Annotated in this window: 51 protein-coding genes (2 of these 51 running past the window's edge); 33 read left to right on the top strand and 18 right to left on the bottom strand. The window is 48.6% G+C overall.

Features of this window, described 5'->3' with window-relative positions; all coding sequences use genetic code 11:
• The 6 genes from NQ502_RS00805 to NQ502_RS00780 all read left to right on the top strand — a co-directional run.
• Positions 1-207 carry the 3' portion of a diguanylate cyclase gene (locus tag NQ502_RS00805; RefSeq protein WP_028528329.1) on the top strand. It extends 33 nt beyond the left edge of the window, so 207 of the gene's 240 nt are visible here — the last part of the coding sequence; the start codon falls outside the window, past its left edge; the stop codon is at positions 205-207.
• Between the two features lie 2 nt (positions 208-209).
• A complete protein-coding gene (locus NQ502_RS00800; RefSeq protein WP_028528328.1) occupies positions 210-3803 on the top strand; it encodes a response regulator in 3594 nt (1197 codons plus the stop codon).
• A 276-nt stretch (positions 3804-4079) separates the two neighbouring features.
• A complete protein-coding gene (locus tag NQ502_RS00795) occupies positions 4080-7256 on the top strand; it encodes an ATP-binding protein (RefSeq protein ID WP_028528327.1) in 3177 nt (1058 codons plus the stop codon).
• Positions 7246-9057 carry a sensor domain-containing diguanylate cyclase gene (locus tag NQ502_RS00790; protein ID WP_028528326.1) on the top strand — a complete coding sequence of 604 codons (1812 nt, stop codon included), beginning with the start codon at positions 7246-7248 and terminating at the stop codon, positions 9055-9057. Before NQ502_RS00795 ends, NQ502_RS00790 begins: the two co-directional genes overlap by 11 nt.
• Positions 9058-9072: 15 nt before the next feature.
• Positions 9073-10134 (top strand): cobalamin B12-binding domain-containing protein, encoded by a 1062-nt coding sequence (locus tag NQ502_RS00785; protein ID WP_028528325.1) that lies wholly within the window; start codon positions 9073-9075, stop codon positions 10132-10134.
• Positions 10104-11897 (top strand): putative bifunctional diguanylate cyclase/phosphodiesterase, encoded by a 1794-nt coding sequence (locus NQ502_RS00780; protein ID WP_049898103.1) that lies wholly within the window; start codon positions 10104-10106, stop codon positions 11895-11897. The genes NQ502_RS00785 and NQ502_RS00780 overlap by 31 nt, the downstream gene beginning before the upstream one ends.
• A 54-nt stretch (positions 11898-11951) precedes the next feature.
• Here the strand turns inward: NQ502_RS00780 and NQ502_RS00775 are convergent, their stop codons facing one another.
• Positions 11952-13457, bottom strand: coding sequence for a hypothetical protein (locus tag NQ502_RS00775; protein ID WP_028528324.1), 1506 nt, complete (start codon positions 13455-13457; stop codon positions 11952-11954).
• A gap of 253 nt (positions 13458-13710) precedes the next feature.
• Here NQ502_RS00775 and NQ502_RS00770 point away from each other — a divergent pair, with 253 nt between their 5' ends.
• From NQ502_RS00770 to rsfS, 16 genes are all read left to right on the top strand, one after another.
• Positions 13711-16299: an EAL domain-containing protein gene (locus NQ502_RS00770; protein ID WP_028528323.1), complete on the top strand. Its 2589-nt coding sequence runs from the start codon at positions 13711-13713 to the stop codon at positions 16297-16299.
• Positions 16293-19883, top strand: a complete 3591-nt coding sequence (locus NQ502_RS00765) for a response regulator (protein WP_028528322.1) — start codon at positions 16293-16295, stop codon at positions 19881-19883. Before NQ502_RS00770 ends, NQ502_RS00765 begins: the two co-directional genes overlap by 7 nt.
• Positions 19884-19916: 33 nt before the next feature.
• Positions 19917-23078: a PAS domain-containing hybrid sensor histidine kinase/response regulator gene (locus tag NQ502_RS00760; RefSeq protein WP_028528321.1), complete on the top strand. Its 3162-nt coding sequence runs from the start codon at positions 19917-19919 to the stop codon at positions 23076-23078.
• 625 nt (positions 23079-23703) lie between these two features.
• Positions 23704-25569, top strand: a complete 1866-nt coding sequence (locus NQ502_RS00755; protein WP_028527788.1) for a TIGR03960 family B12-binding radical SAM protein — start codon at positions 23704-23706, stop codon at positions 25567-25569.
• Positions 25553-26260, top strand: a complete 708-nt coding sequence (locus tag NQ502_RS00750; protein WP_028527789.1) for a TIGR03936 family radical SAM-associated protein — start codon at positions 25553-25555, stop codon at positions 26258-26260. The genes NQ502_RS00755 and NQ502_RS00750 overlap by 17 nt, the downstream gene beginning before the upstream one ends.
• Entirely contained in the window at positions 26253-27446 is a 1194-nt protein-coding gene (locus NQ502_RS00745; RefSeq protein ID WP_242830233.1) for a ribonuclease E/G, read from the top strand. The genes NQ502_RS00750 and NQ502_RS00745 overlap by 8 nt, the downstream gene beginning before the upstream one ends.
• Complete coding sequence (locus tag NQ502_RS00740; RefSeq protein ID WP_028527791.1) at positions 27443-28324, top strand: DegV family protein; 882 nt, start codon at positions 27443-27445, stop codon at positions 28322-28324. Before NQ502_RS00745 ends, NQ502_RS00740 begins: the two co-directional genes overlap by 4 nt.
• Positions 28325-29161, top strand: a complete 837-nt coding sequence (locus tag NQ502_RS00735) for a DNA-3-methyladenine glycosylase family protein (protein WP_028527792.1) — start codon at positions 28325-28327, stop codon at positions 29159-29161.
• A gap of 150 nt (positions 29162-29311) precedes the next feature.
• A complete protein-coding gene (gene rplU, locus NQ502_RS00730; protein WP_028527793.1) occupies positions 29312-29617 on the top strand; it encodes a 50S ribosomal protein L21 in 306 nt (101 codons plus the stop codon).
• A gap of 13 nt (positions 29618-29630) precedes the next feature.
• Entirely contained in the window at positions 29631-29951 is a 321-nt protein-coding gene (locus NQ502_RS00725; protein ID WP_028527794.1) for a ribosomal-processing cysteine protease Prp, read from the top strand.
• 4 nt (positions 29952-29955) lie between these two features.
• A complete protein-coding gene (gene rpmA / locus NQ502_RS00720; RefSeq protein ID WP_028527795.1) occupies positions 29956-30240 on the top strand; it encodes a 50S ribosomal protein L27 in 285 nt (94 codons plus the stop codon).
• Positions 30241-30309: 69 nt separating this feature from the next.
• Complete coding sequence (gene obgE / locus NQ502_RS00715) at positions 30310-31602, top strand: GTPase ObgE (RefSeq protein WP_028527796.1); 1293 nt, start codon at positions 30310-30312, stop codon at positions 31600-31602.
• Between the two features lie 8 nt (positions 31603-31610).
• Entirely contained in the window at positions 31611-31907 is a 297-nt protein-coding gene (gene yhbY, locus NQ502_RS00710) for a ribosome assembly RNA-binding protein YhbY (protein WP_028527797.1), read from the top strand.
• A 5-nt stretch (positions 31908-31912) separates the two neighbouring features.
• Positions 31913-32527, top strand: a complete 615-nt coding sequence (nadD, locus tag NQ502_RS00705) for a nicotinate-nucleotide adenylyltransferase (RefSeq protein WP_028527798.1) — start codon at positions 31913-31915, stop codon at positions 32525-32527.
• Positions 32528-32545: 18 nt separating this feature from the next.
• Positions 32546-33136, top strand: coding sequence for a bis(5'-nucleosyl)-tetraphosphatase (symmetrical) YqeK (gene yqeK, locus NQ502_RS00700; protein WP_044983039.1), 591 nt, complete (start codon positions 32546-32548; stop codon positions 33134-33136).
• Between the two features lie 11 nt (positions 33137-33147).
• The gene (gene rsfS, locus NQ502_RS00695; RefSeq protein ID WP_028527800.1) at positions 33148-33501 is read left to right on the top strand and encodes a ribosome silencing factor; all 354 of its coding nucleotides are present in this window, start codon (positions 33148-33150) and stop codon (positions 33499-33501) included.
• A 281-nt stretch (positions 33502-33782) separates the two neighbouring features.
• Here the strand turns inward: rsfS and lexA are convergent, their stop codons facing one another.
• Complete coding sequence (gene lexA, locus NQ502_RS00690; RefSeq protein WP_028527801.1) at positions 33783-34406, bottom strand: transcriptional repressor LexA; 624 nt, start codon at positions 34404-34406, stop codon at positions 33783-33785.
• 191 nt (positions 34407-34597) lie between these two features.
• Between lexA and NQ502_RS00685 the strand changes: the two genes are divergently transcribed.
• Complete coding sequence (locus NQ502_RS00685) at positions 34598-34933, top strand: LysM peptidoglycan-binding domain-containing protein (RefSeq protein ID WP_028527802.1); 336 nt, start codon at positions 34598-34600, stop codon at positions 34931-34933.
• Positions 34934-35025: 92 nt separating this feature from the next.
• On the opposite strand, the gene NQ502_RS00680 is transcribed toward NQ502_RS00685, so the two are convergent.
• Both NQ502_RS00680 and NQ502_RS00675 read right to left on the bottom strand, forming a co-directional pair.
• Entirely contained in the window at positions 35026-35706 is a 681-nt protein-coding gene (locus NQ502_RS00680; RefSeq protein ID WP_028527803.1) for a DUF554 domain-containing protein, read from the bottom strand.
• Positions 35707-35890: 184 nt separating this feature from the next.
• The gene (locus tag NQ502_RS00675; RefSeq protein WP_028527804.1) at positions 35891-36712 is read right to left on the bottom strand and encodes a MerR family transcriptional regulator; all 822 of its coding nucleotides are present in this window, start codon (positions 36710-36712) and stop codon (positions 35891-35893) included.
• Between the two features lie 274 nt (positions 36713-36986).
• On the opposite strand from NQ502_RS00675, the gene NQ502_RS00670 reads away from it, so the two are divergent.
• Both NQ502_RS00670 and NQ502_RS00665 read left to right on the top strand, forming a co-directional pair.
• Positions 36987-37406 (top strand): pyridoxamine 5'-phosphate oxidase family protein, encoded by a 420-nt coding sequence (locus tag NQ502_RS00670; protein ID WP_028527805.1) that lies wholly within the window; start codon positions 36987-36989, stop codon positions 37404-37406.
• 11 nt (positions 37407-37417) lie between these two features.
• The gene (locus NQ502_RS00665; protein ID WP_028527806.1) at positions 37418-37978 is read left to right on the top strand and encodes a DNA-3-methyladenine glycosylase I; all 561 of its coding nucleotides are present in this window, start codon (positions 37418-37420) and stop codon (positions 37976-37978) included.
• 28 nt (positions 37979-38006) lie between these two features.
• Here the strand turns inward: NQ502_RS00665 and NQ502_RS00660 are convergent, their stop codons facing one another.
• Positions 38007-40424, bottom strand: a complete 2418-nt coding sequence (locus tag NQ502_RS00660) for an ATP-binding cassette domain-containing protein (protein ID WP_028527807.1) — start codon at positions 40422-40424, stop codon at positions 38007-38009.
• 59 nt (positions 40425-40483) lie between these two features.
• On the opposite strand from NQ502_RS00660, the gene NQ502_RS00655 reads away from it, so the two are divergent.
• Positions 40484-40792, top strand: coding sequence for a hypothetical protein (locus NQ502_RS00655; RefSeq protein ID WP_049898049.1), 309 nt, complete (start codon positions 40484-40486; stop codon positions 40790-40792).
• Between the two features lie 35 nt (positions 40793-40827).
• Here NQ502_RS00655 and NQ502_RS00650 read toward each other — a convergent pair whose 3' ends face one another.
• The 3 genes from NQ502_RS00650 to NQ502_RS00640 form a co-directional block, all read right to left on the bottom strand.
• A complete protein-coding gene (locus NQ502_RS00650) occupies positions 40828-41496 on the bottom strand; it encodes a hypothetical protein (RefSeq protein ID WP_028527808.1) in 669 nt (222 codons plus the stop codon).
• A 19-nt stretch (positions 41497-41515) separates the two neighbouring features.
• The gene (locus tag NQ502_RS00645) at positions 41516-42064 is read right to left on the bottom strand and encodes a TetR/AcrR family transcriptional regulator (protein WP_028527809.1); all 549 of its coding nucleotides are present in this window, start codon (positions 42062-42064) and stop codon (positions 41516-41518) included.
• A 167-nt stretch (positions 42065-42231) separates the two neighbouring features.
• Positions 42232-44859, bottom strand: a complete 2628-nt coding sequence (locus NQ502_RS00640; protein ID WP_044983040.1) for a YhgE/Pip domain-containing protein — start codon at positions 44857-44859, stop codon at positions 42232-42234.
• Between the two features lie 213 nt (positions 44860-45072).
• On the opposite strand from NQ502_RS00640, the gene NQ502_RS00635 reads away from it, so the two are divergent.
• On the top strand, positions 45073-45651 hold the full coding sequence (locus NQ502_RS00635) for a TetR-like C-terminal domain-containing protein (RefSeq protein ID WP_028527810.1): 579 nt from the start codon (positions 45073-45075) through the stop codon (positions 45649-45651).
• Between the two features lie 189 nt (positions 45652-45840).
• Here the strand turns inward: NQ502_RS00635 and NQ502_RS00630 are convergent, their stop codons facing one another.
• The 3 genes from NQ502_RS00630 to NQ502_RS00620 all read right to left on the bottom strand — a co-directional run bounded on the left by NQ502_RS00630 (position 45841) and on the right by NQ502_RS00620 (position 47152).
• On the bottom strand, positions 45841-46101 hold the full coding sequence (locus tag NQ502_RS00630) for a hypothetical protein (RefSeq protein WP_028527811.1): 261 nt from the start codon (positions 46099-46101) through the stop codon (positions 45841-45843).
• Positions 46098-46451, bottom strand: a complete 354-nt coding sequence (locus NQ502_RS00625; RefSeq protein ID WP_028527812.1) for a hypothetical protein — start codon at positions 46449-46451, stop codon at positions 46098-46100. The genes NQ502_RS00630 and NQ502_RS00625 overlap by 4 nt, the downstream gene beginning before the upstream one ends.
• Positions 46452-46639: 188 nt before the next feature.
• Positions 46640-47152, bottom strand: coding sequence for a ferritin (locus NQ502_RS00620; protein WP_028527813.1), 513 nt, complete (start codon positions 47150-47152; stop codon positions 46640-46642).
• A gap of 126 nt (positions 47153-47278) precedes the next feature.
• On the opposite strand from NQ502_RS00620, the gene NQ502_RS00615 reads away from it, so the two are divergent.
• On the top strand, positions 47279-48397 hold the full coding sequence (locus NQ502_RS00615; protein ID WP_028527814.1) for an aldo/keto reductase: 1119 nt from the start codon (positions 47279-47281) through the stop codon (positions 48395-48397).
• Here NQ502_RS00615 and NQ502_RS00610 read toward each other — a convergent pair.
• From NQ502_RS00610 to NQ502_RS00600, 3 genes are read right to left on the bottom strand one after another with little or no spacing between them, the layout of a single operon-like run.
• Positions 48394-49116, bottom strand: a complete 723-nt coding sequence (locus NQ502_RS00610) for an FtsX-like permease family protein (RefSeq protein WP_028527815.1) — start codon at positions 49114-49116, stop codon at positions 48394-48396. The two genes, NQ502_RS00615 and NQ502_RS00610, sit on opposite strands and share 4 nt — an antisense overlap.
• 41 nt (positions 49117-49157) lie before the next feature.
• Complete coding sequence (locus NQ502_RS00605) at positions 49158-49904, bottom strand: FtsX-like permease family protein (protein ID WP_169579909.1); 747 nt, start codon at positions 49902-49904, stop codon at positions 49158-49160.
• Positions 49829-50005, bottom strand: coding sequence for an ATP-binding cassette domain-containing protein (locus tag NQ502_RS00600; protein WP_148511894.1), 177 nt, complete (start codon positions 50003-50005; stop codon positions 49829-49831). Before NQ502_RS00600 ends, NQ502_RS00605 begins: the two co-directional genes overlap by 76 nt.
• Before the next feature lie 146 nt (positions 50006-50151).
• Here NQ502_RS00600 and NQ502_RS00595 point away from each other — a divergent pair, with 146 nt between their 5' ends.
• A complete protein-coding gene (locus NQ502_RS00595; RefSeq protein WP_028527817.1) occupies positions 50152-51033 on the top strand; it encodes an MBL fold metallo-hydrolase in 882 nt (293 codons plus the stop codon).
• A gap of 22 nt (positions 51034-51055) precedes the next feature.
• Here NQ502_RS00595 and NQ502_RS00590 read toward each other — a convergent pair whose 3' ends face one another.
• Entirely contained in the window at positions 51056-51589 is a 534-nt protein-coding gene (locus tag NQ502_RS00590) for a methylated-DNA--[protein]-cysteine S-methyltransferase (protein WP_028527818.1), read from the bottom strand.
• Between the two features lie 187 nt (positions 51590-51776).
• Between NQ502_RS00590 and NQ502_RS00585 the strand changes: the two genes are divergently transcribed.
• From NQ502_RS00585 to NQ502_RS00570, 4 genes are all read left to right on the top strand, one after another.
• The gene (locus NQ502_RS00585) at positions 51777-52154 is read left to right on the top strand and encodes a heavy-metal-associated domain-containing protein (protein ID WP_028527819.1); all 378 of its coding nucleotides are present in this window, start codon (positions 51777-51779) and stop codon (positions 52152-52154) included.
• 114 nt (positions 52155-52268) lie between these two features.
• Positions 52269-52979, top strand: a complete 711-nt coding sequence (locus NQ502_RS00580) for a sigma-70 domain-containing protein (protein ID WP_028527820.1) — start codon at positions 52269-52271, stop codon at positions 52977-52979.
• 71 nt (positions 52980-53050) lie between these two features.
• Positions 53051-53767 carry an energy-coupling factor ABC transporter ATP-binding protein gene (locus tag NQ502_RS00575; RefSeq protein WP_028527821.1) on the top strand — a complete coding sequence of 239 codons (717 nt, stop codon included), beginning with the start codon at positions 53051-53053 and terminating at the stop codon, positions 53765-53767.
• A gap of 20 nt (positions 53768-53787) precedes the next feature.
• The gene (locus NQ502_RS00570) at positions 53788-54708 is read left to right on the top strand and encodes a SufB/SufD family protein (protein WP_028527822.1); all 921 of its coding nucleotides are present in this window, start codon (positions 53788-53790) and stop codon (positions 54706-54708) included.
• 63 nt (positions 54709-54771) lie between these two features.
• On the opposite strand, the gene aroA is transcribed toward NQ502_RS00570, so the two are convergent.
• The 3 genes in view from aroA to aroF are tightly spaced (at most 9 nt apart) and all read right to left on the bottom strand, a layout consistent with a single transcriptional unit that may run on beyond the window.
• On the bottom strand, positions 54772-56049 hold the full coding sequence (gene aroA, locus NQ502_RS00565; RefSeq protein ID WP_028527823.1) for a 3-phosphoshikimate 1-carboxyvinyltransferase: 1278 nt from the start codon (positions 56047-56049) through the stop codon (positions 54772-54774).
• A 9-nt stretch (positions 56050-56058) separates the two neighbouring features.
• The gene (locus tag NQ502_RS00560; protein WP_028527824.1) at positions 56059-57156 is read right to left on the bottom strand and encodes a prephenate dehydrogenase; all 1098 of its coding nucleotides are present in this window, start codon (positions 57154-57156) and stop codon (positions 56059-56061) included.
• Positions 57157-57671: the 3' portion of a 3-deoxy-7-phosphoheptulonate synthase gene (gene aroF / locus NQ502_RS00555; RefSeq protein WP_028527825.1), read on the bottom strand. The gene runs 499 nt beyond the window's last position; only the last 515 of its 1014 coding nucleotides appear in the window; its start codon lies off the right edge, out of view; the stop codon is at positions 57157-57159.

The raw sequence follows: 57671 nt of genomic DNA, 5'->3' as shown, positions 1-57671 counted from the left end.
ATAACCCTCAACGTGGACACGGATACAGGCATCTGCAGAATTACGGCGAGTATCGGAGTGGTCGTGACACCTGATGCCGGAAGTGATTTTGAGATGCTGTACAGGAATGCAGACATGGCTCTTTATCAGGGAGAAACAGCTTTGTTATTTACAGTACGGAGGAGAATGCGGATGCTTCAGAGCCGAACTAAAGAGGGAGAAGTTTAAGAATGAATAATAAGATTTCAGCTAAGGAGACGCTGCAGTTATTCTGTCATAAATGGTTTGAACAGCGCGATGCGAAGGGCGCGGCCCGTTACATAGCAGATGACGTTGACTTCGTGGGAACCGGAGGAAATGAGGCTGCGCAGGGCAGGAGGGAAATGGAGGCATATCTATGTCAGGATATCGAGGAGATGACAGAGCCCTTTGCCTGCGACTGGTCCGTCATTCATGAGCAGCCGCTCACGGAGGATTTCCATAACCTGTCCATGAATATGACATTAAAAAACACGAAATACACCTGGTATTTGCGGGGCTTTTTTACTCTGGTACGTCAGGAGGAGAGCGGATGGCTGATCAAGAGTTTTCATTTTGCGGAACCGGCAAACAGCCAGCGGGATTCAGAACATTATCCTCACACGCTGGTTGTGGAGGATATCGCCATGCAGCGTCAGGAAATGCTGAACGATTCCGTGTCTGGAGGCATGATGGGAGGCTACGTGGAGGAGGGATACCCCTTCTATTTCGTCAACTGGCAGATGCTGAAATACCTGGGCTACGAAAGCGAGGAGGAATTCGTAACCGATATCGAAGGACTGATCACGAACTGCATGCATTTGGATGACCGTGAGATGGTGGACCGTGAAGTGAAGGAACAGCTGGAAGAAAAAGGCGAGTATGTGGTTGAATACCGGATGAAAAAGAAAGACGGTTCCTATATCTGGGTACGCGACCTGGGCAGGAAGATGACGGCGGAGGACGGCAGACCTGCCATTACGTCTGTCTGCATAGACATTACCCATCTGAAGGAGGCGCAGGAAGAGATCCTGTACCTGTACAATAGCATACCAGGTGCTGTTTTCCGCTGCAGGTACGATGAAAAGTTCTCGGTGATCGATGCAAACGAAGGTCTGTTTGAATTCCTGGGATATACCAGAGGAGAGTTTGCAGCGCTGGGAAATTCCATGGCATGTGTGACGCATCCGGAAGATATGACGTTTATCAGAGAAAGAATCTCAAGCCAGCTGCAGATAGGAAACACGTTTCATTTCGAGAGACGGCTGATATGCAAGAGCGGTACCGTGAAGTGGATTTCCCTGAAAGGGCAGCTTCTCACAGAAAAGGCAAATGAACCGTTTCTGTACTGTGTGTTTGTGGACATTACAGAAGAAAAGCAGCTGAGAGAGCGTGTCAAAGAGCTGTATGACAAGGAGCTGTCCTATTTTGCAGAACTGTCTGCCACAGAAGGATATCTTCAGGGGCGCCTGAACGTTACCAGAAACCAGGTGGAGAGCTTTATCTCCAGCACGGAGGTGGAAATCGCTGATTCCGGCAACTCGTATGATGAGATCGTGGAGAGTCTGGCCGCTTCGGCCGTCGATGCGGCGTATGGAGAGAGCATCAGGCTTACGCTCAGCCGTAAGAAAGTGCTGGCGGACTATGCGGCGGGCAGGACAGATTATCATTTTGAATTTCTAAGAAGGAATAAAAATGGAGGAACCTTCTGGGGAAGCACCGGTTTCCGGTCCTGTCTGCAGCCCGAAACCAGGGATATTATCGTGTTTTTTTATACAAAAAACGTGACGGAGAGCAAGATACAGGAACAGCTTCTGAACAAGATCACCGCACTGGATTATGACAGCATTATTGAAGTTGATATGCTTCGCGGCAGTTACCGTACGATTAAGTTCGAGGCGGGGGAGGATCACAGGGCACGCGTGCAGGGGTTGTACTCCGTATTCATGCGGGAGGCGGCGGATTACTGTGTGGATGAAGCCGCGAGAATGGAGTATCTGGAAAAGCTTGATATTGGATATATGAGGGAACACCTGGTGAGACAGGAGTCCTATAGCTTTATGGTGGAAATGTGTGAGAAGCATGAGGCTGTCCGGGTTAAGAAGTATCAGGTGTTTTATATCAGCAAGGACCTCGGGCGTGTATGCGTGGTATGTACGGATGTGACGGATGTGGTTCATCAGGAACAGCGTCAAAAAGAGGAGCTGGCTTCCGCTTTGGTAGCGGCTGAACAGGCGAATGTTGCCAAGACAGATTTCCTGTCAAGAATGAGTCACGAAATTCGTACCCCGATGAACGCGATCATAGGTATGAGCGCCATCGCAGCACAGGCGATCGGTGATGATGAGCGGGTAGCGGAATGCATATCCAAGATCGGTATTTCTTCCAGGTTCCTCCTCTCTCTCATCAACGATATCCTGGATATGAGCCGGATAGAGAGCGGGAAAATGCTGCTGAAAAATGAGAAGATCCCGCTGGAGGAATTTATAAACGGGCTGAATTCCATTTGTTATACGCAGGCGTCCGCCAAAGGCGTCGAATACGAGTGTATTGTGGATCCGGTGCTGGACGACTGTTACATGGGCGATGCCATGAAGCTTCAGCAGGTTCTGATCAACATTCTGAGCAATGCCATCAAATTTACAAGTGAGTCGGGGAAGGTTACCTTCTCCACACATCTGCACAGGAAGAGCAAAAATGGTGCCATACTGCGCTTTATCATCAATGATACCGGAATCGGGATGGATGAAGAATATCTTCCGCATATTTTTGAGCCGTTTTCACAGGAGTCTACAGGGACGACGGCTTTGTTCGGGGGAACCGGACTTGGACTTTCCATATCAAAAAGCATTGTAGATATGATGGATGGAAAGATCACGGTGCGGTCTATCAAAGGTATCGGTACGGAATTTACGGTGGATGTAAAGCTGGGGATTTCGGAGGAAGAAAAACTGCGTCATCACCAGAGGAAGCATGAATTCCATTTCTCATATCTGAAGACATTAGTAGTGGATGACGATGTAGCGGTCTGTGAGAGCGCCGTCGTGACGCTCAAGGAGATGGGAGTGACGGCGGAATGGGTGGACAGCGGAAGAAAGGCTGTCAACCGTGTGAAAGAACTCTGGGGCAAGGGCAGGCATTACGATATGATTCTGATCGACTGGAAGATGCCGGACATGGACGGCATTGAAACGGCCAGATGCATCCGGGCCATTGTCGGTCCGGAGGTTACGATCATCATCGTGACTGCTTATGAGTGGAGCGGCATCGAACACGAGGCAAAGCTTGCCGGTGTCAATCTTCTGATGAGCAAACCGATGTTCAAATCTTCCCTGATCTCCGCTTTTACCAGGGCGCTGGGGGAAAAAGAAGAGAAGGAGCAAAGAGAGGAAGAAAAGGCGGATTATGATTTTACCGGAAAACGGGTACTGTTGGCGGAAGATAATGCACTTAATACAGAGGTAGCCGTGATGATACTGGAGACGAAAGGCTTTCAGGTGGATAAGGCTGAGAATGGGCTGCGCGCCATGGAACTGTTCAGCAAGTCCAGTCCGGGTTATTATGACGCCATACTCATGGATATCCGAATGCCGCTTATGGATGGACTGGCTGCTTCGGTAAATATCCGTCATCTCAGCAATGAAGATGCATCGGACATCCCGATCATAGCGATGACCGCCAACGCTTTCGACGATGATATGGAAAAAAGTAAAGCGGCCGGAATGAACGCCCATCTGGCGAAACCGATCGATCCGGACAGGCTGTACCAGACACTGTATCATTTCATTTTTGAAAAAGACGAATAAGAATGAATGCAAAGCCGGCAGGTTACTGACCGGCTTTTTATAATTCACTATAACGCAGGATCACTGCCCGGCATAAGCGTTTTATTTTGATACGAAGTGTCAATGATATTGACAATTTGTGAAGGAACGAATCGTATCAAAGCCTTGTAATTCCCTGCTGAATCATGTATTCTATAAAGAAAAGTATACAACTTAAAAAACAGCAATATGAATGACAATTAAGCGTCATTCATATTGCCATTCCGTATGAAATCACGCTGCCAGGAGGAAATAAATATGAATCATATGAAAACACCGAAAGATACTGCACTGGCGTTTTGTCAGGCGTGGTTTGAAAAATGCGATTTACAGGCGACAGTTGTATTTCTCCATGATCATATCAATTTTGTTGGCACTGGCGAAGGGGAGTCGGCCCGCGGCAAAGCAGAAATGACCGAGTATATCAGTAAGGATATCTCAGAACTCGCGCAGCCGTTCATCTGCAGCCTGCAGGACCTCAATGAGCAGAAAGTCACAGAGCAGGTGTGTAATTTATCAATGAATATGACTCTGAAAAACGAGCAGTATCTCTGGAGGCTGCGGGCGTTTTTTTCTTTGCTGCAAGACGGCAGCGGAACATGGAAAATATGCGGACTGCACTTTGCAGAACCCAGCGCCCATCAGCGGGGGAGCGAACACTATCCTCAGACCCTGGTGATAGAGAACATTGCCAGAAGGAGGCAGGAACTCTTAGATGAATCGGTTCCGGGCGGCATGATGGGCTGTTATATCGCGCAGGGTTTGCCACTCTATTTTGTGAACCGGCAGATGCTGAACACGTTGGGTTATGACTCGGAACAGGAATTTATCTCCGATGTCGGAGGCATGCTGACAAATTGTATACACCCGGGGGACCGCAAACTGATACGTGATACGAATGAACTGCTGGAGAAGCTGGAAACCTATGCAGTGGAATACCGGCTGAAAAAGAAGGACGGCACTTATTTATGGTTTCACGGTGCAGGGCGAAAAGTCATCGCAGAGGACGGGCGTCCGGCAGTGTTATCTGTTTGTATCGACATAACAGAGCAGAAAAAACTGAGGAATGAGCTGCTTCATCTTTACAATAATATTCCCGGAGCCGTGTTCCGCTGCCGGTTCGACCCGGATTTTTCAGTGATCGATGCCAACGACGGACTGTTTGACTTTCTGGGTTACACCAGGGAAGAATTCGCGGCGCTGGGGAATAAGATGTCAGCAGTCATCTATCCCGATGATCTGGCTGTAATGTCAGACAAAATCAAGAGACAGCTCATAAACGGTAACACGATACATAATGAGAACAGGCTGGTATGTAAAGACGGAACAATCAAGTGGATATCCATTAAAGCCCAGCTGTTTCAGGAATCGGAAAACGCGCAGTTCTTTTGTGTTTTTGTGGATATTACGGAAGAGAAACTGATGCAGGCTCGCAATCAGGAGTTATATAAACAGGAATTGACTAACTTTGCCCGGCTTTCCTCCAAAGAAGGCAGTATCCAGGGGACAATAAATGTTACACAGAACCGGGTCGAAAAGTATCTGTCCACCACAAAGGCAGCGCTCGCCCATGTGGGGGATACATATGATCAGATCATTCTCAACCTGGCAGATTCCGCTGTGGATCCTGCGGCGGGCGAAGAGATTTTCCGGACCATGGCGCGGGAGAAGGTGCTGGCGGATTATGCGGCCGGAAAAACTGACTACGAATTTGTTTTTCTTCGAAAGAGCATGATGGAAAGCTTCTTTTGGAGCAGCACGAAATTCCGCTCCTGCCTGAATCCGGAAAATGGGGATGTCATCATTTTTTTATATACGACGGATGTAACCGAGCAAAAGCTGCAGGAGATTCTGCTGCAAAAAATAGCCCGATTAGACTACGAATTGCTTACGGATGTGAATATATACGAGGATTCATACCGCGTACTTTCGTTTAAAGAAGAAGCGGTTACAAAAATTGCTCCCAGAGGTGAGTTTCAGAAAGAAGTGCGTGCGATTTCGGAATCCTTTGCGGATCAGGTAACCAGGCAGGAATATATCCGTAAACTGGATTATGATTATATGACAGCGCAGCTGGAACGCGCACCTTCCTATACCTTCATCCTGGAGGAGCGCACGGGGCAGGAACGCTCACGGTTAAGACGCCATGAAATATTTTACATAGAGAAAGAACTTGGCCGGGTATGTATTGCACGCAGCGATGTGACCGAGGTGGTGCAAAAAGAACGGCAGCAGAAGATGGAATTGTCGGCGGCGCTGTCGGCGGCAAAAAAGGCCAATGCGGCCAAATCGGAATTTTTGTCCCGCATGAGCCATGAGATACGTACTCCGATGAATGCGATCATCGGCATGAGTGGCATAGCAGCCCAGTGTATCGGCAACGATGAGCAGGTTGCAGAGTGCATTTCCAGGATTAAGGTTTCATCACAGTTTATGCTGGCACTGATTAACGACATACTGGATATGAGCCGCATTGAGAACGGAAAACTGATTCTGAAAAAAGAAACCATTTCCGCTGCGGAGTTCCTGCAGGAATTTAATGACCTCTGCTGCAGTCAGGCGGATGCTGCAGGAGTTGATTTTGAATGTACTGTGGATGGCTTCCTCTCCGATTATTACATTGGAGATGCAATGAAGCTTAAGCAGGTGCTTCTGAATATCGTGAACAATGCCATTAAGTTTACCGGCAGGGGCGGCAGGGTACTCCTGCGTGTGAAAGAAGATAAAAGAACGGATACCGGGGTGACATTGTGCTTTGTGGTTGCCGATACGGGGGTGGGGATGAGTGAATCTTTTATTCCCCGCATTTTCGAGCCCTTCAGCCAGGAATCTACCGGTACTACCGCCATGTACGGGGGGACCGGACTGGGACTGGCGATTTCTAAAAGTATCATAGACATGATGGACGGTGACATTTCCGTGCGATCAGAAAAGGGGAGGGGCAGTGAGTTCACTGTGACTGTGCCGATGGATATAGCGGATGAACCAGTCCCACGCATCAGGGCGCAGGATGACAGCGTATGTGACGACTTTACCGGCCTGAGGATCCTGCTGGCGGAAGACAATGCCATCAACACCGAGGTGGCCGTGGCGATACTGGAGAACAGAGGATTTACGGTGGATACCGCAGAGAACGGCCTGTGTGCATTGGAGACATTCGGCAGATCACCGGACGGCTATTATTCTGCGATACTCATGGATATCATGATGCCGGTGATGGATGGTCTGACTGCTGCCCGGCATATCCGCAGACTCGGACGTTCGGACGCCTCAAAAGTCCCAATTATTGCAATGACTGCGAATGCGTTTGACAGCGACAGGAAAAAGAGCAGGGCGGCAGGGATGAATGGTCATATCAGCAAGCCGGTTGATGTCGGCAGATTGTTTGAGGTTTTGGCTGGACTGCTGCCAGGGGGGGATGAATATGAGACGTAAATATACCTCCAGAGAATATTTCATGATATTTATGTGTGCAGCTGCAGTGCTCATAGTTGTGTCCGTCACGTTTTATATCTACGGCAGCTCCCAAAACCGGCAGTTTGAATTAATGGAGAAAGAGACACAGACCAAGAGTGCGATGCTGCAGTCTCAGAAGATTCAGACAGATATCGCGCAGCTGGAGGGACGTCTGTCAGCCGTATCTGAAATGGTCATTGCATCTGATCTGGATCCGGAAGATGAATGGCTGGACAATTATCTGGTGCATATCAGTGAAAAGGAGACACTTATCAATAAAGCTGTATATGTTTCTATGGACGATCTGCGTCAAAATCTCAGCCGGCCAGAGGTTCCGGATGAGGCGGAAGACACCTACAAAGCGCTGATGAATGGACAGAGGGTATATACTGAAATTATATATTCGCACCGCCTGTCCGATTACTACTTTGGCATTGCAGAGCCCGTACTGAGAAACGGCGAGGCGATCGGAACTATCCGCTGCACGATTCCCGCATCCGAACTGGTGCAGACGGAAAGCCTGTCGATGCTGCCGCTGCCGGATAATCAGTTCATCGTTGACTCGGACGGAACAGTTCTTTTCAGCTATGGCAGCCTGGACCTGACAGGAAGCAGCCTGTTTGATTTTCTCGAGGCAGAGTTTTCACCAACTCATCAGGAGAACACGAAACTGAAGCAGGGCATGCAGGAGAAATACACAGTCACCGAGTCTGCCGGCGGATATTTTGTGACAAGCAGCCCTCTTTTTGTCCACCACTGGAACCTGGTTCAGTTTGCATCGAAAGGCAGTATGCAGCAGATCTCTGATAAATTGCTTTTGCACACGGTCATCCTATGTCTTATCATCAGTATGGTATTGATCGGCATGGTTTGTATTATGCTGAAAAACATCTATACGAAAAACAGCAGTATCGCTTTTCAGCAAAAAAAGACTGCTTCCCTGGCGACAGTCTTTGATGTGCTTCTGCTTGAATATGATCCCGGCAGGGATCAGATGGTGTTAACGCCTGGGGACAATTGTGTCTATGCACTCGATAATCTGGTTATCACAAAATGCAGGGACCATCATTTTAACAATGTTCATCCCGATGACCTGGAAACATTTGTGGAGTTTATCCGCAGCCCGCGGGCGGCAGCGTTCGAGCTGCGCCTTCTGGGAAAGGACGGCCGATGGATCTGGTCTGACTGCCAGATGCTGCCGGTTTCCATGAACAAAAAAGATGTCTCTTATGCGGGAAAGATCTTTGACATACACGAGCGAAAGCTGAGGGAACTAAAGCTTATGGAGGAGAATATCAGAGACAGTATGACCGGACTGATGAACAGGACTGCGCTGAAAGAATATGTAACCATGCTGCTTGACAGGAAAACTGCAGGTTTCTTTTTTATGATCGATATCGACAACTTTAAAGCGGTGAATGACACGTACGGGCATGCCGCAGGCGATGAGATGATCTGCAGATTTTCTGAGGTGCTGAGAGATACGTTCCGGGAGACTGATCTGATCGGCAGGGTCGGCGGTGACGAATTTACGGTTTACATGCCTGGAACGGGGAGTAAGAGGCTTGCAGCTGAAAAGGCAAAAAATATACTGGATGGATTAGCTTTCCTGTCGGAGAGGGAGGGGATTCTTATATCTGCCAGTATAGGAATTGCGCGTTATCCCGATGACGGTACCGATTATGAAGAACTGCTCAGGAAATCTGACAAGGCGATGTACGATGCCAAGCGAGGCGGGAAGAACAACTTTTCTTTCTGCAAAACGATACTGATATGTTAAGGAGAATGATCACAGATGAGTTTACTGATGATGGAACAGAATCCGGAATTTAATGAATTGACGGCTGAGATATATACCCGTCAATTAGAGAACAATCAGCGCCTGCGGGATGATCTGGATGAACGCGCCCGGACAAAGATGTATCAGGATGTCCGGTACAATGTCGATTTTCTCTGCACGGCGTTGAAGCTCGGTGACGATGGCATATTTGCGAAATATGCGCGGTGGCTCTTCCAGCTGCTCTGTCCGCTGATGACCTACTGCACGAAGGAGCAGATCAGGGATATCATGCTGGAGCATTATGAACTGATCAGAACCTGTATGGTGAAGACGGTTTCTGATGACCGGCGTCCGAGGCTTCACCGGCTCCTGGACTGCGCCATTCAGGCCACTGCAGAGGAATGTGAGAGCAGTACTCCCGCCGCTGTGGGCGGAGGGAAATACGAAAAGGAAATCTCGCAGTATCTGGACTGCCTTCTGCAGTCCGATACCAAAGGAGCCATGAGCCTGATAACACAATATGTGAAGGACGGCATTCCACTGAATGATATCTATGTCGATATTGTCGCCGAAACCATGACGAGAATCGGCGATATGTGGCACCGGCATATCATTTCTGTAGATATGGAGCATTACAGCACCTCGATTACCCAGATGGCACTGGCTCAGCTCTACCCGGTCGTGTTCGGGCAGAAACGCAAAGGACATCTGGTCCTTGTCGCCTGTGTGGGCAGTGAGCTGCATGAGCTGGGAGCACGCACTGTGGCGGACGTCTTTGAATATAATGGATGGGACAGCGTCTATCTGGGAGCGGCCGTACCCGTAGAAGCGCTGGAGTCTGCCGTCGCGGAGCACCAGCCTGATCTGGTTGTGCTTTCGGTTACGATGCCCCAGCATCTCCCGCTGTGCAGGGAGGAAACTGTCAGGCTGCGTGAACTGTACCCGAAAGTCCGGATTGCTGTCGGCGGAAATGCTTTTTCCGGCACAGACATTTGGAAAGACTGGAACATCGATGTGTACACCCGGGATGCAAGAGAACTGATCAGATGGGCGGAGAAGGAATGGGAGAGAGAATGATGATTGGCTATGCAGCTTTATGCGACTGTCACGGGCGGGTCGAACGAGTCATTCGCAATACAGCTCTTTGGCCGGCGATGGAGGGTCAAAATATCAGAGATTTTTTTCCTGATACAGCCAAGATGGATGAGCTGTTTGCAAAGGATTTAAGTCATGGAGCGTCTGTCCGTCTGAGGGGATCCGGGGATGAAAAGAGAGATATTTTTCTGACAGCCGTATCATTGGATAACAACATGCTTGTCCTTATATATGATATCCGGTCGTTTACCCAGCTTCCACAGCTGGTGGAGCTTGTCCTTTCCGCAGCGCATGTTCCTGAAGTGATTGGACAGGAGCCATATGGTGCGGGATATTATGAGATACAAAAACTCAACAGCCAGCTCATCAATTATCAGCGGACGCTTGCCAAATCAAATGTGCGTCTGCAGAATCTGCTGGATGAAGTGAGAGAGGCAAAGTACACCATTGAGGCGCTGGAACAAGACACACTCACCGGTCTGCTGACGGAAAAGGCTTTCTACTCCAGGGCACAAGCTGTGTTAGAACAACATGCAGGTGACAAATTTTATATTATAGCAGTGGATATCGAACAGTTTAAAATTGTAAATGACGTTTTCGGAACAAAGACCGGAGACCGGCTGTTGATGGACCTGGGCATATGTCTTTTGGGGTTTAAGACTGACGATCTGGCGCTTATCACCAGGGCAAGGGCAGACACGTATTTTGCACTTCTGCCGTGCAGTGATTCCATTCTGCAGCTGTTAGACCAAAATATCGGAAATTTTATGGAGAGTTATCCTCTGCCCATGCGTCTGCAGGCGAAGATCGGAATATACCAGGTGGACAATAAGGAGCTTTCCATTGCCAGAATGTGCGACCGTGCATTGATGGCGGCTGAGAGTGTGAAGGGAAACTATAACCTCGAATGTACCATGTTTAACGACACGATGCATGAAAAGATGATGCTGGAGCAAAAAATAATCAACACGATGGTTGAGTCTCTGAACAGTGGAGACTTCTACGTTTATCTGCAGCCCAAGGTGGAAGTCGGGACAGGCAGACTGACGGGTGCGGAGGCACTGGTACGCTGGATGCACCCGGAATTTGGTTTCATTACACCGGCAGATTTCATTCCGGTATTTGAGAAAAACGGATTTATTTATTCCCTGGATCTGTATGTCTGGAGAAAATGCTGCGAGATGCTTCGCAACTGGAAAGATATGGGGCTGCAGGTGTTTCCGCTGTCCGTAAATGTGTCTCGGACAGATTTTTATCATGAGAATCTTCCGGAAATCTTATCCGGCCTAATCGGTGAATTTGACCTGGACCCGGAAGAACTCCATCTTGAGATTACAGAGACGGCCTGCGCCAGGGATTCCGAACAGCTGCTCAGAGTAATAAAATGCCTGAAACAGAAAGGATTTATTATTGAGATGGATGATTTTGGAAGTGGATATTCTTCCCTCAACACGCTGTCAGAACTGCCCATTGATGTGATGAAGCTGGACTTGAAATTTCTCAATCAGGCTGAGCACGATCTGCGTCAGCAGAAGGTTATGGAGTTTGTCATCAATCTGGCCGATTCACTGCGGCTGCAGGTGATTGCGGAGGGCGTGGAGACCGAAGCGCAGGCGGCTTTTTTAAAGAAGATGGGCTGTCGTCACGCACAGGGATATCTGTACGGCCGTCCCATGCCGGAAGGAGAGTTCGTGCATCATCTATGTGAAAAATCAGTAGATTCGTTCCGGGAGCCAGACTCATGATACTTGCCCGGCAGCCCGGCTTAATCTTTGGATGATTTAAGATAAAGCTGTGTATCAGTTTTCCTGAAGTTCCCGTATCAGTTCCCGTATTTTCGACTTGATCTTCGAGCGGTGTATGCCGGTGTAGCCCTGTCTTTCTGCAATTCGAAGCAGGTGCTCTCGGTAAAGTGCGACAATCTCAGGCTGAGAGATCTCAAAGACGGTAAAAGGTTCGGAGGTATGCACCAGAAGCGCCCTGTGATTTTCCTTTACCATGAGGGCGCTTTCCTCTTCAACGGGCCCCTCCAGAGGGACGAAGTGATAGTTCTCATGCGTCTCCAGGATGTGCAGAATCTTCTTCAGGTGCAGGGCATAGGTCTCCGGCGTATAGTAGAGTGTTTCGGCAATCCCGTAAGAGGAAATGATGGGCACGGTGCCGGTGCGTACCTGCTCTGCGCTGGAGAGATGGACGATGTCGATCATGTCATACTGGTCCTGATTCTGTTCCAGTTTTTTCATCTCCTGAAGGTAGATTTCGCCCAGCTTTTTCATCTCAGGATCCTCCCTGCGCTCAATGGATTCGACGATCAGCTCGAGCGGCGCGGTGACCGCGGACAAGGAGAGCAGCTTCTGAATGCGGAAGCCGCAGGGCGAGAGGAAGTTCATGAAGCACTGAAGGAGTCTCCGCGGCTCAGAATAGATATTCAGCATAGGGCGGCACATGGACAGGTAATCCTGAAATTCTGTTTCAATGGCCTGGATCAGCCTCGTGTCTGTGGTAAGTAAAGTAGCATAGCTGGAGGATTGGCCTGCCATGGAGTGTGATGTCAGTGCGATTTGACCGGGCGCCACGATGCAGGTATGCCGGTGAAGGCGGTCACGGATATGGGGATAGAAGTACGCTTTTACCTGACCGGTCATGTAGAGGGGAATCCATCGGGACAGGGATTCCAGTATCTGATCACCTGAATAGATGGATGGTATGATATGGAGGATCTGGAGCCCCTGACGCAGGCGGGCCAGCAGTCCGGACTGCATGCTGGCGGTAAAGTCATAATCCTCCATCAGCCAGTCATCCGTTTCATCTGCGACGACACAAAGAGTGACCGGCATCTGCCGGGTAAGCAGGTGCTGGTATGCAGCCCTCATGGCTGCGCGTTTCCCCTCGTTTCCATAATAGATATAATTTCCTTTGGTGCTGATCATGTGGGGGGCCATGTCGGGCTCGGGCGGATTCCCTTCTATTTTTAAAGATTCAAAGGTACGCATAAAGCGGTCGACCCCATCTGCATCACCGCAGAGCCAGTAAAAAAGAAATTCTGATAACTGGTCGCGTTTGGCTGTGATGATTCGTTTGACTCCCGCCATCTCAGACAGGGCGCGTCTCTGATATTCCGTGACGCAGCGCCCTGCGAAAAACAGCGCCATGCTGCGCAGCGGTTCCGGATTGCGCGGTATCCCTCTTTTTCCGGTGCGCAGACGGCTTATGGTAGCGGGGTCTGCATGGATTGCCCGGGCGAGCTCCTGGTTTGACGTTTGGGTAAGATTCATAATAAATATAAGTTTTTCGTAGAACTGCATAGTCCACCTCCCTGTTTTCAAAGTATACCATGCATCAAAGTAATTGACAATAGAATGTCATTGAAAATGATATGGATTTTGCTGCTGATTTCGCGTTTTTCCTTGAAGTCTCATGACAAATCGAGTAAACTATAAGAAGTCATAAGTTCCTGTATATTATATGTCATTTTGATTGACGCATACTCCCCGTCTGTTCAGCTGAGACTGCTTCCACGGGAATGGACGAACAAGAAAAAAGGTCAGGTACAGAACCATGTTATTGAATAAAAAGATTTTAGTGGTTGAGGATAATGAGATTAACAGGGCAGCGCTGGTGGCTATCCTGGCACCGGAATATACAATTCTGGAGGCGGAAAACGGGTCGCAGGCGCTTTCTGTTCTGGAGAAATACGGTGTTGGAATATCCCTGATCCTGTTAGATATCTACATGCCCGTCATGGATGGATACACCTTTCTTCAGCACATTAAGGCAGATCCACGTGTCGCTGCTGTCCCGGTCATTGTGACCACGTCAAACGACAGCGAGGAGGACGAGGTGGCGGCTCTGGCCCATGGTGCCACGGATTTTCTCACCAAACCCTACCGCCCCCAGATCATCCTGCACCGGATAGCAGGCATTACCCATCTGCGGGAAACATCTGCTCTTATCAATGAGCTCCGGTATGACCGTGTCACCGGAGTATACAGCAAGGAATTCTTCTGCCAGCAGGCCAGGGACATCCTGTATGGGAATCCGGATGTGAAATATGATATCCTCTGTTCTGACATCGAGGATTTCAAGCTGATCAACGATACCTTCGGTGTTGCAGCCGGTGACCGTCTGCTGCAGCAGGTAGCCGGCCTGTACACGCAGAGGCTGGGGGACCACGGTATCTGCGGGCGGATGGGGGCAGATCAGTTTGCCTGTCTTCTGGAGCATCGGGAAGACTATTCGGATGAGATGTTTACCCAGTCCGATACCAGAATAAACAGCGGCTTCGGCGATCAGAATGTGGTAATGAAGTATGGTATCTATACAGTAGAAGACAGAGAGGTTTCTGTAGAGCAGATATGTGACAGGGCATTGCTGGCTGCGCAGAGCATCAAGGGCAAATATGGCAGACACTTCGCCCTCTACGATGATAACCTGCGCGGCAAGCTGCTGCGCCGCCAGGCCATTACAGACTGTATGGAAACAGCCTTGGATGCTGGACAGTTCGAAGTCTACCTGCAGCCTAAGTATCAGATCTGGGACGGGTGGCTGGCTGGGGCAGAAGCTCTGGTGCGGTGGAACCACCCGGAATGGGGGCTGCAGCCGCCGGCTGAGTTCATCCCCATCTTTGAGCGCAACGGCTTTATCACAAAACTGGACCAGTATGTCTGGGAGCAGGTCTGCGCTCTTCTGCAGGAGTGGGATAAGAAAGGCTATCCCGCTATCAGCATTTCGGTCAATGTCTCACGGATGGATATTCACAACACAGACCTGACGGAGGTTCTGAGCTCTATGGTTCAGCGCTACGGACTGGCGCCTTCCCGCCTCCATCTGGAGATAACAGAAAGCGCTTATACAGAGACCCCAAAGCGGATCGTAGAAACTCTGGGGTGTCTGCACAAGCTGGGATTCATTATCGAGATGGACGATTTCGGCAGCGGTTACTCGTCTCTGAATATGCTCACAGAAATGCCTATCGATGTGCTGAAACTGGATATGAAATTCATACACACTGAGATCACCAGGCCGTCCGGCCAGGGTATCCTGCCGTTTATTGTGAGCATGGCACGCTGGATGAAATTGAGCGTGGTCGCAGAGGGCGTAGAGACCCGGGAGCAGCTGGAGCGGCTTCAGCTTGACGGGTGTGATTATGCCCAGGGTTACTACTTCGCAAAACCTATGCCTGTCAGGGATTTCGAAGCAATACTGAGTGCGTCTCCGCCAACCGGGGTCACGGTGAGCAGTCAGAGTGAAGCCTCAGCAGTGCACAGAGAAAGAATCCTGCTGGTGGCAGACGAGGACGCAGAATATCGTGCCCAGGTGCGCAGGACGTTTTCTGACAGGTTTGAGGTGCGTGAGGCTGTCAGTTGTGAGGACACTCTCAGAGTGCTGGGGAGCAGCTGGTCTGAAGTGGCAGCTGTAATCCTGAGCATGACGCTGCCTGAGTCGGGCAGCTTACGCATCCTGGATGCGGTACAGAAGGAGCGGGGAGGATGGGAGGTTCAGATCATTGCGGCGGGGCCGTTGGAACTGGAGCAGTATGCAATAGAGCACGGAGCCGCCGACTATGCGGCAAAACCACACAGCCAGAAAGTTCTGCGCAGAAGAGTACTGCGGGCTGTCAGTATTCATTCCCTTCAGGAGAGGACGCATGTGCTGCAGGATGAGGCCTGCCGGGATTCCATGACAGGCCTTCTCAACCGCCGGGGGCTGGACACTATAACAGAAACGCTGAGGCGGGAGGCGGCTTCAGCGGTCTTTATGTTTGATCTGGATGAACTGAAGCAATTTAATGATAAGTACGGACATGTGGAAGGTGATCATCTGATCATTCACTTTGCTTCCCTGCTGCGCGCACATACGCGTGCGGATGACGTGCTGGTACGGCTGGGGGGAGACGAGTTCCTCGTGGTAATGCGGCAGATGCGCTCTCTGGACGACGCCCTGAAAAAGGGGGCAGACATCTGTCATGCCTTTTACAGGAGCCGCTATGCCGATCTGGATACAGCGGCGTGCTCTGCCGGCGTCGCGCTCTGGCACGACAAAGAGCCAATACAGGAAATCATTCGGCGGGCCGATGAAGCACTGTACGCTGCAAAAAACAGCGGCAGGGGCGAGTGCATGCCATGGAAGGGAGCAAACGAATGTTGAATACGATGACTGCCTGGGAGACCCTGAGCACACTGTGCAGTGCCTGGTTTGAGCGGCGAAGCGTCGACGAGGTGTGTGCTTTTTTGGACGATGAGTTCTGCTTTGTCGGCACGGGAGAGGATGAGTTTGCCCACAGCCCACGGGAGATGCGGGAATACCTGAAGCGGGATGTTCAGGAAATCACGGAGCCTTTCGGGGTTGAGCTCACACTCTTTCAGGAGCAGGAGATCGGCACAGATATGCGCAACCTGTCCGTGGGGATGCTCTTAAGAAGCACACAGTACCATTGGCGTGTGCGCGGCTTTTTTACTCTTGTTCGTCAGCGCGGCACTTGGCGTGTGCGGACATTATGGTTTGCAGAGCCCGGAAACAGCCAACGGGGTGAGGAACATTACCCCGGGACACTGGTGGTAGAGTCCATCGCAAAGCAATGGCAGGATCTGCTTAGTGCTTCCGTGCCCGGCGGCATGATGGGTGGATATAATGAAGAAGGTTTCCCTTTTTATTTTATCAACAATCGGATGCTGGAGTACCTTGGCTATACCTGCGAAGAAGAATTTATTGCTGATATCGGGGGCATGATCTCAAACTGTATACATCCGGACGATCGGGTTATGGTGGATAGGGAGGTTACCCGCCAGATGGCAGATGGCAGTGAGTATGGGGTCGAGTATCGTATGAAGAAACAGGATGGCTCTTACATCTGGGTGCACGATCTGGGGAGGGCTGTCACCGCGGAAAATGGCAGACAGGCCATTATATCCGTGTGCATCGATATTACGGCTCAGAAAAAGGCTCAGGATGAGGTTATGCATCTCTGTAACAACGTACCCGGCGCGGTGTTTCGCGTCAGGTGTGATGATAATTTTTCTGTTGCAGATGCCAATGATGGTCTGTATGAGCTCCTGGGTTATACCCGGGAAGAGTTCGTCGAACTGGGGAATGGGATGGCTGCTGTAGTTTACCCGGGAGATCTGGGAGCTGTGCGCAAAAAGCTGATGGCGGACAATGGCCGCGGCAACACTATACGGGATGAACACCGGCTGGTCTGCAAGGATGGAAATGTCAAATGGATATCACTGAAAGCCCAGCTGATGCCCGGAGATGACGGAATACTGTATTTCCATGGCGTCTTTGTGGATATTACCGATGAGAAGCTGGCTCAGAGGCAGATACGGGAGCTCTATGAAAAAGAACTGGCCTACTTTGCGCAGGCAGCTTCCACTGAGGGCAGTATTCAGGGCCGTGTCAACGTCACGCAGGACAGAGTCGAGAGCTACCAGTCCACGGACGCCGCTGCCATCGCTCGGACGGGACACACCTATGAACAGGCGATTAGAAAACTGGCAGATTCTGCAGCGGACTCTGAGTATGGCGGATACCTCCGCACTGTACTTGGAAGGGAACGTGTGTTGTCAGATTTTGCCGCCGGAAAAACAGATCATCGTTTTGAGTTTCTGCGGAAGAGAAAAGATGGAGGGATGTTCTGGAGCAAAACAAATTTCAGGTTTCATAAGAATCCGGAAAACAAAGATGTGATTGCTTTCTTTTATACCATTGATATGACAGAGCAAAAAATGCAGGAGCAGCTCCTGAGCAAAGTGACCGAGCTGGATTACGAGATCATTTCCGATATCGACATCCGCAATGACGCTTACCAGGTCGTGTCCTTTTGCCCCGGCGTAGAGAACATGATGCCAAAAAAAGGGCGGTTCCAGGCGGAGGCCAGAACGATCGCCGCAACTATTATGGATGAGTCTGAGGGGAGTGAGTATCTCAAAAAACTGGATTTTGTTTATATGCAGAAGGAGTTAGCTGAACATGGCAGCTACAGTTTTATGGCGAAGACATGTGACGGATATGGAAATTACCGGGTTAAGCGGTTTCAGGTCTTTTATATCAGCCGGGAGCTTGGGCGCGTATGCATTGCCCGCACAGATGTCACTGATATCATCAGCCAGGAACAGCAGCAGAAAGAAGCTCTGGCATCCGCTTTAACCGCAGCCAGGCAGGCCAACGCAGCCAAAACAGATTTCCTTTCCCGTATGAGTCATGAAATCCGCACCCCCATGAACGCTATTATCGGTATGAGTGCCATCGCTGCTAAGGCCATTGGCAATGATGAGCAGGTTTCGGAGTGCATTTCAAAGATTGGGATTTCCTCCCGTTTTTTACTTTCCCTCATCAATGACATCCTGGATATGAGCCGGATTGAGAGCGGAAAAATGCTTTTGAAAAATGAGAGAATACCCATAGAGGATTTTCTAAGCAGCCTTAGTACTATCTGCTACAGCCAGGCGGCGGCAAAAGATGTGGATTACGAATGCATCACAGACCCAACGATGGATGATTATTATATGGGGGACGCCATGAAGCTGCAGCAGGTCCTGATCAATATCCTGTCCAACGCCATTAAGTTTACCGGTGAGGGAGGCAAAGTCACTTTCTCCGTCGGGGTACACAGGAAAATCAAGAATGGTGCTGAACTGCGTTTTATCATCAACGATACAGGAATCGGCATCGATGAGGAATTTCTCCAGTATATGTTCGAACCTTTTGCACAGGAATCCATGGGCACCACAGCGCTGTATGGAGGCACGGGACTGGGCCTGGCCATTTCAAAGAGTATCGTAGATCTGATGGGGGGAAAGATCATCGTTCGCTCCATCAAGGGAATCGGGTCGGAATTCACCGTGGATGTTCCGGTGGGGATTACGGATGAAGAAATGGTGCGCCGCAGCAGAAAAAAGACAAATCCCAATTTTTCTGCACTGAGGACACTGGTCGTCGATGATGATGTAGCTGTGTGTGAAAGCGCAGTGCTCACACTCAGAGAAATGGGAGTCACTGCGGAATGGGTGGACAGCGGCCAAAAGGCCATCGAACAGGTACGTAAGCTGCATGAGGCTGGCAAATACTACGATATGATCCTCATCGACTGGAAGATGCCTGATATGGACGGCATCGAGACCGCCCGCCGTATCCGTGCTGATGCAGGGCCGGAGGTGACCATCATCATCATGACTGCATACGACTGGTCAAACATAGAGCATGAGGCCAGGATGGCAGGAGTCAACCTGCTGATGAGCAAGCCAATGTTCAAATCCTCCCTGATTTCCGCCTTTTCCAGAGCGCTTGGCGAAAAGGAGGAGACCGGGGCAGAGGACAATTCAGCTCTGTTTGATTTTACCGGCCGCCGGGTTCTGCTCGTCGAGGACAATGCCATCAACACAGAAGTGGCTATGGTCCTGCTGGAGAGTAAGGGCTTTGCTGTGGATACGGCGGAAAACGGATTGCGTGCCATCGAGATGTTCAGTAAGTCCGAAGCGGGCAGTTATGACGCTGTCCTCATGGACATCCGGATGCCCCAGATGGATGGGCTTACGGCGGCCAATAACATCCGGCATATGACCAATGCTGATGCCGGTACGATTCCTATCATTGCAATGACCGCCAACGCCTTTGACGAAGACGTAGAAAAGAGCAAAGCGGCCGGGATGAATGCACATCTGGCAAAACCCATCGAGCCGGAGCGGCTGTTTCAGGTCCTGCATGATTTTATTGCGGGACGGGAGAATGAATAAACCAGGACAGGTCATGCTGAGAGGGGGCAGAAAATGGAGCTGAACAATAAATTGAAAGAGGTTCTTGACAGTATTCCCAGCGGTATGTGCATTTACCGTGTGGAACGGGGGCAGCTTTATCCAATGTATCATAATCCGGCTTTTTTTGATGTGCTTGGGCATAACAATCAATATATTGCCCGTGTCAGGGAAGAGGTGACCTTTCGCTGCGTTCATGAGGATGACCGTGCGGCACTGCAGGAAGGTCTCGCCGGTCTGATTGCCGGCGGTGATACGCTGCGGCACACCTGCAGGATATTTCATGACGGATTTGGCGAATACCGGTGGATATGCATCGAGGGTTCCCGAAGGACCGGATCTGATGGGGGCGAGTTTCTGTATGTGGTCTACAGCGACGTGACGGAGCAGCGGCGCCTGGAACAATACTTTCAGAATACTTTAAAAAATCTTCCGGGCGGTGTGGTAGTGGTCCGCTACGAAGAGGACGGCAGTATCATACCCGAATATATATCAGAAGGACTCGCAGCAACTACAGGGATGTCACTGGAAGATACTTGGAAATTATATCAGAAAGACGCTCTGACAGGAGTCCATCCGGAAGATCTGGAGCATGTGCGCAAGCAGCTGGCAGCGTATTTTGTCAGTGGGAAAAGCCACTGGGAAATCGAGTACAGGCTCCTGAAAGGTTCCGGGGATTATGTGTGGGTGAAGAACACCCTGTCTCTCATCGAGCATGAAGGAGGAGTAAGGAAGATCTATTCCGTCTACAATGATATGACGAAGGAGAGGGAGGAGCGCGCCCGTGTCCGGCAGCAGTATAACGACCTTCTTCTGCGGCATTATCAGAAGTCTGATCCTAATGTTCTTGTGATGGGTCACTGCAATATCACACAGGATCGGATTATACAGATCAGTGATCAGACAGGTGCGCAACTGCTTAAGACGTTTGGTTCTGTCCGTGAGACATTTTTTACCGGTCTGTCAGCTCTGGTGGTGGAGGATGAAGAGCGGCAGGTGTTTCTGAACACGTATCTTGGCGGCCCGGCACTGGCAGCCTATGAACGCGGAGAGACCAAGCAGGTAAAGAACTTCTTTGTCATGCTTCCAAACGAGGAGATCGGCCGGTATGTAAAAGTTGAAATGAGTATGGTGTCCACGCCGGACAGCGGCGACGTCACGGGAATACTGACAGTCATGGATATCACTGAGCAGATAGCTGCAGAACGGGTTGTTCACCAGCTGTCTGTCACAGGCTATGATTTTGTCGCGGATGTGGACCTGAGGAGGGACACATATAAGGTACTGTCCCGGGATGACAATGCCGGCTGTGTGCCGCCGCAGCAGGGGAGTCACTCGCTCTTTGTGGCACAGATGGCAGAATCCAGGGTTGTGCCCAGAGACAGGGAGCAGTATCTGGACAGTCTGAATCCTGATCGTATGTTAGAACGGTTGAAACAGGGGCAGGCCTATACGTTTGCTTTCTCTATGGAAGACGAAAGTGGGGATGTCCGGGCCAAGAATATAACGGTTTCTCCTATTGACCTGAGGCTGGGCAGGGTATGCCTGTCCAGGACGGATATTACCGATTCTATACGGGAACAGCAGCGGCTGCTCAGAGTAATCGCTTATACCTGTGAACTCGCAGGATTCATCGATGCCTCTGCTGGGACCTTAACCATGTATACCAGACAGATGGTCCTGGAAAATCTGCCTCCCCATAACGCGCAGAACTATAACGCCGTGCTGGATAATCTCGTCGGCTATTATGAGACAGCGGCTGAACGTGAGGTCATAAAAAAAATATTTCATCTGGAAACTTTGCTTCGTAAACTGAAAGAAAAGCCGGAGGGCTACGATTTCGTTCTTCCCTATCAGGGGGAGGAAGGTCTGCGGTACAAGCAGGTCAATGTATTGTGGGGAGATCTAAACCATAAGACCGTTTGTATGGTGAGGGCAGATGTGACGGATATGCTGAACACGGAGCGGGCCGCCAAAGCGGAGCTTGAGCGTGCTCTTTTGCTGTCCCGGCAGGCAAGTCAGGCTAAGAGCGACTTCCTGTCGGCAATGAGCCACGACATCCGCACACCTATGAACGCCATCATGGGGATGACTACGCTGGCGAAAGCCAACATCGGCGATCCCTGCCGGGTTCAGGACTGCCTGCAGAAAATATCCGCTTCCTCCAACCATCTGCTGAGCCTGATCAACGATATTTTGGACATGAACCGGATAGAGAGCGCTAAGATCACGTTAAACCGGGAGCGCATTTATCTGCCGGACCTGGTGAAGCAGGTCGGAGAGATTATCATGCCTCAGGCGGACCAGGCAGGGCTGCAATATGATATTCGGCTTGGCCGGATAAGAAACCCTTATTTTTATGGGGATATCCTGCGCATCACTCAGATTCTGATCAATATTCTGGGCAATGCGGTCAAATTCACACCGCGGGGAGGCACCGTGCGTTTTATGGTGGACGAACTTCCGGCAGCGGAGAAAAGTCAATGGGCATGTTACCGCTTCACCATCAGCGACACGGGGATTGGAATGGAGGAAGAGACTCTGACACATCTCTTTGAGCCGTTCGTCCGCAGCCGCGCAGTATCCCGCATGGAAGGGTCCGGACTGGGGCTGAGCATTGTCAAGGGACTGGTCGACCTGATGGAGGGACATATATCTGTGCAGAGTGAGCCAAATAAAGGTACCGCATTCCAGGTCGAACTGAAAGTTGAGACAGCGCCGGAAGGAACAAGTCAGCTGACACCTGAGCTGCAGCCGCTGGATAAAATCGACGGGCATCTCTTTCTGGGACGCCGCTTTCTGGTAGCGGAAGACAATGAGATCAATGCTGAAATCGTCTGCGAGATCCTGGGGATGTGCGGGGCAAAGACTGAGGTCAGAGGCAATGGGGCGCTGGCTGTGGAAGAATTCCGGGCGGCGGCACCCGGGACCTATGACGCCATACTGATGGATATTCAGATGCCGGTGATGGATGGTTATGAGGCAGCCCGGACCATCCGGGCGGATATGAGAGCCGACGCCAGGAGCATTCCCATCATCGCCATGACTGCCAATGCCTTTGAGAAGGACGTGAAGGAGGCTTGGGAAGCGGGGATGGACGCCCATATCGCCAAGCCTCTGGATGTGAACGTTCTGTATGAAAAGCTCACGCAGCTGCTCGATAAATGTGCACAATAGAACAGGTATGTGCAGAGCGCGGCGCCCGAAATATACGACTCCGCGCATAATTCTTATATCACACAAAATTCAGCCGGTTTTTGGGGGAGATCGAGAAATACGAGGGGAAAGCGGAGCAGGGCTTGGCGTAGCAGAAGAATGCTTCAGAAACCACAGGACCTTTCTTTTGTGCGCTTTAAAACAGGATATGAAGAACGAACAAAAATACAGAACAGCACCCCGGTGAAAAAACAGATGCCTGAAGGCATGATTTTCACCGGGGTGCTGCTATTTTGTATCCGAGGGGCTAAAATCCGTCATTTCCCGATAGCCCCCTTTTAAGGTGAATTTACAACGCCGCCTGCATGGGTTCCCTTTACTCATGTCCTTGTGGAACAACAAAAAGCCGGAACCTGCGGACTGATAAAGGATATCTACTTGAAGTTCTCTCTCAAAATGTATATAATGGGAAAGATTAAACCAACAGTATTGCCTCCAGTGACAATGGTCAGGCACAACCCAGATTTTATGGAAGAAAGCACAGAATTTAATTAAGAACGAAAAACTCCTTCATTAAGAAGGAATATGACATAAAATGTAACGGTTCTAAAATCATGAACTATAACCAGACAATGAAAGGAAGAACATGAGAAAATTAGCTTTAAGTGATGAAGTCTTGCTAAAAATCGAGAAACCGGCACGCTATATCGGCAATGAGGTGAATTCGGTCAATAAAGACCCGGATAAGGTAGACGTGCGCTTTGCCATGTGCTTTCCGGACGTGTATGAAATCGGGATGTCACACCTGGGAATTCAGATTCTGTACGACATGTTTAACCGGAAAGACAACATCTGGTGTGAGCGGGTTTATTCCCCGTGGCCTGATCTGGACCGGATCATGAGGGAAGAACATATCCCGCTGTTTGCGCTGGAATCACAGGACCCGGTCAAAGCGTTTGATTTCCTGGGAATCACAATACAGTATGAAATGTGTTACACGAATATCCTGCAGATTCTGGATCTGAGCGGTATTCCGATCGAGGCCCGAAAGAGGACCTGGGATGATCCGATTGTGATCGGCGGCGGTCCGTGTACGTATAATCCGGAACCGCTGGCTCCGTTTTTTGACCTGTTTTATATCGGGGAGGGAGAGACCGTTTACTTTCAGCTGCTGGATCTCTATCAGAATTGCAGGGAAAATGGTGAGCCGAGAGAGGAATTTTTGAAAAAGGCAGCGTCGGTACCGGGAATCTATGTGCCTTCGCTGTACGAACCATCGTATCACGAGGATGGCACACTGGCGTCGTTTACGCCTCTGTGTGAAGAAATTCCGGCAATTATTAAAAAACAGGTTGTTATGGAGCTTTCTGATACATACTATCCGAAAGCACCAGTGGTGCCGTTCATCAAAGCCACGCAGGATCGTGTAGTACTTGAGATTCAGAGGGGGTGCATCCGCGGATGCCGTTTCTGTCAGGCTGGCATGATATACCGGCCGACCAGGGAACGGGATGTGGAATATCTGAAAAATCTTGCGAAAGAACTGCTGAAAAATACTGGACATGAGGAGATATCTCTGAGTTCCCTGAGCTCCAGCGATTATTCGAAACTGCAGGAACTCCTGGAATTCCTGATTCAGGAGTGCAGCAGGACAAAGGTCAATATTTCGCTGCCTTCTCTTCGGATCGATGAATTCTCACTGCAGGCCATGGAAAAGGTTCAGGATGTAAAGAAAAGTTCGCTTACTTTTGCGCCGGAGGCAGGTACACAGCGTCTGCGGGATGTCATCAATAAAGGACTGACGGAAGAGGACATACTGAACGGAGCGGGTGCCGCATTTGAAGGCGGCTGGAATAAGGTAAAGCTTTACTTTATGCTGGGACTGCCGACTGAGACGGAAGAAGATCAGAAAGGCATCGCACACCTCTCGGAGAAGATCGCAGAGCGGTACTATGAGATTCCCAAAGACAGAAGGAACGGAAAATGCCAGATTACGGTGAGTACTTCCTTCTTCGTTCCGAAACCATTTACGCCGTTTCAGTGGGCGGCGATGTGTCCGCAGGAAGAATACCTGAACCGGGCAAAGACCGTGCGGGAAGAAATCCGTGCACAGCTCAATCAGAAGAGTATCAAATACAACTGGCATGAGGCAGATGTGACGGTATTGGAAGGACTGCTGGCGCGCGGAGACAGACGCTGTGCAAAAGTCATACAGAAAGCTTATGAGAAGGGCTGTATTTTTGATGCCTGGAGCGAATTCTTTCACTATGGACACTGGCAGGAGGCTTTTGAAGAGACGGGTTTGGATCCTGATTTTTATACAATGCGGGAACGGACAGAGGACGAACGATTCCCCTGGGATTTTATCGATGCCGGCGTTGATAAATCGTTTCTGCTGAGAGAATGGAATCATGCGCGGTCAGAGAAAGTGACCCCAAACTGCAGAACACAGTGTTCGGGATGCGGCGCAAATGTTTACCAGGGAGGAGTCTGTATTGAAAGTAAGAGTTAAATTTGAGAAAAAAGGCGCGATGAAATTCATTGGGCATCTGGATATGATGCGTTATTTTCAGAAGGCGATCCGGCGCGCCGGAATTGATGTCGCTTATTCTGAGGGGTTCAGCCCCCATATGATCATGTCATTTGCCGCACCGCTCGGAGTCGGAGTGACCAGCAGCGGTGAGTACTTTGATATGGAAGTACAAACGCCCCTGTCTACGGCGGACTTCGGGAGGCGTTTTAACGCCGTGATGGCTGAGGGAATCAGAGTAATGAGCGTCCGCGAGATTCCGGATCAGAAAGCGAGCAAGGCGATGTCGCTGGTGGCTGCCGCAGACTATTATGTGGACTTTCGGGAGGGCCGGGAACCATCACAGAATTACAGAGAACGGATTTCCGGTTTTATGGCACAGCGTTCCATTATGGTGATGAAAAAAACGAAGCGGAGTGAACAGGAAACGGATATTCGGCCGCTGATTTACCGGTTTGAACTGATCGACGGACGCATTTTCATGCAGCTTGCAACGGGAAGCGTGCATAACTTAAAGCCTGAGCTTGTGATGGAGACATTCTACCGTTATATGGGGGAAGAAGTTTTGCCGTATGCCTGGATGGTCCACCGGGAAGAGGTCTATGCAAATACAGGAGATGAGCAGCATCTGAAACTGGTTTCTCTGGAAAGCCTGGGTAAGATCATTGAGTAAGAAACTGATACTGACCGGTTTTCCCATCCACGATACGATGTGCCGGGTCATGGCAGTTATGGATGAGACAGGTGTTGTGGAGCTTCAGGTTCACCCCTGTCAGGACGATACCATACTGGGCAATATCTATATTGGAAAAGTAAACAAGGTAATGCCGGAAATCAAAGGCGCATTTGTGGATATCAAGCCGAATGTTCCCTGTTATCTTTCGCTGGAAGAAGAGGGGATGGAGGGCCTGAGGGCAGGAGATGAACTTTTAGTGCAGGTAGAGCAGGAGGCGCTGAAATCAAAAGTGCCGAAAGTCACAGCGAATCTCAGCCTGGCGGGGAAATTCATGGTGGTCACGCTCGGAAGAAAAGAGCTTGGGATCTCCTCAAGGCTGGACAGGGAGGTCCGCCGCAGCCTGAAAAAATGGATGGAGCCGTATAAAAGAGAGGACTGCGGTGTGATCATACGGACCAACGCTGCAGGCGCATCGAAAGAGGAAGTATTAAAAGAGCTGTTTGAACTGTATCAGAGGATGGATACCGTATTGCTGAAAGGCCGGACGCGTACCTGCTATTCACTGGCAGAACAGGCAGTTCCGTACTACATCCGGGAACTGAAAAATCAAAAGGACGGAGATCTTGAAAAGATCATCACGGATATACCGGAAATCCATGAAAATATTCTCGGCTATCTGACTGCGTATCAGCCGGAAAAATCGCAGATGCTTCAGTTCTACGAAGACAGGATGCTCCCGCTGTACAAGCTATTTTCATTGGAAAAGGAAGTCTCTGACGCATTGAGGCAGAAAATCTGGCTGAAGAGCGGGGGTTTTCTGGTGATTCAGCAAACGGAGGCGTTTGTCGCGATCGACGTAAACAGCGGTAAATTCAGCGGAAAAAAGAAAGCCTCTGAAACCTACCGGAAAATCAATCTCGAAGCAGCCAGGGAGATTGCCAGGCAATTGCGCATTCGCAATTTGTATGGTATTATTTTAGTTGATTTTATAAATATGGACAATCCGGACCACCAGGATGAACTGCTGCATGTGCTGTCAGCCTGCTGCAGAAAAGATCCGGTCAGGACGAACGTTGTAGATATGACGCGTCTGCAGATTGTCGAGATCACGAGAAAAAAGACCAGGAAATCCCTGCACGAACAAATCGGTACATTAAAAGGTGCCAAGGAGGGCTACGTATGAACAAGGTTGCGGTTGTTACGGACAGCAACAGCGGTATAACACAGGATGAAGCAAGGGCACTGGGGATCCGTGTCATTGCCATGCCTTTTTTTATCAATGGGCAGATTCACTATGAGGATATTGATCTGACACAGAAACAGTTTTATGAACACCTTGCAGAAGACATTGATGTGTCGACCTCCCAGCCGTCACCCGGTGAAGTAATGGAGCTGTGGGACGAATTGCTGAGAGAATATCATGAGGTTGTTCATATCCCTATGTCGAGCGGACTCAGTGCGACCTGTGCGACGGCGACGGCGCTTGCGATGGAGGATGCCTATGCGGGAAAGGTCCATGTCGTTGATAATCAGAGGATATCGGTGACACAGCGTCAATCCGTCATGGATGCGCTCGGATTGGCTGAAGCCGGGATGAATGGAGTACAGATTAAAGAAGTTCTGGAGAATGAGAAATTTGAGTCAAGCATCTACATTATGGTTGACACGCTGAAATACCTGAAAAAAGGCGGCCGCATCACGCCTGCTGCGGCTATGATCGGTACCGTTCTGAATCTGAAACCAGTGCTGCAGATTCAGGGGGAAAAGCTGGACGCTTATGCAAAAGTGCGCGGTCAGAAACAGGCGAAAAAAACCATGCTGGACGCCATGAAAAAAGACTTTGATACTCGCTTTGCGGATGCCGCAGCCAGACGAAAGATGCACCTGGCAGTTGCGCATACGGCAAATGAAGACGAAGCGATACGCTTTAAACAGGAAATTGAAGAAGCGTTTCCAGGCATTGATGTGATTGTTAATCCGCTTTCTCTCAGCGTAGCCTGCCATATCGGCCCGGGATCGCTGGCGATTGCTTCATCCAAAAAGATTGGGGCGGGGGTTTAAATGCTGAAAAAGAAACTTCCGGATATGGACCTGATGCAGATTGCGCGGTCGGGTCAGTGTTTTCGGATGGAGGAAAAGCAGGAGGGGATATATGCTCTCGTGGCTTTCGGGAAGTATCTGGAGATCGGACAGGAAGGGGATGTGTTTTCCTTTTCGTGTTCAGAGCAGGAGTTTCAGGAGATCTGGAGAAACTATCTGGATCTGGATACGGACTATGGAATAATAAAAGCATCCGTGGATCCCGGTGACCCATACCTCACCGAGGCTGCAAGGCTTGGATGGGGCATAAGAATACTGAGACAGGAACTCTGGGAAATGATCATTACCTTTCTGATATCCCAGAACAATAATATCAGCAGAATCAGGAGAAGCATAGAACTGTTGTGCAGAACTCTGGGTGAGGACAGGACTGCGGAGAACGGAAGACAGTACGATACCTTTCCGGGACCAGAAGCCATTGTGCGGGGCGGTATGGCAGTGCTGAAAACGCTGGGACTTGGCTACCGTGACAAATATGTTTACCGCACAGCGCAGGCCGTTCTGGAGGGAACACTGAACCTGGAAGAACTGAAACGTGCAGACTACGAAGAGGCTCACAGAAGGCTGACAGCACAGTACGGCATCGGCAGGAAAGTGGCGGATTGTATCTGTCTGTTTGGACTTTATCATATAGAAGCCTTCCCCATCGACACCCACGTGAAAAAAATCCTGGAGGTTCATTATCCCCTGGGATTTCCCCATGACAAATACAGAGGATACGGGGGAATACTCCAGCAGTATATGTTCTACAATGATCTGAACGAAAAACTGTACAGAACTGCGAGGATTGTTGTATGAGAACCGTAAAAAATGAAAAATACAGGAAGAATTTCTTGACGAAAGGACACGCCTGTGGTATTATCATAGAGTATGCCGCACAGAGAGGTTATAAGTGTTCCGCTTCAGGAACCACCATATCTGGCGAGTAATGATAATAGGAGGTGCCATATGTACGCAATTATTGCAACAGGTGGTAAACAGTACAAAGTAGCCGAAGGCGATATCATTAGAGTGGAAAAGCTTGGTGCAGAAGCTGGTGAAACTGTTACATTTGAAGATGTACTTGCAGTGAACAACGATGGGTTAAAAGTTGGTTCCGATGTAGCAAATGCAAGCGTAACTGCTTCTGTCATTGAGAACGGAAAAGCTAAAAAAGTCGTAATCTATAAGTACAAAAGAAAAACTGGTTATCACAAGAAAAACGGTCACAGACAGCAGTTTACAAAAGTTAAGATTGAAAAAATCAACGCTTAATTGTTAAACTGTGATGATTGAGATTACGATTTTTGTGAACAATAACAGGTGTATCGGTATTGAATCAAAAGGACATGCCGGCTACGGCGCGCACGGCAATGATATTGTATGTGCAGCAGTTTCGGCGCTGACGATTAATACACTGAATTCCATCGAGACGTTTACGGAAGATGATTTCGAAGGCGGACAGGACGATGGGTATCTGGAATTTCATCTGACACAGCCGGTGAGTGACAGAGCACAGCTGCTGCTCGATTCTCTGGTGCTGGGGCTTCGTGAAATCCGGAAAAATTATGGAAATAAGTTTATAGAGATAACAACGAAGGAGGTGTAAGGACATGTTGAATATGAACCTTCAGTTATTCGCACATAAAAAAGGTGTTGGTTCTACAAAGAACGGCAGGGATTCTGAATCCAAGAGATTAGGTGCAAAAAGAGCCGATGGACAGTTTGTAAAAGCAGGCAATATCCTTTACAGGCAGCGCGGAACAAGAATTCATCCAGGTGTGAATGTAGGACGCGGTAAAGACGATACACTGTTTGCATTGACAGATGGTGTTGTAAGATTCGAAAGAAAAGGAAGAGATAAGAAACAGGTTTCTATCGTTCCAGTATCAGAGTAATACTTAGGGGGCTTCAAATCACATCGGTTTGAAGCCTTTTTATCTATTCCCACAGAAGTGGAGGAAAATATGTTTGCAGACAGAGCGAAAATAATCATCCGGTCAGGAAAAGGCGGAGACGGTCACGTGAGTTTCCGAAGGGAGCTTTACGTTCCGAACGGAGGCCCGGACGGCGGAGACGGAGGAAAAGGCGGGGACGTCATTTTCGAAGTTGATGAAGGTATGAATACCCTGACGGATTATCGACATAAAAGAAAATTTTATGCACAGAGCGGAGAAGAGGGCGGCAAACGCCGCTGCCATGGAAAAGACGGCACGGATATCGTATTAAAAGTTCCGGAGGGAACCGTGATCATGGAAGCACAGAGCGGAAAGGTCATCGCGGATATGTCCGGGGACAACAGACGTCAGGCAGTACTGCGCGGAGGCAGGGGCGGAAAGGGAAATATGCATTATGCGACTGCTACGATGCAGGCACCGAAGTACGCACAGCCGGGTCAGGATGCACAGGAACTCGAGGTACGTCTGGAGCTTAAGGTCATCGCGGATGTCGGGCTGATCGGATTTCCGAATGTCGGAAAGTCTACACTGCTGTCACGCGTGACGAATGCACGGCCCAAAATAGCTAATTATCATTTTACGACCATTAACCCGAATCTCGGGGTTGTGGATCTGGACGGCTGCAGCGGTTTTGTCATAGCGGATATACCAGGGCTGATCGAGGGGGCGTCAGAGGGCGTCGGTCTCGGTCATGAATTCCTGAGGCATATCGAGCGCACACGCGTGATGATCCACGTGGTGGACGCGGCGTCTACAGAGGGACGGGATCCCGTAGATGATATCTATAAGATCAATGAGGAGCTTCGGGCTTACAACCCGGAGATTGCAAGACGGCCTCAGGTGATTGCGGCAAATAAAACAGATGTGATCTATGCAGACGGTGAGAATCCGCTGGAACGCCTGAAGAAAGAATTTGAACCGCAGGGAATTGCAGTATTCCCCATATCCGCTGTCAGCGGACAGGGAATATCTGAGCTTTTGTATCATGTTCAGCATATGCTGGATAACATTGAGAAAAAACCGGTTGTATTTGAACAGGAATTCTTCCCCGAGGACGTACTCATCACGGAGAATCTTCCGTTTACCGTGGAAAAAGCTGAAGATGATACACATACGTTCATCGTGGAAGGCCCCAAGATTGAAAAAATGCTTGGTTATACAAATCTGGATTCCGAAAAAGGGTTTGCATTTTTCCAGAAGTTCCTGAAAGACGGAGGAATCCTGAAGGAACTGGAAGCCGCCGGAATCGAGGAAGGCGACACTGTCCGGATGTACGGTTTTGAGTTTGATTATTACAAATAGGAGTAAGTATGACGAGTAAACAAAGAGCGTATTTAAAGGGGCTGGCCATGACAATGGACCCGATCCTGCAGATTGGAAAATCGACCCTGACACCGGAAAACACTTCATCTGTGGCTGAAGCGCTGGAGGCACGGGAACTGATCAAGATCAACGTACTGAAAAACTGTATGGATGATCCGAAAGCGTTAGCTCAGGTTCTGGCGGAACGCACCCAGTCGGAAGTTGTTCAGGTGATTGGCAGAAAAATCGTACTCTATAAAGAGGGCAGGGACGATAAGAAAAAGATTGAACTGCCCCGGAGATAAGGCTTATGCAAAAAGAACAGAAAATCGGTATCATGGGAGGGACCTTTGACCCGATTCACGTGGGACACTTGATTCTGGGAGAGACTGCATATGAGCAGTTTGGACTGGAAAAAGTTCTTTTTCTGCCGGCGGGTAATCCGCCGCACAAGAAAAACCGCCGGGGCCGTGCGACTGACGAGCAGCGTGTGGAGATGGTTGCCCGTGCGATCTCGGATAATCCTCATTTTGAGCTGTCGCTTGTGGAAATGAATGAGGATGGGTATACGTATACGTTTCGTACGCTTGAACGGTTGAATGAGGAATACCCGGAAAATGAATACTATTTTATCATTGGTGCGGACTCACTGTTCAATTTTGAGACATGGAAAGAACCGGAAAGAATCTGTGCGGCAGCCAGAATCGTTGTGGCGACGCGGGATCACACAATGGATGAGAAAATAGTAGCTGAGATGACGCGGCTTTCAAAGAAATACGGCGGCAGTTTCCTGAAGCTGGACAGCCTTAACATTGATGTCTCATCTCAGATGCTGCGCTCATGGATTGAGGAAGAACGTACGATAAAGTATTATGTACCGAACCGGGTAATTGATTATATCTATGAAAACCGGATTTACCGGTAAGTAATAAGAGGTGACATCGTGGCAGAACAAAAGCATGATTTAATAAAGCTGGAAAGAAAATTGAAAAATTATCTGGACCGTCAGCGTTTCCAACATACGATGGGCGTGATGTACACAGCTGCGTGTATGGGTATGGTTCACGGCGGGGATCCCGCTAAGCTGCAGCTTGCGGGGCTTCTGCATGACTGCGCGAAATGTATTCCGGATGAAAAGAAACTGCGGCTGTGCGGTAAATTCGGAATTACACCATCTCACTATGAGACGACTCATCCATACATGCTGCACGCAAAACTGGGTGCTCATCTTGCGAAAAAGAAGTTTGATATCCGCGACCCGGAAGTACTTTCTGCGATTACGTGGCACACTACGGGAAAGGCGGCTATGACGGTCCTGGAAAAAATTATTTATATTGCAGATTACATCGAACCTGGACGAAATAAAGCCCCGCGGCTGGAGGAAATCCGTAAAATGGCATTCAGAGATTTGGATGAATGTATGTATATGATCCTCCATGACACGCTGACTTATCTGAGAACAGTTGAGAAGGAAATTGATACTGTCACGGAAAGTGCATATGAGTATTATTGTAATCTGCATAATCAGGGATGAAGGAGAAAAAAATGACGGGAAAAGATATGGCAAAAACCGCCTGCCTGGCGTTGGAAGATAAAAAAGCAGTGGATATCAAAGTGATCGACATCGAGAAGGTGTCCACGCTTGCTGATTATTTCATCATTGCGAGCGGAACGAACCGCAATCAGGTCCAGGCTTTGGCTGAAAATGTAGAAGAGATGCTGGAGAAAGCAGGATATCGTCCGAAACAGATCGAGGGTTATCAGAATGCAAACTGGATTCTGATGGATTACGGCGACCTGGTGATTCACATTTTCGATGAAGAAAACCGTTTGTTCTATGATCTGGAGAGAATCTGGAGAGACGGAACATCCGTTTCAGTAGCTTCGCTGGAAGACTGATGAAGAGAATGCCGTTTCATGACTGGTATCAGTTATGGGACGGTATTTTTTCACGCATCTCTTAGACCGCTGCGTTACGCATGGTGAGCAGATATGATACAATGAAAGCGGGTGGTAACAGAAACCATAGAAAAAAGACAGGGAGCATCCTGTTCGTACACAGCAGAGCCTTGACAGAAAAAATCAAAGGTAAATAAGGACCATGCAAAAGATGCAGGAGCAAAGGGTGCGGAAATCATTGAAGATAGCCGCACCCTTTGCTCCTGTATTTTTGGATTTTATCAGGACTTCATAAATCTCATCACACCGACTACTTTTCCAAGGATTTCAAGTCCTTCTTCTACGATGATGGGATCCATCTCATCATTTTCGGGCTGCAGTCGGTAATATCCGTTCTCTTTATAAAATGTTTTGACAGTTGCTGAATCATCGATCAGGGCAACAACCATATTTCCGTTGTCAGCTGTGTGCTGACTCTGTACCAGCACGTAATCCCCGTCGAGAATTCCTGCATTGATCATACTCTCACCGTGGATTTCCAGGATAAATGCATCGGATTTCGGCATATGTTCAGCAGGAATCGGAAAATAATTCTCAATATTCTCCACCGCAAGTATAGGTTCACCGGCAGCCACACGTCCCACAACAGGAACATTGACCATCTCACAGCGTGCTGTGTTGAAATTATCGTCCAGAATTTCGATCGCGCGCGGTTTAGTAGGGTCTCTGCGGATATAACCGTTCTTTTCCAGCGTTTCCAGATGGGAATGAACGGAGGATGTTGACTTCAGATTGACAGCCTCGCAGATCTCACGGACCGCAGGAGGAAATCCGCGGTTGATGATTTCACTTTTTATGTAATCGAGAATTTCCTGTTGTTTTTTGCTTATCTTACCATAGGCCATATACACTGCCCTCCATGTTTTTTATTGCCTCTATCATAGCATATAAGTACACAGATTGCAAACAGATATTCGGAATGTCTGTTCGAAAAACAACTTGACAAACGTTTGTTCTGGATAGTATAATGACAATACAGAACAAATGTTTGGAACATATATTTGCATGGACTTGTACAAATGAGGGAGGTCATTATATGAAGAGGAGAAGACGTACGAGAAACAGAAGAAGAATCCAGCTGACTGTGACCGCAGTATCCTTTCTGATACTAAGTGCGGCACTGATTCAGTTCAGCGCAGATAACATTGGTGCGCAGAGTGATATTTCCAGGATTACCTATAAATATTATACCAGTCATTATGTTGAGCGCGGAGAAAGCCTGTGGAGTATTGCGCAGCAGTATATAACAGATGATTATGGATCGGTAGACGCATATATTTCAGAAATCAGGGAGATCAATGGCCTTAATGGGACAAAACTTCAGCAGGGAAGTCATATTTGTGTGCCGTATTATTCAGCAGAACATCATTGATCTCCGGTTAATCTTACGTTAAAAACCCGGATATGGCGCTTGGGCTACATAACAGAATTATGTGAACCTGCAGGCGCGTATCCGGGTTTCATTTATGAGATGAGCTTCAGGATCAAAAAGAAGATGATCGGTACCAGCAAAGCCGGTAGCATATTCAGTGTCTTGCAGTCTTTGATTTTCAGGATGGCCAGACCAGACGCGGCAATTAAAAATCCTCCGACGATAGTGATCTCCGTCATAAGGGAGTCTGTAAGGAAATTCTGCAGGTATGTGGCACACAGATAGATCAGGCCCTGCCAGCAGAATAGAACAGGAGCTGCGAGTGTCATACCGATTCCGTATGTGGAAGCGAGCACTGTGGAAGTGACAAAGTCAAGAGTTGCATTTGTAAAAAGAAAAGTATGATCACCGTACAGAGCGCTCTGTATTGGACTCAAAATGGACAGGCTGCCAATACAGTAGAGCAGGATTCCGGTAGAGAGACCCTGGCCAAGCTCGGATTTCCCGAGGCGTCCCACCAGTCGGTTGAATCTTCCGTCGATATTGAGAACCGTACCGGCCAGACAGCCGAGCGCAAGGCTTACGATAAAAAGCACAGGATAGCTGCTGTCAGGCATATTTCCGACGATGGAATTGATACCAAGTCCTACGGCAGCCAGACCCATGGCGTTGTACAGAGCCCCCTGATATTTTTCATGGATTCCTTTTTTTAGTGCACTTCCAAGCACGCTTCCCAGGAGAATAGTTCCGGTGTTTACGATTGTACCTAACATAAGAGTTTCCTTTCTTTTGCATACCGTGGCTGACGGGGGATGTGAGCACCGCAACCAATGGCAAGATATCTATTTGATAAAAGAATAAACCCTCCAGTAAGGGGAGAGTCAATAGGATTGTATTTTGCCGCGCCGATTTCCTGCAGAAAGGACCCGGGGAGATATGAAGTTATCCCTCCGGATATTACCTGTCAGAAGAGGTGACGGGTATCTGTATTTCCGTCACAAACTGATCCGTATCATCCGTCATTCCATAATCGATCAGCGTGATTTCTACGGAATTTCCCGAGAGGACCAGATTGCTGCTTTGCATGTGTTCCAGGAGCCGATGGTAATAGACAGAAGACTGCGTATGTGTGCCGGGAAATCGTATGGTAAGGTATTTTCCGGCAGGCAGTGATGCGTCGGGCTGTCTCGGATCTTCCGGTTCCAGCATCAGAAAGATACCGGAAAAATTCGAAAAATCAGAGTCACGAATGGATGTTTCCGAGATGGAAACGCCAATCTTTCCAAGAAATATATCAGATTGTATCCGACAGGCTTTTTCCAGCTCACGGATGGGATACTCCAGATCATCTGTCACCGGAAATTCTTTTTTCAGAAAAAAGACGGGACGTTCCGGATATGATTTCAGCAGTATATGATCCAGAGTACAGTTTCTGGCATCTTCGATCTGGCTGATTCTCGATGATAATTTTTTCTCTATTGTCTGCAGCCTGTGCATCTGTATCCGGATCTCTTCCTGCTGAGATTTCAGGATCTGTATCATAGTGTCAGTATCCTTGCTTTGGAAGAAATAAGATATTCGCTCCAGCGGTACCTGCAGCGCTTTCAGGTACATAATTGTGTTGAGGCGTTCAAACTGCCGGGTAGAGTAGTAGCGGTAGCCGGTTTCCGGGTTGACTTTTTCCGGTTTTAAAAGTCCGGTCTCATCATAATACCGCAGAGTTTTGACATTGATATCAAACAGTCGTGCGACTTCGCCAATACTGAATAAGTCCTTCATGCGTGTGCTCCTGCTGCGGTGAAAAGTGTCCCGGCTTTACCGCCTCTGATGATCTCGTACAGTCCCATATGATACCTCCGTTATAATGTATGCCCTGAAGAGGGCAGTTCCCAATAATTTTTGTTGTGAAAATCCTTGAATTCTGTCTGTATATAATGTAGCATAAATTTTAAGATTACAAAAGTGAATAGTTTCCGGATCATGTCGAAAAGCTGGAGATACATATAAATATTGGCAGACAGCAAAAGACTGTACCAGAGAGAGGAGTAAAAGAATGCGGGATCCACAGAAAACCATAGGAAATCTGATTGATAAACAGGGAGTCTCATTTATCAGCTCCGTGGACGGGGAGGGTTTTCCGAATACGAAAGCGATGCTTCCGCCGCGTAAGCGAGAAGGAATCCGGGTTTATTATTTTACGACGAATACATCATCCATGCGTGCTGCACAGTTTAAAGAAAATTCAAGAGCATGTATCTATTTTTGCGACAGACGCTTTTTCAGGGGCGTCATGCTGATTGGAACTATGGAAGTCCTGGAGGACAGTCAGAGTAAAGAAATGATCTGGCAGGAGGGTGATACCATGTATTACCCGGAGGGAGTCACCGATCCGGATTATTGTGTATTGCGATTTACAGCCGAGCGGGGGCGATATTACAGCAATTTTAAAACAGAAGATTTTGAAATAGAATAGGAGGCCGGGATATGGAGTGGAAAGATAATAAATGCCGATGCAGTTGGGCAAATCCGAAGAATGAGCGTTACATACGATACCACGACGATGAGTGGGGTGTTCCGGTCTATGATGATCAAAAGCTGTTTGAGATGCTGATTCTGGAATCTTTTCAGGCGGGGCTGACGTGGGAGTGTGTTCTCAATAAGCAGGATGCGTTCCGGCAGGCGTTTGATCAGTTTGACCCGGAAAAAGTCTGTCGCTATGATGAGGAGAAGATTGCTGCCCTGCAGAATAATTCTGACATTATCCGCAACAGATTAAAAATAAAGGCTGCAGTGAATAATGCTAACGTGTTCAGAGAGATACAAAAGGAGTATGGGAGCTTTTCAGATTACCTGTGGCACTGGACAGAGGGAGCGGTAATCTATGAGAAAGGGGCAGCTAACTCCGCTCTGTCGGATGCGGTTTCCAGTGACTTGAAAAGGCGCGGCATGAAATTTGTGGGTACGACAATCATCTATGCGTATATGCAGGCGGTCGGAATCATCTATTCCCACGAGGAGGGCTGTTTTCTGGAACACAGAGACTGATACGCAAAGGAGTAATGAACCGCCCCCTTCACGACATCTTCTCTTTAGGTGTTCCCTCAAATATGATATAGCCGCCTTTATCACCGCCGGTTGGTCCGAGATCGATGATCCAGTCGCTGTTGCGGATCAGCTGCTGGTTGTGTTCGACTACGACGACTGTATTACCGTTATCTGCCAGACGGTTGAGAAGTACAAGAAAATGCTCAACATCCTTTGGGTGAAGCCCGGCAGTGGGTTCATCCAACAGATATAGATTACGTGTTTCAGACGAGCTGCCGATCAGTTCTCTGGCAAGCTTCAGCCGCTGACATTCACCGCCGGACAGGGTGACGAGAGACTGTCCCAGCAACAGGTATCCCAGTCCGACATCCTGAAGCAGTGCCAGGGTTTTTCTGATTCTTTGGTGTTCTGCAAATATTTCAAGAGCCTCATTGACTGAGAGACTCAGGACGTCTCTGATTGAGCAGTCTTTGTACGTCACAGCCAGAACAGCGGGTTGAAACTGATTACCGCGGCAGACTGGACATACAACATCTGTGTTTGCAAAAAACAGCATGTTATTGTTCACGCGGCCGAGACCTTCACAGTTTTCGCATCTGCCGCCGGGGGAGTTGAAGGAGAAATATTTTGCAGTGAATCCGGCTTTTTTTGCGGCCTGTGTTCCTGCAAAGACCGATCGAATGTCGGTGTAAACTTCTGTATATGTCGCTGTATTGGAGCGCTTCATTCTGGTAATGGAAGACTGTTCAATCTTTATGATTCTGTCAAATTGCTCCAAGCCGATTACACGGTTATGTTCAAAATCCGGCAGCCCCCGAGCGAGGACCCCGAAGATGAGCGTTGATTTTCCGGAACCGGAGGGTCCGGTGACAGAAGTAATGCAGCCGGTGGGAACAGAGACGGAGACTTTTTTTAAATTGTATTTGTCAGCGTCCTCTATCCGAATAGTCCCGGTTCTTTTTCGAAAGACTGTTTTGCCGGGTGTCGGGGAGCGCAGATAACTGCCTGTCACGGAATTTTTTTGCTGTTTTATTTCTTTCAGTGTTCCGGTTGCGATTACTTCACCGCCATATCTGCCGGAACCAGGTCCCATATCGATGATATAATCTGCTGCCTCCATGACATCTACATCATGTTCAATGACAAGTACGGTATTCCCCAGGTCACGCAGCTTTTTTAGAATCGCGATCAGTCCTGCGGTATCCCGGGGATGCAGTCCTGCGGTCGGCTCGTCCAGGATATAGATTATGCCCGAAAGTTCAGAATCCAGTGCCGCCGCCAGTCGCAGCCTTTGCAGTTCGCCGCCGGACAAAGTGATCGTCTGCCGGTCGAGAGACAGGTAGCCGAGTCCGACATTGATAAAACGGACGAGTTTGGTCTTGATATCCAGAAGATACGCGTTAACAAATTCCGACTGCTGTTCGGATAGAGAATCTGCCAATTCCGAAACCCACTGGTACAGTTTTTCCAGAGAAAAGACGGAGAGTTCCGGAAGGCGTGTTCCATTAACCGTAATACTTCGGCTGAGCTTACAGAGCCTTTCGCCTTCACAATCAGGGCATGTTGTCACATCAAAGTATGCTGAAAGCTTAGAGACATCTCCGCCCTTTTCGGATAGCCGCCGCCACAGTATGGGCAGTACACCCTCGAATCTTCCGGAGGCGGCATTTCTGGGAGGATTCAGATCTGGAAATGCCCGCCTGAGAGTGTCACTTTCCACGCCTTCGTATAAAATGGTTTTTTCCATACTGCTGAACTGGCGGACGGGGATACCGGTGGGAACCGGGAGGTTATAGTGCGCAAAAGCCTTATAAAGGACAGAAGTCTGATATCTGCCGTATTGTTTTTCCCAGTATCGTACGGCACCGTCTTCCAGGGACAGCTTCTCGTCCACGACACAGTCTTTTTTTATCGTATGGATGTATCCAAGTCCCTCACAGGCTGGACAGGCGCCTTCCTTTGTATTGAAGGAGAAGTGAGTGCGCGTGATCTTATCCATCCGCCTGCCGCATTTGCTGCAGTACATGTACACATAAAAATCATTTCCCGCCTTTTTTACTTCTTCCCTGCAGTCAGCTGAAGATATGACTGTACCGCAGTGCGGACAGTTTCGAACACCAAGCTTCTCAAAGATCATTCTCAGATCGGTATAAACATCTGTCTGCGTTCCCACAGTTGAGCGAATATTCTTGTTCGCGTCTGTCTGAGAAATCAAAATTGCCGGAGATGTGCCCTGTATCCGTTCTACCTTCGGTTTTTGGATTCCCTGAAAGGACATCGCTTCCAGATACTGCCTTTGGCATTCCTGAAACAGAACATCAACCAGCAATGTTGATTTGCCAGAACCGGAGAGTCCTGTAAAAACTGCGAGTGTATGTTTCGGTATTTTCAGGGATATGTTCTTCAGGCAGCCTTCATGAGCGCCGGTAATCTTGATGTGATCCATGCTTTGCCTCCGTTTGTGTTTGCCACGTTTTCTTTTATTATACAATATTTTGCCTGCGGATGGTACAGGCAGTTACATGCTGCGGAAGGAGACTGAGTCCGCTGGTTCCACAAAGTGAAGACTCAGGCCATGAGAGTGTTTTCAATGAAGACGATGATGAGTGCTACATCACGCTGCAGCATGATATGACGAAACAGCACTATATCTCATTTGTAGCCTGTGCGGCGTACGACAGGATGATGTTTCTGAAATTGTATCCTGAGCAGGCTGCAGAGGTACGATTTCCGAACATGTATGGCGGAGATCTCTATTTTTACTGCAGCGAACACGGTCTTTTTAAGAGGGCCGGACATTTAAAAAACGGTTGAGGAGCAGATTGCTTTTCAACCGTTTTCTAATAAGATCAGATCTTTTGTGATTGCTGATAAAGCCGCCAGCTCATCAGAACAATCCAGACATAAGCCAGGGTTTTGGGGATCATCAGAGCCCCGATGGCGGGCAGTATACCGCTGAATAACACGACCGGAAGGTAGAAGCCGAAAGAAAGCGCGACTGCCAGCGGCATAAATCGAAAGATGCTGTCGGCTGATTTCCGGGCCTCCTGTGCAAAGATGACGATGATGATGATTCCCATGACGGCAAAAGGAATATTACGCAGAATTCCGAACGTGAGAGGCTGGTGGTAGACAAACCAGTCATTTTGCGGTAACAGACATAATGCAATTCTAATGATTGAAAGTATCCACATTGTGATTGTAAGGTTTTTTCTTTCCTTAATCTGATACCGGTCACGCCAGATATAATACAGAAGCAGGTAAAAAATCGTCATGGTAATGGAAGTAATAAATTTCCCGAGTCCCAGTGCGGCGGCATTTGCCTCCAGACCTGAGGTCCAGAGCGCATAGGAACGCGGAATAAGGTGAAAGGAATCACCCGCACCCAGAAGGGCGGTCATCCATCCAGCCTTTTTGATCAGAGGATTTTTCCCCTTGATCAGCATGATCAGTCCGGTAGATAATGCAAAACATAAATATAAAACATCGAAAACAGTTTCTGCGATTGCCTGTGCCATAATCATTTCTCCTCTCAGTCTAATAGATGGTTCGTTCTACGATTGCTGTCAGAATAACAATGTCATTTGCCTTCATTCTCAACAGCAATGTCATGTTCATCATAATGAAACGCGCGAATTGTTCCATGGTAAAGGTTTCGTCCCAGGCATCCTTACGTATGTACGGATCCTGTTCCATTTGCCGGATCAGAGTTTTTTCCAGTGTGTCCTGCATGGATGTCATTCTCTGCTGACCGGCTGTCTCGATATTGCTCAGGCTGCCCATGAGTTTTCCGGCGGAACGGTCTATTTTCTCCTTTAAGAACCTAAAGATTTCTTCCAGCTGTCCGCAAAACGAATCGGCTGTTATTGCGGTGCACATTTCGGACAGTGTCTGCTTCCAGTATTCTTCTGTCAGTGCGAGAAGAATTTCATCCTTGCTGGAAAAGTAGTTGTAGACGGTACCCGTAGCAACTCCGGCCTTTTTCGCAATAGAGCGAATGCTGAGGGCATCGATGCCGTCTGAATCTGCGGTGCTGCGCGCGCAGGAAAGCAGCGTATCACGCATCGTATCATCTTTTCTTCGCATGGAACGTCTCCTTTCTATATGATGATAAATGAACGGGTTCATTTGTATTATAGACGCATGAAGCTGGCATGTCAACTCTTTTATGAACGTGTTCATGAATAATCGGAAGAATTGATTAACCAAAAAGGCGGTTGAAAAGCATTGAGCTTTTCAGCCGCCCGGCTGTATTATGCCAATCCCTTCTTTTCCATGAAATCCAGGATACATTTTTTGCCAGCCCGTATTCTTCTGGTACGGAACTGGAAGATCAGTACGGTACACAGGGTAAAGATGATCAGCAGTGCGAACAGGATGAGGCATTCCTTTGTGATTGATGTTCCGCCCGCTATCGTACTTCTGAATCCGTCTACCGTGTAGGTGAACGGAAGAAACTTATGGATGGATGCCACAAAGGATCCGGAAATCTCAACAGGGTACGTGCCGGCGGAACCCGCAAGCTGCACAACCATGAAGATCAGCATCGCAAAGCTGCCGACCTTACCGAAGCATATGTTGAAGAAATACATGATGGACATAAAGGTTATGGATGCCAGGCATGCCAGGAATATCGTTTTACCCATCTCGGCAGGGGCAAAGCCGTTGCATACATGCAGCAGGAAAATCATGACCAGTGCCTGCGCCACGGCTATGACCGTAACGACGGTTGCCTTGCTGAGCCACCACGAGATGCCGGACTTCAGCCGCCCGTTGTAGTCTGTCAGCGGGTACATGATGCAGAATGCAATACATCCAACCCAGAGAGCAACAGACATCATATAGGGTGCCATTGCGTGACCGTTATTTTCAACCTCGGTCAGTTCCGTCTTTTCTGTTATGACAGGGCTTGAGAACATATCGAATGTATCGTCACCGGCTGAGTTTTCCTTTACCTGGTCGGCACCGTCTTTCAGACTGGTTTTCAGTGTACTGCTGCCTTCGTTCAGCTGATCCATGCCGTTTCCAAGTGTTTTGGAACCGTCGTACAGCTGGCCTGCTCCATCGCTGATCTGAGCGGCGCCGCTGTTCAGCTGTCTGGATCCGGTCAGCAGAGAACTACTGTTTGCGCGCAGCTCCTGGGTGCCGGAATACAGACTGCCGGTACCGTCTTTCAGCTGATCAACACCGGCAGACAATCCGCCGGCCAGTTCGGAAACACCGGATTTCAGGTCATCCGAGCCTGATTTCAGAGTACCAGAGTTGGAATTCAGCTCTTTTAATCCCTCATTTACCTGGGAGACTCCGTCCGTGTATGCTGCGATTCCATTCGCCAGATCAGAATCCACACCGTTTTGAACTTCTTCCAGGCCTGAATCAATAGCTGTAACGCCGGGTATGATCTGCTCATCCAGCGTGCCTTTCACAGTGGAGAGTCCCTGATACATTCCGGAAACGGCGGTTATGCTACCGCCCAGTACCGTGTCTGCGTTTTCGTCTAATGCGGATACTCCGGCTTTCAATTCTTCCAGTGCACCGAGACTTCCGGAGAGGGAATCGAGTGCATTGCCGATGGACTGGGCTGCACTGCCCGCGTCTGTCAGGTGCTGGCTCAGATTGCCTGCATTCTGAGCGATAGCGCCGACTGCCTGCTGCTGCTCAGGCGTAAGGTTCGACATATCAGCGGTGAGTGAAGCAAGGGCTGCCGCGATATTACCGGTATCGGCGCCTGCATTCGTAAGATCATCCTGGAGTATGGCGCCTGCCTGCGCCGCACCGGATGTGTCCGGTACAGTGAATCCCTGGAGTCCGGCGTTGATCTGTCCGATACTCTGCCGGTATGTTGTAAGACCGCCGCTCAGGGCATCAATGGTATTTTGATCTGGCAGTGTGTCGCCTATCTGCCGGCTCATGCTGCTGACACCGGAGAGAAGTGTGTCTGCTCCTCCTTTTAAGTCTGAAACACCGGAAGATATCTGAGAGACACCGCTCTTCAGCGTATCGCTCTGATCATTCAATGTATTTGCTCCGTCTGCAGCCTGGGAGACACCGTCAGTGTACGCCGTTATCCCCCCTGCGAGTTTGGAGGCACCGTCTGCAAGCTGTGAGGCACCCGAAGAGGCAGAATCGGAGAGGGTATCGACACCCTCATTCAGCTGTCGGGCTCCGTCGTCCACCCTGGAAACCCCGTCGGTGTATTGTAAGAGGCCTTCATTGAGCTCGTCACTGCCGCTTTTAAAGGTCAGGGAGCTGTCTGCAAGCGTTTTCAGGTTGGCGCTGATGGCGGCATTTCCGTCTCTGGCAGTTTTGATGCCGTCTTCCAGCTTCCCGGCCCCGTCCGCTGCCGCGGCAATTCCGTCACCGGATTCGGAAATCTGATCGAAGACTGTTCTGGTGTATTCCCTCGTCACTTCTTTTGAAATACTTTCTTCGATCTTTTGCAGGGCAGTATCACTCATTTTGGATGCGATATAGTTGGTGCCGGGATTTGTCTCATAATCCAGATGCATTTTTTCCGGAGTCTGGTCCATCAGAGTTGTTGCTTTCTGTGAGAAATCTTCCGGTATTGTGATTACCATATAGAAGGTACCGTTTTTCAGTCCCTGAGCGGCGGTCTCTGAATCGACGAAATTAAACGCAAGGGATGAGTCTTCTTTCAGGTTTTTCACCAGATTTTTACCAATATCCATGGTCTTGCCCTCGTACTGTGCCGGCTGATCATGATTTACCACAGCCACCGGAAGTTTATCCAGATTACCGTATGGATCCCACATTGAGCCAAGAAACAGGGTCGTGTAAATCGTGGGGATTGCAATGATAGCAATCAATACTACCAGAAGTATTTTGTTGTGCAGTAACTTTTTCCATTCTCTCTTGATCATGAATTTCACTCCTTTATTTCACATGGTGTAGAGAAATAGATTTGCTATTCATTAATAGACTATGTGTTGTATTTCTTTGCTGACTGTATTATAATAAACTTAATTAGCAGATACAACCATCAATAATGCATCGTTATGACTATTAAACAACATATAATAGATAAATGTTGCTTAATAGCTGAATCTTATGAATCTGTAGATCGGGAGGAAAAAATGGAAAGGACAGACCGGAGAGTCAGAAAAACAAAAGCTCAGCTGAATGCAGGGCTCGCAAAACTGATGAGGACAAAAAATATTAATGAGATCACGGTAAAAGAACTGGTTGATGAAGTAGATATTAACCGCTCAACTTTTTATCTGCATTATACAGATATTCATAATCTGCTGGACAGTATTGAACAGGACCTCCTGAAGCGAATACAGCAGGTCATTGAAGCGCATCCTGTTCTGCCGCATAACAAGAATACATTTCCGTTTATTGCAGATATGTTTACGATTCTGGAAGAAAACAAGGAAATCTGCGGCGCCCTGCTGGGACAGCACGGGGATATGCACTTTATCCGGCAGATTGAACAGATCATTGCAGAGAACAGCATTAAATCCATCAGCCATCTATATCCTGCGGGAAAAAATGATCTGAGATATTACTATGATTTCTGTCTGTCGGGTTGTCTGGGATTACTGAAAAGCTGGATGGAGCAGGACAATCCGGAATCGCCGGAACACATGGCCGAGCTTACCTATAAGATGGTGACACACGCGATGGATGTGTTCTATGAATCTGTTGAATGACCGCTGCATGAAAGTGCCGCCGCCCGGGATATCAGACGGGAAATCCCCTGAAATCACTCGGAGCGATCTCTACCCGCTGGGCGAATGCGTGAGATATGTTGAGGCAGTTTCCGCCGCGATATGCGCATAATTGCCAACCATCGCAGTGATGACGGGAATCACCCCGTCATCACTCTTTGTAAAATAAATCTAGAAACTATCACACGGATCAATATCGCAGCAGGTAACGTCAATATTGCCCACACAGGCGGATGCGTGATAATTTATAGGTATTTTGATACATATCTTTTGTGTTATCGTGACTTCACATGCATTACAGGTATTGTCATTTTTGCAGCTGATCACAGGTTTGCCGCAGCATTCCGTTTTTATTTCGCCGATTACAGCATTTGGCTGAAGTTCAACAGGGACGTTGATGTCAGCGTAGTGATAACCAACCTTCAGATTCATACTGCTCCACAATCCTCCTCATCTCTGCAAACAGCGCATATATCGCATGATGAGGCACCGAGGCAATCTACATACGTATCACCAACTGTTGCTGTCGCACCAAAATCCACAGGAACTTCAATACACAGTGTCTGGCTGATTGTGAAGGTACATACACCATTCTGTTCGCCAGGGCATATGCTGTCGCCGGGAATCACTCTGGGATCACCACAGAATTTGGTTTTTGTGGCTCCTGTATGAGCATAGGGTGTCACTGTCACAGGCACACAGACATTGACCTGCTGATAGCCGACTGCCGGACAAGTTTCGTTTAAGGCTTCGGAAGATACATAATTTATTTTTTCAGACATATTTATGCCTACTTTCCTGAATGATACAGTATATCATATGGAATAAATATGACTTTGTGTCTGAGAATGCGTTATATGTAAGAATCTGACACCTTAAATACGGGTTTGAAGCAAGAGAAAACCTGCAGAACGAACATACCGGCACTGCTCATTGCAGATGACGAGTGCCGGTATATTTTATGAAACCATCAGAGGGTCAAAGTTGGAGGGGTATAGGTACGCGCACCAAGTTCCTGGTCGAGCATATAGAGTCCCTTTGCCTCAGAGCCGAACAGCTCCATTTTCTTGATCAGATCACCGGCAATCGTCTCTTCCTCTCCCTGTTCTTTAATAAACCAGTCCAGAAACTGCATCGTACGGTAATCCTTAGCTTCAGAAGCGGCCTCACAGATTGAGCCGATCAGTGCAGTCACGTATCTCTCGTGCTGAAGCGCAGCGTTCAGCGGTGCCGAGAGGCTGTCCAGTATATCATCCGGCTTGTCGATCGCATAAAAAGTGATCTCTGCATCATTGTTCTGCATGTACTGGACAAAGAGCATGGCGTGATCACGCTCTTCCTGTGCCTGAACCTGATACCAGTTGGCAAAACCGTCAAGACCTCTGTCTGAATAAAAATTAGAATAGTACAGATACAGATATGCGGAATAAAATTCTTTATTGACCTGCCGGTTTAAAAGCTGAGATACTTTTTCATTTAACATACGCACAACTCCTTCGGATATAAAATATGATGTATCTATGCCCGTTTTTTTGCCGGATTATACGACCTTCATATTCACTCCGGAGCCAATTTGCGGTAAAATAGAATAAAAAACAGGAGGTTTATGATGAGTTTAACAGGAGAAGATATCAAAAAACTGGGTTTTGGTCTGATGCGTCTGCCGCAGACGGATAACGTGATCGACGTTGAACAGGTAAAAGTCATGGTTGATAAGTTCATGGATGCCGGATTTACTTATTTTGACACTGCATGGGCGTATGCCGGGAGCGAAGACGCGATACGGCAGGCGCTGGTAGAACGGTACCCAAGAGAGAAATTTCAGCTGGCCACAAAAAATGCGGCATGGATCGACTGCAGCAGCCGGGAAGAAGCTGCTGCACAGTTTGAGACATCATTAAAGCAGACCGGAGCAGGATATTTTGACTTTTATCTGCTGCATAACCTGGGAGAGGGCAGAACAAAATACTTTGATGAATATGACATGTGGAGCTGGATTCAGGAAAAGAAGGAAGAAGGATTGATCAAACACGCCGGATTCTCTTTCCATTCAACACCGGATGAACTGGAAGCGATACTGACAGCACACCCGGAAATGGAATTTGTTCAGCTTCAGATCAATTATGCAGACTGGGAAAATCCGGCTGTTCAGTCAAGAGCCTGCTATGAAGTGGCGCAAAAACATGGAAAACCGGTTGTTATCATGGAACCGGTCAAAGGAGGTATGCTCGCGACACCTCCGGGACCGGTGGAAGAGATTTTAAAAGCAGCAGACCCGAACGCTTCCAATGCGTCCTGGGCAATCCGGTTTGCAGCTGATCTTAAAGGCGTCATTACGGTTTTGTCCGGCATGAGTAATGTGGAACAGATGGAAGATAATCTGTCCTTTATGAAAACATTTTCCGGATTAACAAACCGTGAAAGAGAAACGATAAAAAAGGCACAGGATGCGCTGAACAAAATTCCGTTGATTCCTTGTACGACATGCAACTACTGTGCCAAGGTCTGCCCGCAGAATATCGGGATTTCCGGGGCTTTTACAGCATTGAACTATCTTACGCTTTACAAAGATAAGGCAGCCGCTCTGCACCAGGAGAACTGGCTGGTTGACGGACACGGAAAAGAACGCGCGGATAAATGCATCGGGTGCGGCAAGTGTGAGGAAGTCTGTCCGCAGCACATTTCGATACGCGAGGAACTGGAAAAGGTGCAGAATGACCTGTATTAATGCATATCAATCCTTTTCATGAGTACTGCGCGTACCAGATAATAACTGAGAAGTATAAAGGCATATACGATAACGTAAAGGAGCTGTGGCCAGGACAGATCAACACCGCAGGCTACATTGGCAATAAAAACCGGATAGAGAAAATCCATGAGCAGCTTGGCAGCTGGTATTATAAGCAATGCACCTGCTGCGGTCAGCAGCAAATTGCCGTCCAGGTAAAGTCTGCGGATTTCTCTGTTTCGGTATCCGAATATTTTCATCAGCGATATGCTGCGGGCAGCGCGGTCAAGCATTACTTTCATCATCTGATACATGACGGTCAGAAAAATCAAAACAGACACACTCGTCATCATGGTCATCAGAGGCATCATGATCTCCATATCGTATCCTAAAACTTCTTTTTTCAGACCGGTAACGTAGGCGATATAGCCATTTTCCGGGATCTCATCGTCCGGATATTTCAGCTGGTACATATATTCATATTTTGTATCCTCAGCATTCTGTTTCTGAATATTCCGGCACAGGGCGTAACAGTTTAATCCCAGCACCAGAATCAGCAGGGAAACGAACATTCCGGCAAGCAAAGCAAGACAACTGCGCTTTTCCCGCAGTATCTGGCGAAGCTGAAAAGTTTTAAAATAGCTGCAGCCGGGGAGCATGATCCGGCTGCTCTTTCTCTGCGGTTGTTCTCTGCGCAGCAGGGTCAGCGCACTTCGCATCAATCGCCTGCGGATGATCAGAAGATTGACGGCAAAAGCGGTCAAGGGAGGAACAGCAATGCCATACAGGATAAGCCAAGGATTCCACCTGACAGACAGATCAGCACCGGGAGCACGGTGTAATGCAGCATCAGCTGCCGCTGTTTTAAACCCAGAGCATACAGGGCATCGATCATGCTGCTTTCCATATCTATGGAATGCACCACAAAAACAGACACGACAAAAGTGATCAGTGCCAGGATGATAATGCCCGTCACCAGCCCCACTTTGATATTGATTTCCACATCCCTGTTCGCGCTCTTGATTCTGGGATTGCCGCTTGCTTTTACAAAGTCCGTCAGGTTATGAATGTCAACAGGAAGAGGTTCATCCAGCAACTCCTGAAAGAGAGGCTTTTGTATTTCCTGCGGGTCAGTCTTCAACTTCATCAGGGCGTCCTTAAACTCCGTATCAGAGACACAATCTCGCAGGCGATAGCTGTACCGGTGTTCTTCAGCGTGAAGTGCCTGGCCGCTGAGAAGCAGAGCATCATATGCCTCATCAGTAACGAAAGCGGTTCCGAAGATTCTTCCGTCCGACGACATATCCGCCATGTTCTGCAGGCAATGATCATAATCCGCAGATGTACCGATTCCACTGACGGAAAAGCCAGTTCCTGCGAGCGTAATGGCATCGCCGATGGAGACCTGATGAGCTGCAGCATAAAGCCGTTCTATGAATATTTCTCTGTTATCAGCCGCGGGCTGACCCCTGATTTGCCGGAACCTGACGGTCCCAGGATCACACACATCTGTCCTTTTTTTACCTGTGTGGAGATTCCATTCAGAACCTGGACATAACTGCCTCCTTCACCGTAGCTCTTCCTTAACTTATCAATTTGAATATACATAAAATCCTCCTTTTAAAATTAAATAACAATGTTATTTTGATGCAAATAATGCCAGAAGTCAATACGCCGGAGCAGGACAGGTTGATTATTTTACCTGCATATGGTAACCTTTTAACAATATTATTTGGTAAAAGAGGTGTTGTTTCATGTATGAATTGATACAGGTTGGGGATGTGAGCTATTATATACAGAGTCCTGCCAGGATCGGGATATATCTTCAGAATGGCAGAGACGTCTATCTCATCGACAGTGGAAATGATAAGGACGCCGGCCGTAAGGTGCGCAGATTGCTGGAACAAAATGACTGGAACCTGAAAGGAGTCTTGAATACACATTCCAATGCAGATCATATCGGGGGCAATCATTACCTTCAGCAGCAGTATGGATGTAAGATTTTTGCAAATGGGGTGGAAGCGGTGTTTACTAATCACCCGGTACTGGAACCGTCATTTTTGTACGGCGGCTATCCGTTCAAAGAGCTGCGCCATAAATTCCTGATGGCGGCGCCAAGCAAAGTGGTGGATTTTTCCGATGAATCGTTCCCGCAGGAAATCGAAGTGATACTTTTGCCGGGGCATTTTTTTGATATGACGGGATTTCGAACACCGGATGGAACCGTATTTCTGGCAGACTGTTTGACCAGTGCGGCTGTCCTGGAAAAATACCAGTTTTTCTTTATCTATGATGTTGCGGCTTATCTGGAAACCCTGGATAAGATAGCTTCCATGGAGGCAAATATGTTTGTGCCGTCACATGCCGAAGCCACCGATGATATCAGGCCTCTGGCTGAGCTGAACAGAAGAAAAGTATATGAGATTGCGGAGCGAATCCTTTCGATTTGTCGGACTCCGATATCGTTTGAGCTGATACTGCAGCAGATATTTACCGAGTATCAGCTGACTATGACATATGAACAGTATGTGCTGACCGGCAGTACCGTTCGTTCATATCTTTCATGGCTGAAGGATTCCGAAGAGCTGGACTGTTGTATTGATCATAATATGCTGCTCTGGAAATCCAGGAACTAGAGCCTGAGGAAACAGTAGTACCTTATAATGCGGTCCCGTTCTCAGGGATAAACAAATGTTTCATGTCAACATGTTCAAGGGTAAGCAGTCTGACCTTTTTATCAATGCCGCCTGCATATCCGGTCAGGCTGCCGCTGCTTCCGACAACTCTGTGGCATGGGATGATAATTGAGATTGGATTGTGTCCGACGGCACCCCCGACCGCCTGGGCGGAGATGGTTTTCATCCCTCTTTGCCGGGCCATGATGTCGGCGATCGCCCCGTATGTCATGACTTTTCCGTATGGAATCTGTTTCAGGATCTCCCATACTTCAAGTCGGAATGGGGAGCTGTGCAGATACAGCGGAGGTGTAAATGAGGGGTCTTCTCCCCGAAAATAACAATCCAGCCAGGATCTGGTCTGACTAAACACGGACAGGTCCTTTTCTTCATGTTCTGCGGACAGCGTTTCTCCATAGTATTTTTGACCGGCAAACCAAAGGCCGGTCAGGCTCTCACCATTGCTTGCGAGTGTAATACTGCCCAACGGTGATTGATAGGTAGTTGTATATTGCATAATCATTTTCCCTCTAAAAATTTCATGAGTATAAACAATCTAATTCTATCACAGGCAGCGGCGAAATCATATTAAAATATTTTAAAAAAATGAACATTGACGAATATCGGGTTGAATGATAAGATACAATTAAAGTTAGACAAGACTAATTGATGCATTGACGAAAAACGACGGGAGGTGAAGAAACATGGCAACGGCAATTATCTGTATGATACTGATCATAATCTGCATTTTTGGTGTCAGAAGTTATATGAAGAAACTGAGCCATGGCTGCTGCGGATCCGGCGGAGATTCCGAAGTGCGCATCCGGCCGGCTGACAGAGACATTTCTCACTACCCCTTCGTTTACAGGATAGGAATCGACGGGATGACATGCCAAAACTGTGCGGTAAGGATTGAAAATGCATTTCATGAAAGAGAAGGATTCCTGGCAAAAGTCAATCTGCAGCACGCCTGGGTTATCGTTCGAACCAGGGAAAATGTTCAGGAGGAACAATTGAAGCAGATCATCAGAGAGAAAGGCTACTATGTCCGTTCTGTGGAAACTGATCAATCAAAAGGATAGGATGAGGGGTTTCATTCCGGATACACACTGGAATGAAACCCTTGCTGGCATTATTGACAAATTTCTGGAAAACCTCTAAACTATATAGGATTTATGATGAGAGGAAGAACGGATATGAATGATAAAGAACAGTTTCAGAAAAAACTGCGTTCTCTGATGGAATTGGACGGCAAAATGACGGAAGAAAGAGTCCGGCAGCACTTTCAGGGGATTGAGCTGTCAGACGGACAGCTCTCCATGATCATGGGATATGTCTCAGAACAGAAAAAGGAAACAGTGCTGACAGAAGAAGAGGAAGAGTATCTGAGAGAATATCAGGAGATGCTGGAGTCAGTAAAACAGGTATCAGAAGGTGAAAAACTGGAACTTCTAAAACAGGCTGCCGCGGGAAATGCACTGGCCAGAGAAGAATTAACAGGATGTTATCTCGGTGAAGTGGTCAGATCTGCGCGGAAACTGCACCGGGAGGGCATTTTTATCGGCGATTTGATACAGGAAGGAAATATCGGGCTGACGATTGCTCTTGGCAGCCTTAAATCACAGGACGGTGCAGATGAGTTCATCCAGTCCTGCATTGAAAGAGAAATGCGAAGACTGCTGCTGGAGACAGAGAACAAGAACGTGGGAGACCATAAGATGATCGTCCGTGTGAAGGCGCTTGAGGAGAGTATCTCAAAACTGGAAAAAGAGCTGGGAAGAAAAGTGTATCTCGAGGAAATCGCATACGATATGGGAATTTCCGAAGAAGAGGTACGCAGTATTCTAAAGCTGACCGGCGAGATGCCCGATGAGGAGATTTCGGAGAACGAAAACATTGACATGTGAGCAAATATTCAATTATAATTCTGTAAAAAGATGGTATACAACACGATTATATCAAAAGAGGAGGCTTTGATATGCTGGAATTGAAAGGAATCTGCTGGACGCTTCCGGGCGGAGAGGAAATCCTTAAGGATATCAACCTGACGGTACCGGAGGGAAAACTGACAGTTATCACCGGACCTAACGGCGGAGGAAAAACATCCCTGGCGAAATTGATTGCGGGACTGGTCACACCTACTTCTGGTAAAATATTGCTGGATGGGGAGGATATCACAGACTGGGATATAACCAGGAGAGCGCAGAACGGGGTCAGCTATGCGTTTCAGCAGCCAGTCAGATTTAAGGCTCTGACCGTGAGGGACCTGCTGGAGCTTTCTGCCGAAGAACCGCTGGATGAATCCAGGCTCTGCGGTGTGCTCGGTGATGTCGGACTGTGCGCGCAGGAATACATTGACCGTGAGGTGGATGCAAGTCTTTCCGGCGGAGAGAGCAAACGAATTGAAATAGCAACCGTACTGGCAAGAAAAAATTCGAAGATCATGGTGTTCGATGAGCCGGAGGCAGGCATTGACCTGTGGAGTTTTACAAACCTGATCGATGCGTTTCAAAATCTGAAAAAAAAGCATGGGGAAGCACTTCTAATCATCTCACATCAGGAGCGGATTCTGGATATTGCGGACAGAATTGTTGTGGTAGCGGATGGAAAACTGCGGATGGAGGGAGCGAGAGAAGAAGTTCTTCCGGGGCTGCTGGACGGTGAAAAGGGCGGGCTGTGTCCGCTTGGAAGATAGAACAGAGGGGGACATCAGGGATGAATAAGATTACCAGAAAACTGCTGAAGGCAGTATCTGATTTTACCGGAGAGTTTAAAGGCGCTTTTAATATTCGGGAAGACGGACAGTGTGCCGGCCGCCAGTCTTCGGAACATATCAGGATCGAGAACAAGGAAGATGCACCGGGGCTTGTGATCCGGATTGATGGAAATGCACAGCAGGAGACCGTGTACATTCCCGCCTGTGTGACTCATGGGAACGTTGATGATCTTGTATACAATGATTTCTATGTGGCTGCCGGCGCCGATGTGACGATTGTGGCAGGGTGCGGGGTCCACTCGGACGGAGAGGAAGATGCACGCCATAATGGAATACACCGCTTTTTTCTTGAAAAAGGCGCTCATGTCCTGTATCAGGAAAAACATATTGGAACAGGTGACGGAAAGGGTGCAAAAAGGATAGATCCGGTGACGGATATTGTACTGGCGGAGGATGCCGTCCTGGAGATGGATACGGTTCAGCTGGGCGGCGTGGACAGCAGCACACGGAAGACTTCGGCCGTGCTCGGAGCGAGAGCGCAGCTGATCATCCATGAGCGGATACTGACAGACAAAAAAGAGACTGCAACAACCGAGTTCGAGGTATCCATGGATGGAGAAGACAGCGCCGTTGACCTGATATCCCGCTCTGTGGCAAAGGGCAATTCCAGTCAGGATTATCACTCCAGGATTAAAGGCAACTGCCGTTGTATGGGACACTCGGAATGTGATGCGATACTGGTCGGCAACGGTACTGTGAATGCCGCACCGGAATTGTATGCAGGGAACATCGACGCATCCCTGATCCATGAGGCGGCAATCGGAAAGATTGCGGGTGAGCAGATCATTAAACTCTGCACACTCGGCCTCACCGAAGAACAGGCAGAGGAAAAGATCATCCAGGGGTTCCTGAAAGCATAAATGAAAAAAGGAGACGGGAGAAAACCTGATTAAATTTTCTTCCGTCTCTTTTTGAACCTGTTTCTATACCTGAAGCGATTTCATATCCCGATAGAATCCCGGATAAGAAATATCAACACAATGAGCGTCCTGTATGGTTGTAGTACCATCTGCGGCCATCCCTGCGACGGTAAAAGACATTGCTATGCGGTGATCCAGATGGCTGTTAATCAAAGCGCCGTGTAACGGCCGGCCGCCTTCGATGATCAGTCCGTCATCCGTGCCTGTTACGGAAGCTCCCATTTTGGAGAGCTCTCTCACCATCACGTCCAGACGGTTTGATTCTTTTACTTTCAATTCCTCGGCATTTCGGATCACGGTAGTTCCCTCTGCGAATGCAGCCAGGACTGCGAGAACAGGAATTTCATCGATCAGGGAGGGGATAATTTCCCCTTCAATCGTGACTCCTTTTAACTTGCTGCTCCGCACGAGCAGATCTGCTGCGGGCTCACCGCCCTCGCTGCGTTTATTTAAAAGCTCTATGTCAGCTCCCATTTCATGGCAGACACGCAGGATGCCGTCTCGCGTTGGGTTGATGCCGACATTTTTTATCAGCACCTCTGAACCAGGTATGATGAGCGCCGCGGCGATAAAATATGCGGCGGAGGAGATATCCCCCGGGACACTGATCCTGCAGCCGTGAAGGAGCGGATCAGGCAAAATCGAGGCTGTCGTCCCTTCGGAGGCGATGTCCGCGCCGAAATGGGACAGCATCAGTTCCGTATGATTCCGTGACAGGTATGGTTCTGTCACACTCGTCTTATCGTCTGCATATAAGCCGGCGAGCAGGATGCACGATTTTACCTGTGCAGATGCAACAGGCGACTGGTAATGGATTCCATGAAGCGCCCTCCCGCTGATCGTGAGCGGAGCGCAGTCGTTTCCGTTCTGACTGCTGATCTCGGCGCCCATCAGTTTCAGTGGTTTCAGGATTCTGCCCATCGGCCGCTTCTGAATGGAAGCATCTCCGGTGAGTTCACAGGTAAAATTCTGTCCGGCGAGAATGCCTGAGATCAGCCGGGTAGTGGTGCCGCTGTTTCCCGCATCTAGTACTGTATCCGGGGCACGAAGGCCGTGAAGTCCGTTTCCATGTATCAGTACGCTGTTTCCGGTGTTTTCGATCTTAACTCCCATTTTCTGAAAACATGAGATTGTAGAGAGACAGTCGGCTCCCTGCAGAAAATTCGAAATCTCGGTCAGCCCGTGAGAGAGGGCGCCGAACATCACGCCGCGGTGTGAGATTGACTTGTCACCGGGAATCGAAAGTTCGCCTGTCAGGCATTTGCTTTTTGTTATCTCCATACCAAACTCCTATCTTTTGTGCAAAGTATAATTGCGTTCCATGAGAGCGCGCTCAGCGTGGTCGCAGGCATTCTTATCATAAAATTCGATGCGCAGTACACCTTCCCCAAATTCACGGTTATGCGTGATGCCGATGTTTTTAATGCTGATATTATTCATAGCCAGCAGCGTTGCGATCGTTGCGATTCCGCCGGCTTCATCATAGATATCACAGTAGATCTCATATCTTTTCTTAAGCGGTCCTCCTGAAGAGTCCGGCAGGGCATCCCTGTAATCTCGCGCAGTCTCAAACATATGGTAGATATCTGTGCCTTCTCCCTGATCTACCCAGCAGCGTGCCTGAACAAGCAGCCGGATGAATTCATCGAGTACCCTGGAAATCTGTGCCCGGTTTTCAAGACAGATTGGCTGCCACATGTCCGGAGATGAAGAGGCAATCCGAGTGATATCCTTAAAGCCTCCGGCAGCAACGGTTCTCATGTGTTCATCCGGGGTATCCAGATTATGTACAAGATTCACGAGTGATGCCGCGACGATGTGCGGGAGATGGCTGACTGCCGCGGTTATGTAATCGTGTTCCTCGTGGGTCAGGACCATGGGGATGGCACCGATTGACTGGATCAGTTCCAGAAAATTGCCGAGCTTCAGTACGTCGATCTCCCCGCCCGGGGTGATGATGTAATAGGCATTTTCGATCAGATAATCGGTTGCATTCTTTAAACCGGTTTTTTCGGAACCGGCCATGGGATGACCGCCGATAAAATTTGTGTCCAGTCCGGCGGCAGTGACGGCCTCATGTATCTCGCCTTTTACGGAACCTACATCTGTGACGATGCAGTCCGGTCTGATGGTATCTTTTAGAAAGGGGAGATACTCTATATTAGTCGATACAGGCGCGCACAGAAAGATATAATCACAGGTACCGAAACGCTCGTCCTGCTTTGTGAGGGCTTCATCGATGATGTGCTCTGAAAGAGCCAGCTGGAGAGTGGCTTCCGTGGCCGAGTATGCCAGGATACGGCAATCCGGATGGAACTTCTTCAGAGACTTGGCAATTGAGCCGCCGATAAGGCCCAGCCCGATAAAGCCAATGGTGATTGTACTCATTTACAGCTTCCTTTCCGCGAGCCTGATGTAGTCCGTCAAATCATGCATCAGCCGGTCAAAATTATCGAAAGTCAGGGACTGTGGACCGTCCGAGAGTGCATGTGCAGGGTCATTGTGTACCTCGATCATCAATCCGTCCGCACCGCAGGCTACGGCGGCTTTTGCAAGCGGTCCGACGTAAGAGTAAACGCCTGTGGCATGGCTTGGATCTACAATGATCGGAAGATGAGATTTCTCTTTGATGACGGGAACTGCGCTCAGGTCGAGCGTATTTCTCGTTGCTGTCTCAAACGTACGGATGCCGCGCTCACACAGGACGACATTGGGATTGCCTTCTGAAATAATATATTCTGCAGCATTCAGCCATTCGTCAATGGTAGCGGCAAGTCCGCGTTTTAAAAGGACAGGGAGTCCGGATTTGCCGGCCTCGCGCAGAAGCTGGAAATTCTGCATGTTACGCGCACCGATCTGAATCATATCGACATACTTTACAGCAGCATTGATCGCGTCGGCGC

The sequence above is a fragment of the Ruminococcus gauvreauii genome (genome assembly GCF_025151995.1).
Classification (GTDB): domain Bacteria; phylum Bacillota; class Clostridia; order Lachnospirales; family Lachnospiraceae; genus Ruminococcus_G; species Ruminococcus_G gauvreauii.
Note: the sequence above shows the minus strand (reverse complement) of the source record. Positions and strands in the feature narration are given on the sequence as shown.

Excerpts from the sequence above, each read along its gene's own strand:
- NQ502_RS00560 (WP_028527824.1), bottom strand. The coding sequence starts at position 57,156 with ATGAGTACAATCACCATTGGCTTTATCGGGCTGGGCCTTATCGGCGGC.
- obgE (WP_028527796.1), top strand. The coding sequence starts at position 30,310 with ATGTTTGCAGACAGAGCGAAAATAATCATCCGGTCAGGAAAAGGCGGA.
- NQ502_RS00645 (WP_028527809.1), bottom strand. The coding sequence starts at position 42,064 with ATGCGAAGAAAAGATGATACGATGCGTGATACGCTGCTTTCCTGCGCG.
- NQ502_RS00735 (WP_028527792.1), top strand. The coding sequence starts at position 28,325 with ATGCTGAAAAAGAAACTTCCGGATATGGACCTGATGCAGATTGCGCGG.
- NQ502_RS00590 (WP_028527818.1), bottom strand. The coding sequence starts at position 51,589 with ATGCAATATACAACTACCTATCAATCACCGTTGGGCAGTATTACACTC.
- NQ502_RS00765 (WP_028528322.1), top strand. The coding sequence starts at position 16,293 with ATGTTGAATACGATGACTGCCTGGGAGACCCTGAGCACACTGTGCAGT.
- NQ502_RS00600 (WP_148511894.1), bottom strand. The coding sequence starts at position 50,005 with ATGTATATTCAAATTGATAAGTTAAGGAAGAGCTACGGTGAAGGAGGC.
- rpmA (WP_028527795.1), top strand. The coding sequence starts at position 29,956 with ATGTTGAATATGAACCTTCAGTTATTCGCACATAAAAAAGGTGTTGGT.
- yhbY (WP_028527797.1), top strand. The coding sequence starts at position 31,611 with ATGACGAGTAAACAAAGAGCGTATTTAAAGGGGCTGGCCATGACAATG.
- NQ502_RS00800 (WP_028528328.1), top strand. The coding sequence starts at position 210 with ATGAATAATAAGATTTCAGCTAAGGAGACGCTGCAGTTATTCTGTCAT.
- NQ502_RS00595 (WP_028527817.1), top strand. The coding sequence starts at position 50,152 with ATGTATGAATTGATACAGGTTGGGGATGTGAGCTATTATATACAGAGT.
- NQ502_RS00675 (WP_028527804.1), bottom strand. The coding sequence starts at position 36,712 with ATGAAGGACTTATTCAGTATTGGCGAAGTCGCACGACTGTTTGATATC.
- NQ502_RS00680 (WP_028527803.1), bottom strand. The coding sequence starts at position 35,706 with ATGTTAGGTACAATCGTAAACACCGGAACTATTCTCCTGGGAAGCGTG.
- NQ502_RS00625 (WP_028527812.1), bottom strand. The coding sequence starts at position 46,451 with ATGTCTGAAAAAATAAATTATGTATCTTCCGAAGCCTTAAACGAAACT.
- NQ502_RS00775 (WP_028528324.1), bottom strand. The coding sequence starts at position 13,457 with ATGCAGTTCTACGAAAAACTTATATTTATTATGAATCTTACCCAAACG.
- NQ502_RS00770 (WP_028528323.1), top strand. The coding sequence starts at position 13,711 with ATGTTATTGAATAAAAAGATTTTAGTGGTTGAGGATAATGAGATTAAC.
- NQ502_RS00760 (WP_028528321.1), top strand. The coding sequence starts at position 19,917 with ATGGAGCTGAACAATAAATTGAAAGAGGTTCTTGACAGTATTCCCAGC.
- NQ502_RS00650 (WP_028527808.1), bottom strand. The coding sequence starts at position 41,496 with ATGGCACAGGCAATCGCAGAAACTGTTTTCGATGTTTTATATTTATGT.
- NQ502_RS00610 (WP_028527815.1), bottom strand. The coding sequence starts at position 49,116 with ATGCGAAGTGCGCTGACCCTGCTGCGCAGAGAACAACCGCAGAGAAAG.
- NQ502_RS00755 (WP_028527788.1), top strand. The coding sequence starts at position 23,704 with ATGAGAAAATTAGCTTTAAGTGATGAAGTCTTGCTAAAAATCGAGAAA.
- NQ502_RS00790 (WP_028528326.1), top strand. The coding sequence starts at position 7,246 with ATGAGACGTAAATATACCTCCAGAGAATATTTCATGATATTTATGTGT.
- NQ502_RS00585 (WP_028527819.1), top strand. The coding sequence starts at position 51,777 with ATGGCAACGGCAATTATCTGTATGATACTGATCATAATCTGCATTTTT.
- NQ502_RS00640 (WP_044983040.1), bottom strand. The coding sequence starts at position 44,859 with ATGATCAAGAGAGAATGGAAAAAGTTACTGCACAACAAAATACTTCTG.
- NQ502_RS00670 (WP_028527805.1), top strand. The coding sequence starts at position 36,987 with ATGCGGGATCCACAGAAAACCATAGGAAATCTGATTGATAAACAGGGA.
- NQ502_RS00630 (WP_028527811.1), bottom strand. The coding sequence starts at position 46,101 with ATGAATCTGAAGGTTGGTTATCACTACGCTGACATCAACGTCCCTGTT.
- NQ502_RS00665 (WP_028527806.1), top strand. The coding sequence starts at position 37,418 with ATGGAGTGGAAAGATAATAAATGCCGATGCAGTTGGGCAAATCCGAAG.
- aroA (WP_028527823.1), bottom strand. The coding sequence starts at position 56,049 with ATGGAGATAACAAAAAGCAAATGCCTGACAGGCGAACTTTCGATTCCC.
- NQ502_RS00655 (WP_049898049.1), top strand. The coding sequence starts at position 40,484 with ATGGTACAGGCAGTTACATGCTGCGGAAGGAGACTGAGTCCGCTGGTT.
- NQ502_RS00580 (WP_028527820.1), top strand. The coding sequence starts at position 52,269 with ATGAATGATAAAGAACAGTTTCAGAAAAAACTGCGTTCTCTGATGGAA.
- NQ502_RS00785 (WP_028528325.1), top strand. The coding sequence starts at position 9,073 with ATGAGTTTACTGATGATGGAACAGAATCCGGAATTTAATGAATTGACG.
- NQ502_RS00660 (WP_028527807.1), bottom strand. The coding sequence starts at position 40,424 with ATGGATCACATCAAGATTACCGGCGCTCATGAAGGCTGCCTGAAGAAC.
- lexA (WP_028527801.1), bottom strand. The coding sequence starts at position 34,406 with ATGGCCTATGGTAAGATAAGCAAAAAACAACAGGAAATTCTCGATTAC.
- NQ502_RS00575 (WP_028527821.1), top strand. The coding sequence starts at position 53,051 with ATGCTGGAATTGAAAGGAATCTGCTGGACGCTTCCGGGCGGAGAGGAA.
- NQ502_RS00795 (WP_028528327.1), top strand. The coding sequence starts at position 4,080 with ATGAATCATATGAAAACACCGAAAGATACTGCACTGGCGTTTTGTCAG.
- nadD (WP_028527798.1), top strand. The coding sequence starts at position 31,913 with ATGCAAAAAGAACAGAAAATCGGTATCATGGGAGGGACCTTTGACCCG.
- NQ502_RS00635 (WP_028527810.1), top strand. The coding sequence starts at position 45,073 with ATGGAAAGGACAGACCGGAGAGTCAGAAAAACAAAAGCTCAGCTGAAT.
- NQ502_RS00740 (WP_028527791.1), top strand. The coding sequence starts at position 27,443 with ATGAACAAGGTTGCGGTTGTTACGGACAGCAACAGCGGTATAACACAG.
- rsfS (WP_028527800.1), top strand. The coding sequence starts at position 33,148 with ATGACGGGAAAAGATATGGCAAAAACCGCCTGCCTGGCGTTGGAAGAT.
- rplU (WP_028527793.1), top strand. The coding sequence starts at position 29,312 with ATGTACGCAATTATTGCAACAGGTGGTAAACAGTACAAAGTAGCCGAA.
- NQ502_RS00685 (WP_028527802.1), top strand. The coding sequence starts at position 34,598 with ATGAAGAGGAGAAGACGTACGAGAAACAGAAGAAGAATCCAGCTGACT.
- NQ502_RS00615 (WP_028527814.1), top strand. The coding sequence starts at position 47,279 with ATGAGTTTAACAGGAGAAGATATCAAAAAACTGGGTTTTGGTCTGATG.
- NQ502_RS00780 (WP_049898103.1), top strand. The coding sequence starts at position 10,104 with ATGGGCGGAGAAGGAATGGGAGAGAGAATGATGATTGGCTATGCAGCT.
- NQ502_RS00570 (WP_028527822.1), top strand. The coding sequence starts at position 53,788 with ATGAATAAGATTACCAGAAAACTGCTGAAGGCAGTATCTGATTTTACC.
- NQ502_RS00620 (WP_028527813.1), bottom strand. The coding sequence starts at position 47,152 with ATGTTAAATGAAAAAGTATCTCAGCTTTTAAACCGGCAGGTCAATAAA.
- NQ502_RS00725 (WP_028527794.1), top strand. The coding sequence starts at position 29,631 with ATGATTGAGATTACGATTTTTGTGAACAATAACAGGTGTATCGGTATT.